The sequence below is a fragment of the Bradyrhizobium sp. YR681 genome, assembly GCF_000282615.1.
In the GTDB taxonomy this organism is placed as follows: Bacteria; Pseudomonadota; Alphaproteobacteria; order Rhizobiales; family Xanthobacteraceae; genus Bradyrhizobium.
In genome coordinates, this window is sequence record NZ_AKIY01000205.1 from 56,716 (window position 1) to 112,470 (window position 55,755).

At 65.2% G+C, this 55,755-nt stretch carries 54 protein-coding genes (1 of these 54 only partly in view); 17 read left to right on the top strand and 37 right to left on the bottom strand.

What is annotated here, in order from left to right; translation table 11 throughout:
- The 3 genes from PMI42_RS19805 to PMI42_RS19815 form a co-directional block, all read right to left on the bottom strand.
- Positions 1-260 carry the beginning of a lytic murein transglycosylase gene (locus PMI42_RS19805; RefSeq protein ID WP_008137330.1) on the bottom strand. It extends 556 nt beyond the left edge of the window, so the window shows 260 of its 816 coding nt (coding positions 1-260); the start codon lies at positions 258-260; its stop codon lies off the left edge, out of view.
- A 118-nt stretch (positions 261-378) separates the two neighbouring features.
- Positions 379-1,185, bottom strand: a complete 807-nt coding sequence (locus PMI42_RS19810) for a shikimate dehydrogenase family protein (RefSeq protein WP_008137332.1) — start codon at positions 1,183-1,185, stop codon at positions 379-381.
- A gap of 5 nt (positions 1,186-1,190) precedes the next feature.
- Positions 1,191-3,032: a flavin-containing monooxygenase gene (locus PMI42_RS19815; protein WP_008137334.1), complete on the bottom strand. Its 1,842-nt coding sequence runs from the start codon at positions 3,030-3,032 to the stop codon at positions 1,191-1,193.
- A gap of 178 nt (positions 3,033-3,210) precedes the next feature.
- Between PMI42_RS19815 and PMI42_RS19820 the strand changes: the two genes are divergently transcribed.
- Together PMI42_RS19820 and PMI42_RS19825 are read left to right on the top strand one after the other, a co-directional pair.
- Positions 3,211-4,836: a long-chain fatty acid--CoA ligase gene (locus PMI42_RS19820; RefSeq protein WP_008137335.1), complete on the top strand. Its 1,626-nt coding sequence runs from the start codon at positions 3,211-3,213 to the stop codon at positions 4,834-4,836.
- 40 nt (positions 4,837-4,876) lie between these two features.
- The gene (locus tag PMI42_RS19825; protein WP_008137336.1) at positions 4,877-6,088 is read left to right on the top strand and encodes an acyl-CoA dehydrogenase family protein; all 1,212 of its coding nucleotides are present in this window, start codon (positions 4,877-4,879) and stop codon (positions 6,086-6,088) included.
- Positions 6,089-6,289: 201 nt separating this feature from the next.
- Here PMI42_RS19825 and PMI42_RS19830 read toward each other — a convergent pair whose 3' ends face one another.
- The 9 genes from PMI42_RS19830 to PMI42_RS19870 all read right to left on the bottom strand — a co-directional run bounded on the left by PMI42_RS19830 (position 6,290) and on the right by PMI42_RS19870 (position 15,263).
- Entirely contained in the window at positions 6,290-7,156 is an 867-nt protein-coding gene (locus PMI42_RS19830) for an efflux RND transporter periplasmic adaptor subunit (RefSeq protein WP_008137338.1), read from the bottom strand.
- Positions 7,153-7,359 carry a DUF1656 domain-containing protein gene (locus tag PMI42_RS19835; protein WP_008137341.1) on the bottom strand — a complete coding sequence of 69 codons (207 nt, stop codon included), beginning with the start codon at positions 7,357-7,359 and terminating at the stop codon, positions 7,153-7,155. The genes PMI42_RS19830 and PMI42_RS19835 overlap by 4 nt, the downstream gene beginning before the upstream one ends.
- On the bottom strand, positions 7,356-9,404 hold the full coding sequence (locus PMI42_RS19840) for an FUSC family protein (RefSeq protein ID WP_008137343.1): 2,049 nt from the start codon (positions 9,402-9,404) through the stop codon (positions 7,356-7,358). Before PMI42_RS19840 ends, PMI42_RS19835 begins: the two co-directional genes overlap by 4 nt.
- A 2-nt stretch (positions 9,405-9,406) precedes the next feature.
- Positions 9,407-9,880, bottom strand: coding sequence for a MarR family winged helix-turn-helix transcriptional regulator (locus PMI42_RS19845; RefSeq protein WP_008137345.1), 474 nt, complete (start codon positions 9,878-9,880; stop codon positions 9,407-9,409).
- Between the two features lie 172 nt (positions 9,881-10,052).
- The gene (locus PMI42_RS19850; RefSeq protein ID WP_008137346.1) at positions 10,053-10,961 is read right to left on the bottom strand and encodes an amino acid ABC transporter substrate-binding protein; all 909 of its coding nucleotides are present in this window, start codon (positions 10,959-10,961) and stop codon (positions 10,053-10,055) included.
- A gap of 144 nt (positions 10,962-11,105) precedes the next feature.
- Positions 11,106-12,545, bottom strand: a complete 1,440-nt coding sequence (locus PMI42_RS19855; protein ID WP_008137347.1) for an amidohydrolase family protein — start codon at positions 12,543-12,545, stop codon at positions 11,106-11,108.
- 15 nt (positions 12,546-12,560) lie between these two features.
- Positions 12,561-13,586, bottom strand: coding sequence for an ABC transporter substrate-binding protein (locus PMI42_RS19860; RefSeq protein ID WP_008137348.1), 1,026 nt, complete (start codon positions 13,584-13,586; stop codon positions 12,561-12,563).
- Between the two features lie 40 nt (positions 13,587-13,626).
- Positions 13,627-14,406: an ABC transporter permease gene (locus PMI42_RS19865; RefSeq protein WP_008137349.1), complete on the bottom strand. Its 780-nt coding sequence runs from the start codon at positions 14,404-14,406 to the stop codon at positions 13,627-13,629.
- Positions 14,403-15,263: an ABC transporter ATP-binding protein gene (locus PMI42_RS19870; protein ID WP_035966166.1), complete on the bottom strand. Its 861-nt coding sequence runs from the start codon at positions 15,261-15,263 to the stop codon at positions 14,403-14,405. The genes PMI42_RS19865 and PMI42_RS19870 overlap by 4 nt, the downstream gene beginning before the upstream one ends.
- A gap of 199 nt (positions 15,264-15,462) precedes the next feature.
- Between PMI42_RS19870 and PMI42_RS19875 the strand changes: the two genes are divergently transcribed.
- Positions 15,463-16,221, top strand: a complete 759-nt coding sequence (locus tag PMI42_RS19875; protein WP_008137353.1) for a GntR family transcriptional regulator — start codon at positions 15,463-15,465, stop codon at positions 16,219-16,221.
- Here PMI42_RS19875 and PMI42_RS19880 read toward each other — a convergent pair.
- Positions 16,218-16,634 (bottom strand): nuclear transport factor 2-like protein, encoded by a 417-nt coding sequence (locus PMI42_RS19880; RefSeq protein ID WP_008137355.1) that lies wholly within the window; start codon positions 16,632-16,634, stop codon positions 16,218-16,220. The genes PMI42_RS19875 and PMI42_RS19880 overlap by 4 nt on opposite strands.
- A 149-nt stretch (positions 16,635-16,783) precedes the next feature.
- On the opposite strand from PMI42_RS19880, the gene PMI42_RS19885 reads away from it, so the two are divergent.
- The 3 genes from PMI42_RS19885 to PMI42_RS19895 all read left to right on the top strand — a co-directional run bounded on the left by PMI42_RS19885 (position 16,784) and on the right by PMI42_RS19895 (position 19,732).
- A complete protein-coding gene (locus tag PMI42_RS19885; RefSeq protein WP_008137357.1) occupies positions 16,784-18,025 on the top strand; it encodes an amidohydrolase family protein in 1,242 nt (413 codons plus the stop codon).
- Positions 18,026-18,055: 30 nt separating this feature from the next.
- The gene (locus tag PMI42_RS19890) at positions 18,056-19,261 is read left to right on the top strand and encodes an amidohydrolase family protein (protein WP_008137358.1); all 1,206 of its coding nucleotides are present in this window, start codon (positions 18,056-18,058) and stop codon (positions 19,259-19,261) included.
- A gap of 153 nt (positions 19,262-19,414) precedes the next feature.
- Positions 19,415-19,732 carry a hypothetical protein gene (locus tag PMI42_RS19895; protein WP_008137360.1) on the top strand — a complete coding sequence of 106 codons (318 nt, stop codon included), beginning with the start codon at positions 19,415-19,417 and terminating at the stop codon, positions 19,730-19,732.
- Between the two features lie 12 nt (positions 19,733-19,744).
- Here PMI42_RS19895 and PMI42_RS19900 read toward each other — a convergent pair whose 3' ends face one another.
- The 8 genes from PMI42_RS19900 to PMI42_RS19935 all read right to left on the bottom strand — a co-directional run bounded on the left by PMI42_RS19900 (position 19,745) and on the right by PMI42_RS19935 (position 26,945).
- Entirely contained in the window at positions 19,745-20,662 is a 918-nt protein-coding gene (locus tag PMI42_RS19900; RefSeq protein WP_008137363.1) for an NAD(P)-dependent oxidoreductase, read from the bottom strand.
- Positions 20,662-21,531 (bottom strand): substrate-binding domain-containing protein, encoded by an 870-nt coding sequence (locus PMI42_RS19905; protein ID WP_008137365.1) that lies wholly within the window; start codon positions 21,529-21,531, stop codon positions 20,662-20,664. The genes PMI42_RS19900 and PMI42_RS19905 overlap by 1 nt, the downstream gene beginning before the upstream one ends.
- 27 nt (positions 21,532-21,558) lie before the next feature.
- Entirely contained in the window at positions 21,559-22,242 is a 684-nt protein-coding gene (locus PMI42_RS19910) for a 4-carboxy-4-hydroxy-2-oxoadipate aldolase/oxaloacetate decarboxylase (protein ID WP_008137367.1), read from the bottom strand.
- The gene (locus PMI42_RS19915) at positions 22,239-22,952 is read right to left on the bottom strand and encodes a PIG-L deacetylase family protein (protein WP_008137369.1); all 714 of its coding nucleotides are present in this window, start codon (positions 22,950-22,952) and stop codon (positions 22,239-22,241) included. Before PMI42_RS19915 ends, PMI42_RS19910 begins: the two co-directional genes overlap by 4 nt.
- A 66-nt stretch (positions 22,953-23,018) precedes the next feature.
- On the bottom strand, positions 23,019-24,320 hold the full coding sequence (gene dctA, locus PMI42_RS19920) for a C4-dicarboxylate transporter DctA (RefSeq protein ID WP_008137370.1): 1,302 nt from the start codon (positions 24,318-24,320) through the stop codon (positions 23,019-23,021).
- On the bottom strand, positions 24,317-25,201 hold the full coding sequence (locus PMI42_RS19925; RefSeq protein ID WP_008137371.1) for an amidohydrolase family protein: 885 nt from the start codon (positions 25,199-25,201) through the stop codon (positions 24,317-24,319). Before PMI42_RS19925 ends, dctA begins: the two co-directional genes overlap by 4 nt.
- Positions 25,201-26,160: an amidohydrolase family protein gene (locus tag PMI42_RS19930; protein ID WP_008137372.1), complete on the bottom strand. Its 960-nt coding sequence runs from the start codon at positions 26,158-26,160 to the stop codon at positions 25,201-25,203. Before PMI42_RS19930 ends, PMI42_RS19925 begins: the two co-directional genes overlap by 1 nt.
- Before the next feature lie 74 nt (positions 26,161-26,234).
- Complete coding sequence (locus tag PMI42_RS19935; RefSeq protein ID WP_008137373.1) at positions 26,235-26,945, bottom strand: TetR/AcrR family transcriptional regulator; 711 nt, start codon at positions 26,943-26,945, stop codon at positions 26,235-26,237.
- Positions 26,946-27,060: 115 nt separating this feature from the next.
- Here PMI42_RS19935 and PMI42_RS19940 point away from each other — a divergent pair, with 115 nt between their 5' ends.
- Together PMI42_RS19940 and PMI42_RS19945 are read left to right on the top strand one after the other, a co-directional pair.
- On the top strand, positions 27,061-28,041 hold the full coding sequence (locus PMI42_RS19940; protein ID WP_008137374.1) for a tripartite tricarboxylate transporter substrate binding protein: 981 nt from the start codon (positions 27,061-27,063) through the stop codon (positions 28,039-28,041).
- Between the two features lie 10 nt (positions 28,042-28,051).
- Positions 28,052-28,852 carry an ABC transporter substrate-binding protein gene (locus tag PMI42_RS19945; RefSeq protein ID WP_008137375.1) on the top strand — a complete coding sequence of 267 codons (801 nt, stop codon included), beginning with the start codon at positions 28,052-28,054 and terminating at the stop codon, positions 28,850-28,852.
- A gap of 3 nt (positions 28,853-28,855) precedes the next feature.
- On the opposite strand, the gene PMI42_RS19950 is transcribed toward PMI42_RS19945, so the two are convergent.
- Positions 28,856-29,155, bottom strand: coding sequence for a DUF2218 domain-containing protein (locus PMI42_RS19950; protein ID WP_008137376.1), 300 nt, complete (start codon positions 29,153-29,155; stop codon positions 28,856-28,858).
- 132 nt (positions 29,156-29,287) lie between these two features.
- On the bottom strand, positions 29,288-29,509 hold the full coding sequence (locus PMI42_RS19955) for a hypothetical protein (RefSeq protein WP_008137377.1): 222 nt from the start codon (positions 29,507-29,509) through the stop codon (positions 29,288-29,290).
- Between the two features lie 181 nt (positions 29,510-29,690).
- Between PMI42_RS19955 and PMI42_RS19960 the strand changes: the two genes are divergently transcribed.
- Together PMI42_RS19960 and PMI42_RS19965 are read left to right on the top strand one after the other, a co-directional pair.
- Positions 29,691-30,200 (top strand): MarR family winged helix-turn-helix transcriptional regulator, encoded by a 510-nt coding sequence (locus tag PMI42_RS19960; RefSeq protein ID WP_008137378.1) that lies wholly within the window; start codon positions 29,691-29,693, stop codon positions 30,198-30,200.
- 130 nt (positions 30,201-30,330) lie between these two features.
- Positions 30,331-31,245 carry a PepSY domain-containing protein gene (locus PMI42_RS19965; RefSeq protein WP_008137379.1) on the top strand — a complete coding sequence of 305 codons (915 nt, stop codon included), beginning with the start codon at positions 30,331-30,333 and terminating at the stop codon, positions 31,243-31,245.
- Between the two features lie 13 nt (positions 31,246-31,258).
- On the opposite strand, the gene PMI42_RS19970 is transcribed toward PMI42_RS19965, so the two are convergent.
- On the bottom strand, positions 31,259-32,401 hold the full coding sequence (locus PMI42_RS19970) for a mechanosensitive ion channel family protein (RefSeq protein ID WP_008137380.1): 1,143 nt from the start codon (positions 32,399-32,401) through the stop codon (positions 31,259-31,261).
- A 121-nt stretch (positions 32,402-32,522) separates the two neighbouring features.
- Here PMI42_RS19970 and PMI42_RS19975 point away from each other — a divergent pair, with 121 nt between their 5' ends.
- Positions 32,523-33,770 (top strand): DUF763 domain-containing protein, encoded by a 1,248-nt coding sequence (locus PMI42_RS19975; RefSeq protein ID WP_008137382.1) that lies wholly within the window; start codon positions 32,523-32,525, stop codon positions 33,768-33,770.
- On the opposite strand, the gene PMI42_RS19980 is transcribed toward PMI42_RS19975, so the two are convergent.
- From PMI42_RS19980 to PMI42_RS19990, 3 genes are all read right to left on the bottom strand, one after another.
- On the bottom strand, positions 33,674-34,978 hold the full coding sequence (locus PMI42_RS19980; protein WP_008137383.1) for a cytochrome P450: 1,305 nt from the start codon (positions 34,976-34,978) through the stop codon (positions 33,674-33,676). The two genes, PMI42_RS19975 and PMI42_RS19980, sit on opposite strands and share 97 nt — an antisense overlap.
- A gap of 95 nt (positions 34,979-35,073) precedes the next feature.
- The gene (locus PMI42_RS19985; RefSeq protein WP_008137384.1) at positions 35,074-35,400 is read right to left on the bottom strand and encodes a hypothetical protein; all 327 of its coding nucleotides are present in this window, start codon (positions 35,398-35,400) and stop codon (positions 35,074-35,076) included.
- 106 nt (positions 35,401-35,506) lie between these two features.
- The gene (locus PMI42_RS19990; RefSeq protein ID WP_008137385.1) at positions 35,507-36,280 is read right to left on the bottom strand and encodes a ferredoxin--NADP reductase; all 774 of its coding nucleotides are present in this window, start codon (positions 36,278-36,280) and stop codon (positions 35,507-35,509) included.
- A 157-nt stretch (positions 36,281-36,437) separates the two neighbouring features.
- Here PMI42_RS19990 and PMI42_RS19995 point away from each other — a divergent pair, with 157 nt between their 5' ends.
- Together PMI42_RS19995 and PMI42_RS20000 are read left to right on the top strand one after the other, a co-directional pair.
- Complete coding sequence (locus tag PMI42_RS19995; RefSeq protein WP_008137386.1) at positions 36,438-37,634, top strand: amidohydrolase family protein; 1,197 nt, start codon at positions 36,438-36,440, stop codon at positions 37,632-37,634.
- Between the two features lie 125 nt (positions 37,635-37,759).
- A complete protein-coding gene (locus tag PMI42_RS20000) occupies positions 37,760-38,461 on the top strand; it encodes a hypothetical protein (RefSeq protein ID WP_008137387.1) in 702 nt (233 codons plus the stop codon).
- Between the two features lie 4 nt (positions 38,462-38,465).
- Here the strand turns inward: PMI42_RS20000 and PMI42_RS20005 are convergent, their stop codons facing one another.
- From PMI42_RS20005 to PMI42_RS20045, 9 genes are all read right to left on the bottom strand, one after another.
- Positions 38,466-38,855, bottom strand: coding sequence for a hypothetical protein (locus tag PMI42_RS20005; RefSeq protein WP_008137388.1), 390 nt, complete (start codon positions 38,853-38,855; stop codon positions 38,466-38,468).
- A gap of 163 nt (positions 38,856-39,018) precedes the next feature.
- Positions 39,019-39,474 (bottom strand): MarR family winged helix-turn-helix transcriptional regulator, encoded by a 456-nt coding sequence (locus PMI42_RS20010; RefSeq protein WP_008137389.1) that lies wholly within the window; start codon positions 39,472-39,474, stop codon positions 39,019-39,021.
- A 13-nt stretch (positions 39,475-39,487) separates the two neighbouring features.
- Positions 39,488-40,192 (bottom strand): ABC transporter ATP-binding protein, encoded by a 705-nt coding sequence (locus PMI42_RS20015; RefSeq protein WP_008137390.1) that lies wholly within the window; start codon positions 40,190-40,192, stop codon positions 39,488-39,490.
- Positions 40,189-40,980 (bottom strand): ABC transporter ATP-binding protein, encoded by a 792-nt coding sequence (locus tag PMI42_RS20020; protein ID WP_008137391.1) that lies wholly within the window; start codon positions 40,978-40,980, stop codon positions 40,189-40,191. The genes PMI42_RS20015 and PMI42_RS20020 overlap by 4 nt, the downstream gene beginning before the upstream one ends.
- On the bottom strand, positions 40,977-42,866 hold the full coding sequence (locus PMI42_RS20025; RefSeq protein WP_008137393.1) for an ABC transporter permease: 1,890 nt from the start codon (positions 42,864-42,866) through the stop codon (positions 40,977-40,979). Before PMI42_RS20025 ends, PMI42_RS20020 begins: the two co-directional genes overlap by 4 nt.
- Before the next feature lie 182 nt (positions 42,867-43,048).
- A complete protein-coding gene (locus PMI42_RS20030; RefSeq protein WP_008137395.1) occupies positions 43,049-44,251 on the bottom strand; it encodes an ABC transporter substrate-binding protein in 1,203 nt (400 codons plus the stop codon).
- A gap of 77 nt (positions 44,252-44,328) precedes the next feature.
- Positions 44,329-44,913 (bottom strand): amino acid synthesis family protein, encoded by a 585-nt coding sequence (locus tag PMI42_RS20035; RefSeq protein WP_008137397.1) that lies wholly within the window; start codon positions 44,911-44,913, stop codon positions 44,329-44,331.
- Between the two features lie 15 nt (positions 44,914-44,928).
- Positions 44,929-45,825 (bottom strand): UPF0280 family protein, encoded by an 897-nt coding sequence (locus PMI42_RS20040; protein WP_008137400.1) that lies wholly within the window; start codon positions 45,823-45,825, stop codon positions 44,929-44,931.
- Positions 45,822-47,279: a hypothetical protein gene (locus PMI42_RS20045; RefSeq protein ID WP_008137401.1), complete on the bottom strand. Its 1,458-nt coding sequence runs from the start codon at positions 47,277-47,279 to the stop codon at positions 45,822-45,824. Before PMI42_RS20045 ends, PMI42_RS20040 begins: the two co-directional genes overlap by 4 nt.
- A gap of 241 nt (positions 47,280-47,520) precedes the next feature.
- On the opposite strand from PMI42_RS20045, the gene PMI42_RS20050 reads away from it, so the two are divergent.
- Positions 47,521-48,003 (top strand): (2Fe-2S)-binding protein, encoded by a 483-nt coding sequence (locus PMI42_RS20050; protein ID WP_008137404.1) that lies wholly within the window; start codon positions 47,521-47,523, stop codon positions 48,001-48,003.
- Positions 48,003-51,524, top strand: a complete 3,522-nt coding sequence (locus PMI42_RS20055; RefSeq protein WP_008137406.1) for a molybdopterin cofactor-binding domain-containing protein — start codon at positions 48,003-48,005, stop codon at positions 51,522-51,524. The genes PMI42_RS20050 and PMI42_RS20055 overlap by 1 nt, the downstream gene beginning before the upstream one ends.
- Positions 51,525-51,712: 188 nt before the next feature.
- On the opposite strand, the gene PMI42_RS20060 is transcribed toward PMI42_RS20055, so the two are convergent.
- Positions 51,713-52,681 carry a catechol 2,3-dioxygenase gene (locus PMI42_RS20060; RefSeq protein WP_008137408.1) on the bottom strand — a complete coding sequence of 323 codons (969 nt, stop codon included), beginning with the start codon at positions 52,679-52,681 and terminating at the stop codon, positions 51,713-51,715.
- Between the two features lie 419 nt (positions 52,682-53,100).
- On the opposite strand from PMI42_RS20060, the gene PMI42_RS20065 reads away from it, so the two are divergent.
- Positions 53,101-54,861, top strand: coding sequence for an ATP-binding protein (locus PMI42_RS20065; RefSeq protein ID WP_085969660.1), 1,761 nt, complete (start codon positions 53,101-53,103; stop codon positions 54,859-54,861).
- 212 nt (positions 54,862-55,073) lie between these two features.
- Complete coding sequence (locus PMI42_RS20070; protein WP_008137412.1) at positions 55,074-55,655, top strand: peroxidase-related enzyme; 582 nt, start codon at positions 55,074-55,076, stop codon at positions 55,653-55,655.
- Positions 55,656-55,755 lie beyond the last annotated feature (100 nt).

Below are 55,755 nucleotides of genomic sequence, written 5' to 3' on the forward strand. Positions count from 1 at the left end.
AACTGGTCGAGCGTCAGCGAGAAGCTGCGCTGGCCGCGATCGGCCGCGATGGTGGCGCTGGCGTAGTTCGTCTGCATCAAGGCCGAGAGCGCGGTCTGGCCGATGCCCTTGCCTTGCGCCTCCGCGCTGAACTCGCGCTTCCAGGCCTCGAAGCCGGCCGGCGAGCTGCCGCATGTGGCGGCGTGGGCGGCGGGCGCAAGCGAAAGAAGCAGCGCAGCAGCGCCAATCATGGCCGTCGCAACGGTCCTGCCCTTGGTCATTCCTCGTTCCTCTCACTTGACGTGCGCGACCGGCTCGCGCGGGCGCATGATCCTACGTCGGCCCTGATGGCTCAAGCCCTACCAGCCGCTTTGGATGGCTTGACACCGGGAAGGTCGCCTACCCTTCGCGGTCCGTTCCGAGCAGGAAATCCACCATGATGCTCTGGTGCTGCTGGTACATGTCCGTGCCGGTCCCGGTGGCGCAGCCGATCTTGCGGGCGGCGGCGATCAAGGGCGAGACTTCGGGCTTGGTGATGACGCAGCCGCAATAGGCCGCTGGGGCGAGCCGCGCGACATCGACCGGCAGCGGATCGCCGTCCTTCATCCCGGCAGGTGTGGCATTGGCGACGAAATCGAAGCCGGCCGGGTCCACGGAGCCGCCCCGCACCGGTGCTTTGCCGAGCCCGTTGAGCCGGCCGACCAGCGCATCGCGGCGCTCAGTCGCGACGTCATGAATCGCGAGCTCGCTGACGCCAGCCTCGACCAAGGCGAGTGCGATTGCCGATCCCGCGCCGCCGGCGCCGACCAGGAGCGCTCGCATGCCGCCCGGATCGATCCCCTTCGCCCGCGCCGCACCCACAAAGCCGAGTCCATCCACCATGTCGCCATGCCACAAGCCGTCGACACGGCGACGCATCAAATTGACCGTGCGCAGGAAATGGGCGCGCTCCGTCGTACTCGTGCAGGCCTCGTAGCAGGCAAATTTGTGCGGGATAGTCACGACGATGCCGTCGAGGTTCTTCAGCCGCGTTGCCACCGAGAGGAAGTCGGGCAAATCCGCCGGTGCCACCTGAACGGGCACGAGAATGCCGTCATGCCCCCGCGCCGCAAAGGCGGCCGACACGCCCGCGGGCGAGCGGACCTGTGCGATGGGATCACCGACGATGACGTAGAGCCGCGTCGCGCCTGAAGGAGCCGGGATCATGCCGCTTACACCGCCTCGGCGGCGACGGCGTAGGTCAATTCGAGTCCGTCCAGATTGCCCTCCTTGCGCCATTTGTCGAGCAACCGCAGGAATGCCATGGGCCCGCGCCAGTACTGGCTGTTCCTTGCCGCAATGGGATCGAACACGCCTTCATTGTTGTAATAGCCCGGTGTGCATTCGGCGAGGTAGGTCTGGCGGCCGATCGCGGCCTTGACGACCTCCTCCACCCAGGCGTTCTCGGCAGCGAGCGTCGGCTCCAGCGTCCTGGCGCCGCGCTTGCGCGCCTGATCGATGACATAGGCGATGTGCTGCGACTGCTCGTCGATGATGTGCGGGAAGTTGGCACTCTGACCGGCCTGCACCGTGACGATCAGGAAGCAGTTCGGGAAGCCGCGGCTGTAGAAGCCGTGCATCGTCTTGACGCCGCCCTGCCAGCGCTCGGACAGGCTCATGCCATCGCGGCCATGGACCTCAAAACCCATGCGGCGGGCATAATCGGTGCCGACCTCGAAGCCGCTGGCATAGATCAGGCAGTCGAGCTCATAGGCCTTGCCGTCGACCACGACGGCGTTCTCGGTGATGCGCTCGACGCCCTGCCCCCTTGTATCGACGAGATGCACGTTGGGGCGATTGAAGGTGTCGAGATATTCGTCGTGGAAGCACGGCCGCTTGCAGAACGCCTTGTACCACGGCTTGAGCGCCGCCGCGGCCGCCTCGTCCTTCACGACCGCATCGACGCGGGCGCGGATCTCCTCCATCTTGCGGTAGTCGGCCTGCTCGATGACCTTCAACGCCTCCTCCATCGAGGTCACAGGCTGAGGCTGCCGGCGCGGCGCCAGCAGGATCTCGCCGAGCAGGCCGGTCCAGCCATCCTGCACCAGATCCTGCTCGAACGGCTCGCCGGAGATGACGGCGGTGAAATTGTCCATGCGCTGGCGCTGCCAGCCGGGCTCGAGGCTCTGCGCCCAATCCTGGTCCGTCGGGCGATCATCGCGCACGCCGATCGCCGAGGGCGTGCGCTGGAAGACGTAGAGCTCCCTCGCGGAGCGGCCGAGATGCGGCACGCATTGCACGGCGGTCGCGCCGGTGCCGATGATGCCGACGCGCTTGCCGGCAAGACCGGTGAGCCCGCCTTCGGCGGTGCCGCCGGTATAGCCATAGTCCCAGCGGCTGGTGTGGAAGCTGTGGCCCTTGAACGTCTCGATGCCGGGAATGCCCGGCAGCTTCGGACGGCTCAGCGGGCCGCCGGCCAGAATGACGAAGCGCGCGCGGATGCGATCACCGCGGTCGGTCTCGACCAGCCAGCGCGCCTCCTGCTCCTGCCATTCCATGCGCGAGATGATCGTCTGAAACAGCGCGCGCTCGTAGAGACCGAAGTGCCGGCCGATGCGGCGGGAGTGTTCGTAGATCTCCGGCGCCCGCGCATATTTGCGCACGGGCATGTAGCCGGTCTCCTCCAGCAGCGGCAGGTAGATGTAGCTCTCGGTATCGCAGGCCGCTCCAGGGTAACGATTCCAGTACCAGGTGCCGCCGAAATCGGCGGCCTTTTCCACGATACGAAAATCCTCGATGCCCGCCGCGCGCAGACGCGCTCCACAGAGCAGGCCGCCGAAGCCGCCGCCGACGATGAGCACCTCGGTCTCTTCGCTGACAGCAGCGCGGGTAAATCCGGGATCGGCCCAGGGATCGTCGAGGTAACGGCCGAAATCGCCTGTCACCTCGACATATTGCGCCTTGCCTTCGCTGCGCAGACGGCGGTCGCGCTCATCGCGATAACGCGCGCGGAGTGCGGAAACATCGACGGTAGATTCGCCGGCTGCGCCGGTCTTGTGTCTTTCCGCTGACATCGATTTCCTCCACGGCGGACGCTGCTTCGCCGGCCGCTCACCATACGTTAGCCCCGAAAAAGTGACGCACGCAATCACACCGCGCGCTTTTTGCGTGAACGCCGCGTGACGTTCCGCTAACCTCGCGCGCAAATCACAAGCATACGCGACGCAACGACGTGGCGATCCGGAGGAAACGATGCAGGGATTGATGATGGACATGCCGCTCCTGATCAGCGGCCTGATCCAGTATGCCGCCGATTATCACGGCGAAGCCGAGATCGTCGCGCGCGAGATCGAGGGCGACATCCATCGCTATACCTATGCGGACGCGCATCCGCGCATCAAGCGCATGGCGCTGGCGCTGAAACGGCTCGGCATGAAGCAGGGCGACCGCGTCGGCACGCTGGCCTGGAATACGCACCGGCATTTCGAAATGTTCTATGCGGCGCCGGGCATGGGCTATGTGCTGCACACCGTCAATCCCAGGCTGTTTCCCGAGCAGCTCGTCTACATCATCAACCATGCCGAAGACCGCCTGCTGTTCATCGACCGCGCCACGCTGCCGATCGTCGAGGCAATCGCGCCGCAACTGAAGACCGTCGAGGCTTACGTCGTGATGTCCTCGCGCGAGCGGATGCCGGAGACCAGGCTCGCCAATGTGCATTGCTACGAGGAGCTTCTCGACAAGGAGAGCGACGCCGGCTTCGCCTGGCCGGAGTTCGACGAAAAGTCCGCCTCCACCATCTGCTACACTTCGGGCACGACGGGCAACCCGAAGGGCGTGATCTACTCGCACCGCGCCGCGATCCTGCAGACCATGACCTGCTGCAATTTCGACTTCCTGCCGGGCCATGTCGAAGGCGTGCGCGAGGTGATGATGCCGATGGCGCCGCTGTTCCACGGCAACGGCTGGAACATGCCGTTCACCGCGCCCTACACCGGTTCGAAGCTGGTGCTGCCCGGCCGCAATTACGAGCCCGACAAGCTCTACGAGCTGCTCGAAGGCGAGAAGGTGACGCTGTCGGCGGGCGTGCCGAGCTTCTGGCTGATCCTGCTCGACTGGCTCGGACGCACCGGCAACAAGTTCACGACGCTGCGCGCGACATTGTCGTCGGGTTCGGCGCCGCCGCGCGCGATGGTCGAGAAGCTCAAGCGCGAATACGACATCGACTACATCCAGGCCTGGGGCATGACGGAGGCGTTGGGCTGCTCGATGCCGGGACTGCGGCCGGGCTCGGAGCACCTTGGCGACAAGGAGAAGTTCGACCGGCGCCAGGTGTCGGGGCGCGCCTGTTTCGGCACCGCCTTGCGCATCGTCGACGACACCGGCGTCGAGCTCCCCCGCGACGGCAAGACCGTCGGCCATCTGCGCGCGCGTGGTCCCTGGGTCGCCTCCGGCTACATGAAGCTGGAGGAAGGCCTCGACCGCGACGGCTGGCTGATCACCGGCGACATGGCCGTGATCGACAGCCAGGGCCACGTCACGCTGACCGACCGTTCCAAGGACGTGATCAAGTCCGGCGGCGAATGGATATCATCGATCCAGCTCGAGGACGTCGCCTTGTCGCATCCGGATGTGCTTCAAGCCGCGGTGGTCGCGATCAACCACGAGAAATGGCAGGAGCGTCCCCTGCTCCTCGTCGTCCGCAAGAAGGGCGCGACCGTCGACGGCAAGACGCTGCTGGACCACATGCGCCCGAAGATCGCCAACTGGTGGATGCCGGACGCCGTCGAATTCCTGGACGAGTTTCCGATGACCGGTACAGGCAAGGTGCTCAAATCGGCATTGCGCGAGAAGTTCAGGGACTATCGCGTCGCATAAGTCACGGCACGATCGCGCGCCGCGCTCAAGGAGACGAAAGATGCTCTACCCGATGTCGCCCAAGGTCGCCGACCTCAAGCGCAAGCTCGAAGGCTTCATGGATCGGCACGTCTATCCGAACGAGGAGCGGTTCTATCGCGAGGCCGAAGAGCTCGGGCCGTGGAAGGTCTTTCCCGTCGTCGAGGAGCTGAAACCGCTGGCGCGCGCGGAAGGTCTCTGGAACCTGTTCCTGCCGGAATCGAGCCATGGCGCCGGCCTGACCAATCTCGAATATGCCCCGCTCTGCGAAGTGATGGGGCGCTCGCATCTGGCGCCCGAAGTGTTCAACTGCTCGGCGCCCGACACCGGCAACATGGAGGTGCTGGAGCGCTACGGCACCAAAGAGGACAAGGAGCGCTGGCTGACGCCGCTGCTCGCGGGCGAAATCCGCTCCTGCTTCGCCATGACCGAGCCGGCGGTGGCCTCGTCCGATGCGACCAACATCGAGAGCTCGATCGTGCGCGACGGCGACCAATACGTCATCAACGGCCGCAAATGGTACACGACCAACGCGACCGATCCGCGCTGCAAGATCTGCATCTTCATGGGCAAGACCGATCCCGACAATCCGGACCGCCACAAGCAGCAATCCATGATCCTGGTGCCGATGGACACGCCGGGCATCGAGGTCAAGCGTCCCCTGCCCGTGTTCGGCTTCTACGGCGTGCCCGACCGCGCCTCCGAAGTCGTCTTCACCAATGTGCGGGTGCCCAAGGAGAACATGCTGCTCGGCGAAGGCCGCGGCTTCGAGATCGCGCAGGGCCGCCTCGGCCCCGGCCGCATTCACCACTGCATGCGGCTGATCGGGCTGTCCGAACGCACGCTGGAAAAGATGTGCCGCCGCGTCCGCAGCCGCGTCGCCTTCGGCAAGCCGGTCTCCGAGCAGACGGTGACACAGGAGCGGATCGCGGAATCCCGCATCATGATCGAGCAGGCGCGGCTGCTGACGCTCAACGTGGCGTATGCGATGGACACGGTCGGCAACAAGGTCGCCAAAGCCGAGATCGCGATGATCAAGGTCGCCGTGCCCAACATGGCCTGCCAGATCATCGACTGGGCGATCCAGGCGCACGGCGGCGGCGGCACCTCGAATGATTTCGGCTTGACCCAGGCCTATGCGACGGCGCGGTTGCTGCGGCTTGCGGACGGACCGGACGAGGTGCACCGGAACCAGATCGCGCGGTTCGAGCTGAAGAAATATTCGAACGCGTAGAAGAGATGCTCGCCGATAGGCAAGGTGCCGTCTTCCTTCTCCCCTTGCGGGAGAAGGTGGCGCGAAGCGCCGGATGAGGGGTATCTATCCGCACTGCAAGCGCGGAGAGATACCCCTCACCCAAGTGAGCCTGTGTCAACCAGCGGAGCTGCCCTCTCCCGCAAGGGGCGAGGGCGCAATCATGCGCGGCATCGTCTCAGCCTAGTTCAAGACCTCGACCGTCGCCGAACGTCCCGCAACCAGCGCCGTGCCGCCGGGCACCGGATCCAGCGCGATCCGCACCGGAACGCGCTGGGCGAGGCGCACCCAGCTGAAGGTCGGGTTGACGTTGGCGAGCATGCTGGCGCCTTCAGCACGGTCGCGGTCCTCGATGCCGGCGGCGATGCTCTCGACGCGGCCTGACAGGGTGACCTTCTCGCCCATCAGGCGGACCTGCACCTTGTCGCCGATGCGGATGCGCGCGAGCTTGGTCTCCTCGAAATATCCTTCGACATGCAGCGTGTCGGTGTCGACCAGGGCCATCACGCCCTTCCCCGCCGTGACATAGGCGCCGGGGCGCAAATCCATGTTGGTGATCACGCCGTTCACGGAGGCGTGGACCTCGCTGCGGTCGAGGTTGAGCTGCGCGACGGCGCGGTCGGCGACGGCCGCATCGAACGACGCCTTGGCCTGGAGCTGGGTCGCCAGCACCTGTTCCTGCTTCTGCTGCGACACCGCATCGGTCGTCAGCGCGCTGTAGCGCTTCAGATCGGCATTGGCCTGGTCGAGGGTGGCCTGATGACCGGCCACCGACGCATCAGCCTGCCGCAGCGCCAGCGCGAAGCGCTCGCGGTCGATCCGGAACAGCACGTCGCCGCGGCGGACCTTCTGGTTGTCCTTGACCAGCACCTGGGTGACGAAGCCGGAGACATCAGGCGCGACCTGCACCACATCGGCGCGGACGCGGCCGTCGCGGGTCCAGGGCGACTCCATGTAATAAACCCAGAGCTCGCGGCCGACGCCGAGCGCGGCGACGACGGCAAGGACGGTCAGCGCGAGGCGGGCGAACCAGGCGAAATTGCCCTTCATGAGAGAACCTCCGAGAGATAGACGACGCCGCCGAGCAGGCAGACAAAAATCGCGAAATCGAACAGCGCGCGGTGCCAGACCAGCCGGTAGAAGTCGAAGCGCTGCATCAGCCGGCGCAACAGCGCGCTGAGGCCATAGGCGACGATGATCCACAGCAGCAGCGCCGGCACGAGCACGCCATAGATGTCGATCACATATCTCATGCCGCAACACTCTCTGTGCGCGGCCGATAGGCCGGCGCGTCCGGAAACAGGCCGCGGCGGATGCCGACGAGACCGATCAGGGCGTCCTCGCGCGCGCTGTCGTTGGGATCTTTCACCGCCTGGGCCAGTGCCCGGTCGACGCTGGTCAGCAGCTCAGCCGGCATGCCGTCGCCCGCATAGCTGCGGCAGGCGATGGCGAGCCGGTCAAGCATGTCGTCGATGACGGCAATGGTGGATGCCGCCAGTCCATAGCGGGCGCGGCGCAGGTCGATGATGTTGATCCCGATACGCAGCTGCACGAGACTGTCCGCGTCGCGGCGGTCGCTCTCGGAGAGAAAGGCGATGCGCTGCACCAGAAGTCCGAGCCGGTGCAGCATGAGGCCCGCGAACTCCGCGCGGTCGCGCTTGCCACGCCGTTCTGCGGCGACCGCGATCGTCTTCCAGCTCGACAGCACAAGGCGATTGGCGATCCACTCCGCCCCTACCCCGCGCGCGATCCGCGTCACGATTTCGGCGATGAGGACGCCGACGAAGAAGGCGACGGCGGAATTGGCGTAGGACGCGAAATCCGCGCTATAGGTGGATTGGATCGCGAGCAGGGTCGCGGTGTTGGCTGCGAGCGCCATGCCGGTGCCCGCCGTGGCGGGACGGCCGATCAGGAAACCGTAGAGCAGGAAGGTCGGCGCCAGCGCGACGATCAGGACCTCGAGATGGGAGATCGCCGGCACCAGCGCAAACAGGTAGATTGCGACGACGACGATGGCGACCAGCGACCACAGGCCAAAGCTGCGGATGAAGCGCGCGGGCTCGTCCTGCGCGGCGAAGAACGAACAGGCGACCGCCGCCATCATCGGCGCCGATGCACCGTCCGGCCAGCCGGTGCCGATCCAGAATGCGCAGCAGATCAGGATGGCCGTGGCGGCACCCGCCGCCGACCACAGCGCAAGGCCGCGATCCCTGTGGCGCACGGGCGCGGCGCCGGCCTCGGAATGGAACGCCAGATCGACGGTGGCAATATTGCGGTTATCGGCAATCGCCTCGGTCAGCTCGCGGCAGTCACGCGAGAGATCGACCATCTCGCGCAGCCGCGACAACAAGCTTGTGGTGATGATCCGTTCCCAGGACGCGCTGTCGTCAAGCACCGCCTGTTGCGCCGCGATCGCAGCGCGGAGCCGCTCGGCCGGCTGGCGTTCACCAACGTCGCTCACGATCCATTGCGCGAGGTCCTCCAGCAATTGCTTCAGCGCGGGCTGCCGCCGCAAGGCGTCCTCGCCGAGCGCCGCTAGCCGGTCCTCGAGCGAGGCAATCACCGGCAGCAGCGTCAGCATGCGCAGCCGGATCTCGCCAAGGCCCGTCACGGCGTTGCGGTCGGTCAAACGGTCATAGGCAAGATGGGTGGAGAGCGTGTCGATCTCGACGATGTCGGTCGCAAGTTTCAGGCGCTTGCCGCGGCGGCTATCGCCGGTGCCCTCGCGCATCAGCACGACCTGGCTGAGGCGGCGCGCATCCGCGAGCCAGCTATCGACGCGATGGGCAACCGCCGGCGCAACGCTGCGTGGAAACACGATGGTCGAGACCAGGCTGGCGCAAATGATACCCAGCGAGATCTCCTCGAGCCTTGCCACCGCGGTGTCGAAGATGGCGCCGGGCTCGGACACCGACGGAAAGCCGATCAGCGCGACCGTATATCCGGCCAGCATGAAGACATAACTTCGCGGTGTGCCATCGAGCAGCGAGAGATAAAGGCACAGCCCGACCCAGAGCGCGATGGCGAGGCACAGCAGCTCCGGCGCGTCGATCAGGTTCGGCACCAGCGCCACCGTCATGGTCGCCCCGACGAGCGTGCCGATGACGCGGAAGAACGCCTTCGAGCTGGTCGCCCCTGCCAATGGCTGCGAGGTGATGTAGACGGTCGCCATCGCCCAATAGGGCCGCGGCAGGTCCATGGCGAGCGCGATGACGAGCGCCAGCATCGACGCGGCAAACGTCTTCAAAGCGAAAATGAGGTCCGCGTGGCGGACCAGGAACGGCTCTTCCGCACGCATGGCTACTTCGCCTCGGAAAGCGTCTTGGCGTCATGCAGGCGAGTGGCCCGCTGCTCGATGCGCTGGAGCGTCTCGAAGGTTATCGCAAGTTCGTCCGCGCCGATATCCTTGAGCAGGCTCGCCCGCACCCGCCGCAGCACGCGGTTGGTTTCCTCGACCTTGGCCTCGCCAGCTTTGGTCAGATGTAGCGTTTTGGCACGCCGGTCGGTCGGGTCTTCCCGACGTTCCACGAGGCCCTCTTCCTGAAGCAGGTCGATCAGCCGCACCAGTGAGGGCCCCTCGATGCCGAGCTCGTCGGCGAGCACGCCCTGGCGCACGTTCTCGCCCTGACGCGACAGCACCAGCAGCGGGATTGCGGTCGCATAGGACAGGCCGTGATCGGACAGCGCCTGGTCCGATTCGCGCCGCCAGATGCGGGCAAGACGCGCGATGAGCCGGCCGATTTCGCCGTGGATGAAGCCTTGCGAGGGTCCCATGCAAATTAGATAGGAGGCGAACTATTAGCCTGCAATCGTCATGGCCGTCACGCGGGATCACGAAAAGGCGAGCGGGATACCCGAGAGGGCAGCCGGTTCCCTGCTTGGTCACCGGCGCCGGCCCGGCCGCTGCCGGGAGGCGCAGGTTCAACCAGGCTCCCGGCGCCTCGTCTCAGTTCACCGCATAGACGTCGGGATCGGCGCTCGAACTCGGCTTCTTGAAGGCATTGCGCAGCGCCGGCGATATCGGGACGTTGTAGTTGATGCCGTTCGGCGGCGTCGGTGATTCCAGCCACTTCCTGTAGAGCACCTCGATCTCCGGACTGGCGTAGAGCTCGGCCGTGGCACGATCGGCCAGCGCCTTGAACGGCGCGTCCTCCCGTCGCAACATGATCCCGAAGGGCTCGGCCTTCGAGAACGTCTCGTCGCTGATCATGAACAGCGCCGGCTCCTTCGAGCGTGCAATCGCAACCGCGAGCTGAACGTCGTCGAGCGCATAGGCCTGGGCGCGATCCGTCTCCAGCAGCAGGAAGGCCTCGGCCTGGTCCTTCGCCGGCATGATGTTGATGCCGAGGTTGCGCTCGGTGTTGACCTTGGCAAGCTGCGTGAGGTTGACCGATCCCGCCACCGCCGTGACCGCCTTGCCCTTGAGATCGTCGATGGTGTTGATCTTCGCCGCCTTCTTGGCCGCAAAGCGCGTGGCGCTGAGGAAGTGCGTGTTGGTGAAGGCGACCTGCTTCTGGCGGTCGGCATTGTTGGTGGTGGCCGAGCAATGCAGATCGAGCGTACCGTTGACCATCAACGGAATGCGGTTCGACGAGGTCACGGCGAGGTAGTCGACGGCGATGTCGGGCATGCCAAGCTGCTTCTTCACGGCATCGACGATCTTGAGGCAGATGTCCATGGCAAAGCCGACCGGCTTCTGGTTGCCGTCGAGATAGCTGAAGGGCACCGAGGCCTCCTGGTAGCCCAGCGTGATCTTCCTGGTCTCCTTGACCTTCTGGAGCGTGCCCGACAGGTCTTCGGCTGAAGCTGCGCCCGCGAGACATGTGACGGCCAGCAGAACGGTGGGAAGACGCATCGGGGACTCCTTGAGGGGATTATGGGCCTGCGCCGGCGCGCGGCCGCGCACGGTGTAGCCCAGTGCAAGGCCAATCGCCAGACAAGGTTCCGCCTACCAGCTATCGCGGTTTTATATCGGCCGGACCAAAGGCGGCCTCTCGCTTTATTCGCAGCTGAATTGCTGCTCGAACCAGCCGGACAGCCGCTCCGACAGCGGCGGCCATATCCGCTGGAAGCCTTCGAGCTTGCCGACATTGGCGCGGTACATCGCCCGCAATTCCTGCTCGATGGCCGGCAGGTCGACGCCGGCGCAAACCCCGTCCCTGACGATCGTCTTGCCAGCCACGACGACCTCCTTCACCAGCGATGCGTTGCCGCGCGCAAACAGCAGCGCCATGGGATCGACGGGCATGATCCGGTCGCGATCGAGCCGGTCGAGGTCGATCGCGACGTAGTCGGCTGGGTTGCCTGCCACGAGCTCGCCGCTCCCGGGCGCGCCGGTGGCGCGGCGCCCGTTGCGGATGGCGAGTGCGAACATCTCGGCCGGCGTCCATGTCTGCTTGAAGCCGAGGCCGCCATGGACCATCTGCACCAGCCGCATCTCGCGCAGGATGTCGTCGTCCTCGTCGAGCGCCAGCCCGTCGACGCCGACCGCGATGGCGCAGCCGCATTGATGCGCGGCGGCGATCGGGGCGAGGCCCGAGCGCAGGTGCATGTTGGAGCTGAAATTGGTGACGATGCGAGCGCCTGACGCTGCAATCATTTCCAGCTCGTCCGGCCGCGCGTGGATGCAGTGCGCCAGCGTCAGCCGCTCCGAGAGGAAGCCGATATCGCGCAGCCACCGCACCATGTCAGGGAAATGCCGGTCAGCCCAGGCGCGCTGATACACGGTCTCCAGCAGGTGCATGTGAATGCGACGGCCGGTTTTCTCCGAGTTCTCGGCGACGGCCTCCAGCAGCGGCTTCGAGCACCATTGCACGCCGGCGGGCCCGAGCTGCACGTCGACCATCGGTCCGGCGATAGCAGAGGCAATCGCGTCGGTCAGCTCGATATACGCCTTCGGCGACATCGGCGCGCGGACGAAGAGGTCTTCGACGGTCTTGCGGTCGTCGCCGGGAAGTCCCGCGAGCATCGGCTCTGCATCGCCATAGACGATCGGATTCTGGTCGCGCACCGCGAGTGCAAAGGCCATGCGGATGCCGACATCGGAGGCGGCCCTCGCAATCGCCTTGGCCTCGTCGAGCAAAGGCATCGTTCCGCTCGGACGGGTGTAATGCACCATCATGGAAGCGCAGCCGGCCTTGGCCGAACGAGCCAACGCTGACGCTGCGGTCAGATAAGGATCGACCGGCGTGCCGAGCGCCGTCCGCAGGATCCAGCTTTCGAGTGGCATACCCATCGCGCCGAAGGAGGACGCGGTGGCGCGGGCGTGGTCATGGGCGTTGACGAAGGCGGGAATGACGAAGGAGCGCGGGCCGCTCGCCGCCCCCGCTCCTTCCAAGACGTCGGTGATGACGCCTTCGTCGTGCCGGAGCATGACGTTGTCGTTGACGCCGCGATCGGGACCACGGAACAGGCTGGTTGCCAAAACCTCCGTGGCCATGACCGTCGCTCCAATTTAGTTGGCAGTATACACCAACTCCCGCTCGGCGCGCGGCGGCAGGAACTCGCGCGAGAACACCTCTGCGGGCGTCGGCGCGCGGGCAAGCTGATAGCCTTCCACGACAATGCCGATCGCACGCGTCATGCGGTCGTCCTTGATGTCGCCGATGCCGATGTCCTTCATCTCGGGCGAGACGATCAGCTTGTCGAAGGAATATTGCAGCCGGCGCTTCTCCACCGCGACGTCGATCAGATTGTCGTAGTTCAGCGCCGCCTTCATGCCGGCGTTCTGGTCCTTGGCCACCGCAATCGCGCCCTTGTTGATGGCGCGGACGAGGCCGGCCACCGCCTTCGGGTTCGACGCGATCAGCTTCTTGGAGACCATCACGCCGTTGGAATAGAGGTCGAGACCGTAATCACCGAACGAGAACCATTTGAAATCCTTGTCCGGATCCTGGCGGTTGAGCACCAGGTTGAAATAGCTGGTGATGTTGAAGACCAGGGCTGCATCGATGTCGCCCTTGATCAGCATCGGCTCCTGCAGATTCGGCGCCATGTTGGAGATCTTGATCTTCTCGCCGTCGAGCCCGTTCTTGCGGGTGAACACCGGCAGCAGGCGCGTGGTCGGCGTGCCCTGCGCGCCGCCGAGCGTGTGGCCTTCAAAGTCCTTGATGGTGTTGATGCCGCTGGTCTTCTTGGCGACGATCGCGAACGGCGGCTGATTCCACATCATGTAGACCATGACGGGCGCCTCCTGCGGCTTGGTCGAGGCGTTCTGGATGATCGCATTGACGTCGCCGAAGCCGGCGTCATAGGCACCCGACATCACACGCGTGACGGTCGCACCGGAGCCCTCGCCCTGGTCGATGACGACGTTGAGGCCTTCTTCCTTGAAGAAGCCGTTGTCCTTGGCATAGAAGAACGCGGCATCGCTGCCTTGCGTCTTCCAGCCCAGCGTGAACTTGATCGTCGTTTCCTCGGCCGTGGCGACGCCCGCAGACAGGGCCAATCCCAGCAGCGCGACAGTTACTTTTCTCAACATCGAGACCTCCTCAAGCTTCGTTGCGTGACGGTTCAAGAATTCAGGTGGCAATGACGTCGTTCTTGCGCGTGGCCCAGCCGGTGACGCGCCCTTCGATCAGCGAGAACACGACGTAGAGCGCGACGCCGAGGGCGGCGAGCACGAACAGGCTGGCGAACACCAGCGGCACGTTGAAATTGGAAGACGCAGTCATCATGACGTTGCCGAGGCCGCGGTTGGAGGCGACCGTCTCGGACAGCACCGCGCCGACGAAAGCGTAGGAGATCGCGACCTTCAGCGAGGCGAAGAAGAACGGCATGGTCCTGGGCAGGCCGACATTCCAGAGAATGTCGAACTTACTGGCGCCGAGCGCCTTCAGCACGTCCTCGAGCTCGGGTTCGGTGGTCGCAAGGCCGGTGGCGATGTTGACGACGATCGGGAAGAAGCAGATCGACAGTGCGGTCAGCACCGCCGGCACCGTGCCGGAGCCGAACCACAGCACGAAGATCGGCACCACCGCGACCTTGGGAATCGAGGAGAAGCCGATCAGCAGCGGGTAGCAGGTGTCATAGGCGGTCCTGGAGACGCCGATGATGGCACCGAGGGCAACGCCAAGCGCGACACCGAGGATGAAGCCGAGCATGGTAGTCGCGAGCGTCTGCACGATATGCGGCCACAGCACCGGAAAGCGCTGGTACAAGGTCACGAACACCTGCGACGGTCGCGGCAGCACGAGATCCGACATGCCCGTCATCAGGCAGAACAGCTCCCAGGCGACGAAGAACAGCACGATCAGTCCAGCGGACCAGGCTTTCTGCCTGACGTTGACCCCGAAGATCATGAGCTTGTCCCCTGTTGGGCCGCGGTGCGCGCGTCCTCGATGAAGGCGCGCAGCTTCTGGTTCAACGCGACGAATTCCGGCTCGAAGGTCATGGCGACCGTACGCGGCCGCGCGAATTCGACGCGGCTGTCGTCGAGGATGCGGCCGGGGCGCGCGCTCATCACGCAGATGCGGCTGGCAAGGAAACCCGCCTCGCGCAAATCGTGCGTCACCAGCAGCACGGTCGGCTTGTGCGTCATCCAGAGGTTCTGCAGGATCGCCCACAGCTCCTCGCGGGTGAACTGGTCGAGCGCGCCGAATGGCTCGTCCAGCAGCAGCATGCGCGGCTCGTGGATCAGCGCGCGGCAGAGATTGGCGCGCTGGAGCATGCCGCCGGAGAGCTGCCAGGGATAGCGGCTGCCAAATCCCTTGAGGCCGACCTGCTCCAGGAGCGCATTGGCCTTGTCGCGATATTCGGTCTTGCGCAGCTTGCGGAAGTTGGAACGGAACGGCTCGACGATCTTGAGCGGCAGCATGATGTTCCGCTCGATCGTCATCCACGGCAGCATGGTCGGATTCTGGAACGCCATGCCGACGCGCAGCGCCCGTGCCGCGACCTCGCGGCCGCCGACGATGACGACGCCGCTGGTCGGCTGCACCAGGCCGGAGACGAGACGCAGAATGGTCGATTTGCCGCATCCGGATGGGCCGACCAATGCGACAAACTCGCCGTCGGCGATCCTGAGCGTGGTCTTGGCCAGAGCCGGCACGGCGCGGTCGCCGCGCCCGAAGGTCACGGAGGCCTCGGACAGCTCGATGGCAACGGGGCCGGAGCCTTCGGGAACGGGCCGGCCGTCAAACTGGGCGTTGGGTTGCATGCGCATCACAGCCAAAGTGCATGCAAGCTGGGTGCCAGTCGGCCAGCACCGAGAAATCAACGATTTGGCTAAACCGAGCGCCGGAGGGCCGGACTCGATTTAGGCAATCGAGGCATCAAACTGCATGCAATTGGAGCGCTGAATTGGAGCGGCGCCGTGCTAAAGAGAGCTTTCGACCCTCCCCCGCAAGGATTCGCCGATGGCGGCGCGCCCCACCAGCAAGACTTCTGAATCATCCGACAAGGTCAGCGTCATCTGCCGCGCGCTGCGGCGCGCGATCATCGAGCAGGCGCTGGAGCCCGGCGCAAAACTGCCCGAGGATTCGCTCGGCGAACGCTTCGGCGTCAGCCGCACCATTGCCCGCCACGCGCTGGGGCAGCTTGCCGCCGAGGGCCTGGTCGAGCTCCGTCGCAACCGGATCGCCGTGGTGGCGACGCCGAGCTGGCAGGAGGCGCGCGACGCCTTCGACATTCGCATCCAGCTCGAAGGACTCGTCGTCCGCCAGCTCGCGGGCAAGCTGACCAAGGCGCAGATCGCCGAACTGAACGCCCACGTCGATGCCGAGGACGGCGCGCGCGGCGGCACGGACGCGGTCTCGATTCGCCTGGCCACCGAATTCCACATCTTGCTCGCGCAGATGACGAACAGCCCGATCCTGGTGCGCTATGTCAGCGAGGTCGCCTATCGCTGCTGCCTGACATTGTCGTTGTACAGCCGGCCGCATTCGACCGAATGCGCCATCAACGAGCACCGCGCGATCATCTCGACACTGGCCAAGGGCGACGAGACCAAGGTGATGGAATTGATGCATCATCACCTCGATTCCGTAGCCAATCGCGCATTGGTGGCCCCCACCCCGCAGCGCGGCCGGGATCTGCTCGATATCCTCGCGCCCTATGCCGACGAGGTGACGGGCGACCGCGTCGTCAAGCTGCCGAAAGTCGCGCGAAGAGGTTAAGCTTCGATCCCGCGCTGGACCAGAATGCGCTCGGCGCTGTCATTCCAGACGTCCATCTTCACGATCTGCCCGCCCCTGACGACGAAGCGATCGACATAGCGGTTGCCCTCGAACGGCGTGCCGTCCATCCACTCGCCATAGAGCGTGCCGACGCTGTAGACGACGGTCTCGTCCGCGCCCGGGCAGACATCGAACCGGTCCATCTTCTTCTTGACCCAGCGATAGCGTTTTGCGTTGAAGCCGGTCGGACCGCGCGGATGATCGAACTCGCGCCCGCCGGTGAACGTAATCACCGTGCCCGGCTTCATATAGGCCGCAGCGGCGTCGGGATCGGGTATCATCGAGGCCGTCAGATAGGCTTCGACGATCTCGGCGTCTGTCATCGGGCGGTCGGCTTTGGCAGGGGCGGACATGGCGAATTCTCCGGGCGTGGCGGCATTCTACAATTCGCACCCCAAACTGCATGCACATTTTTTGAACAATTTGCGAGCAGAAATGCACACAATCTGGAGCTGCCCGTTTCCATTCCTTCCGCTAGGCTATCACAGCTGAATCCGATGCCATGACCACGCAGACCGCCTTCGACCTGATCTTCCGCAACGCGCTGTTGCGCTCATCCGCCGCACCCGTCGACATCGGCGTAAAGGGCGGCCGTATCGCCGCGATCGAGCCAAAGCTCGCCTGCGAGGCCGTCGAAGCCGATCTCGGCGGGCGCCTCGCCCTGCCCGGCTTCGTCGACACCCATATCCATCTGGACAAGGCCTGCCTGCTCGGCCGTTGCGGGCATAATCACGGCAGCGTCTCGGAGGCGATCCGCGCCGTCGCCGGGATGAAGAAGGATTTTACGGTCGAGGACGTCTACGCGCGCGGCGCGAAAGTGCTCGAACGCGCCATCGTGCACGGCACGACGCGGATGCGCACGCATGTCGAGATCGACCCGCGCATCGGCCTGCGCGGCTACGAGGCGGTCAAGTCGCTCAAGCGCGACTATGCCTGGGCGATCGACCTGTCGCTCTGCGTCTTCCCGCAGGAAGGCTTGACCAACGATCCCGGCAGCGACGAGCTGCTGGTCCAGGCGCTGCGCGACGGCGGCGAGGCCATCGGCGGCTGTCCCTACATGGACACCGACCCGAACGCGCATCTCGAACGCATCTTCGACCTCGCCCAGGAATTCGACGTCGACGTCGATCTCCATCTCGATTTCGATCTCGATCCCTCCTGGTGGCATCTCGACGAGGTCTGCCGGCAGACCGAGCGGCGCAACTACGGCGGACGCGTCGCGATCGGCCATGCCACAAAACTCTCGGCCTTGCCGCCGGAGCGGCTGAAAGCCGCCACCGCGCAGCTGGCAAAGGCCGGCGTTGCCGTCACCGTACTGCCCGCGACCGATCTCTATCTGATGGGGCGCGAGGCCACCCACAATGCACCGCGCGGACTGACGCTCGCCCACAAGCTCGCAGGCGACGGCGTGCTGTGCTCGGTCGCCACCAACAACGTGCTCAATCCCTTCACGCCCTTTGGCGATGCCTCGCTGCTGCGGATGGCGAATTTCTATGCCAACGTCGCGCATGCCTCGGTGAGCGATTTCGACACCTGCCTCGATCTCGTCACCGAACTGCCGGCGCGGCTGATGAACCTCGGCGATTACGGCCTCAAGGTCGGCAATCCCGCCGATCTCATCGTGCTCGATACCAAGGACAGCCGTTTTGCCATCGCCGAGTTGCCGGACATCGTGATGGGCTTCAAGGCTGGCCGCCAAACGTTCGAGCGGCCCCGGCCTACGCTGTTCCGTCCCAGGGATTGAACGGCGCCAAACGACCAACGGAGGAATAAGATGGCCTTCGACAAACTCTTCCTCAACGCGCGCTTCGACGGTGGCTCTCGCCATCACATCGCGGTCAAGGACGGCCGTATCGCCGCGATCACCCCCGTTGACGCGCCGCCGACCGGTATCGAGACGATCGACCTCAACAACGCCCTCGTCGTATCAGGCTTCGTCGAAGGCCACATCCATCTCGACACCAGCTTCTACGGCGACGCCTGGCGTCCCCACAAGCCGTGCACCAACGGATTCAACGTTCATGAGCGCGTCGCCTTCCAGGCGCAAAACATGGCCGAAGCCGCGCCGATGGATGTGCGTGCGCGCAACCAGCTCGATCTCTGCATCGCCCACGGCACCACGCAGATGCGCAGTCATGTCATGGTCGACGGCTCGGTCGGCCTGAAATCACTCGAGACGATTCTTCGCGTACGCGAAGAGTACAAGGGCCTGATCGACATCCAGCTCGTCGCCTTCCCCCAGAGCGGAGTTCTGGCGAGCCCGGGCACGCCGCAATTGCTGGACGAAGCGATCAGTCTGGGCGCCGACCTCGTCGGCGGGCTCGATCCCGCAAGCTTCGATCGCGATGTCGAGAAGCATCTCGACGTCGTGTTCGGTGTCGCCAGCAAGCACGGCGTCGATGTCGACATCCACCTGCACGACATGGGCACGCTCGGCGCCTTCGAGATCGAGCAGATCGCGGCGCGCACGCGCGCGCTCGGCATGGAGGGACATGTTGCCGTCAGCCACGCCTATGGGCTCGGCGATATCCCGGCGGATTATCTCAAGACAATCGCCGATGTCCTCGCCCGCTCCGGCGTCGCGATCATGACCAATGCACCCGGCGCGCGGCCGTTTCCACCGATCCTCACGCTGCGCAATGCAGGCGTCACCGTGTTCAGCGGCAACGACAACATCCGCGATTCCTGGTGGCCCTATGGCGACGGCGACATGCTGCGCCGGGCGACCACGCTCGGCTATCGCTCGGGCTTCAACATCGACGCGGAACTGCGCGCCGCATTCGACGTCGTCACCGCATCCGGCGCCAAGGCGCTGCGACTCGAGGGCTATGGTCTGCGGGTCGGCGCCAAGGCCGATTTCGTCACGCTGAACGCGGAACACGTGCCGGAGGCAGTGGTTGCGGTGCCCCAGTCCCGCGCTGTCTACAAGGCAGGTATGCTCGTTGCCGCCAATGGTACGATTGTCGGGAAGGCTAACTGACCGCAGGGCCTTTCAGCCCGATTTGCCGTCGATTCATGCCGAAATCCCGAGTCCGGTAGAATCCCGGACCGTAGCCCCAACGCGTTGCGGTAAGGGTCCGGTAATCTTACTAAGACCGTGCACTGACCATCGGCGTTCACGGGGAGTTTGGTTATGTTCAGCGCATTCAGCAGCATCGATTATCAGTCTATACGGGCCAGCACGCCCGCCGAAACGGCCGTCAAGCGGCTGAGTGGGATCGGTGAAGTCCTGTCGAGCCTCGACATCTCGGCCATCCATACGTCGAGCGATATGGCCCGCGCCCTCTGGACGCTCGACACCGCCGACAAGTGCATTCGCATGATCCTGAGCGAGTTCAGGACCGAGCGCACCAAGGACGTCGTCCGCCAAGCCGAAAGCCTGATCGATCTGATCGAGGCTGCCCGTGACGAAGTCTCCAGCTATCGCGGCGACAGCAGGGTCCTGAGCTGAACGCGTTCAGCGTCAGCGCTTGATCCTCGCCAGGATCCGGTCCGCCTCGGTGCGCCAGTCGGCGCTGCGGGCGAATTCCTTGGTACCCTTCGGTCCGAACAAGCCTTCATCGGCGAGATCAGCCACCCAGGCCTGACGCTCGGCCGTGCCCTGAGCCGACCACGGCGTCAGCCCAGCTTCCCGCACGGTCTCGGCGACCTCTCGCACCTCCTCGGCACGGCGGCGGCCGTGCTTGATCACGCGCTGGAAGAAATAGGCGCCCTGCTTCTCCCAATTGATCGTGGGGAAGGTTTCCGCCAGCGAAGCCAGCACCGCATCCTCGACGCCATAGGCGCGCGCGGTGGTGAAGCTCTCGATGACCATGGCTTCCAGACCCTTGATCATGATGCTGCGGCACATCTTCACCGCCGAGGACACGCCGAGCTTGTCGCTGGCAACCTTCGCAGCAAAGCCGATCGCGTTCAGCAGCGGCTCCAGCTCCTTCGCGCCGGGGCCGCCAAGCAGCAGCGGCACCTTGATGCGATACGGCGGCACCGAGGTCATCACGGCGCCCTCGACATAGCGTCCGGCAGCGCCGTCGATCAGTGCCGCGGCGCGCTGCTTGGCGCCGGGCGAGGCTGAATTGAAATCGAGGAACCAGGTGCCCTGGTTGATCGCGGCGGCGCAGGCCTTTGCGACCGGAACGGCCTGGCTCGCCGTGACGGCTGAGATGACGAAATCGGATTTCGCAGTCAGCTCGGCGTGAGAGGCCGCCAGCGCAACGCCGAATTTCGCCGCGTGCTCTTTCAGGGACGCGCCCTGCTCGGTCCCGAGCTTGATGTCGTAGGCCGAGACCTTGATGTCCTGCTGCCGAAGATCCTCGGCCAGAATCCGGCCGACCTCGCCATAGCCGACCAGACCGATCTGCCAGCGCCTGGGATTGTCAGCCATCAGTTCAATCCTCGTGTCGTCTCGTCGAACAGCTCCTCGACCGCGTAGCGGCGCGGGATCAGCGCCTGCTGGAATGCGTAGTCGACGATCAGTTCCAACGGCTTCCTGTTGGCCTCGATCCCGAACGGCACGAGGTCAGGCGTCGCCGCGGGCCCCACCTGCGTCTTGTTCTGCTTGAGCAGATCATAAACGCCCGCAACCACATCGGGGCGCGATTTTGCCAGTTTCTCGGTCACGACCACGAGATGATTGACCGGCACGACGCCGCGGCGCGCGTACCATCTTGCGGCCTCCGCGGCCGGATCGGGAAACAGCGACTTCAGCTTGGGATTATCCGACGTCTCGCCGAGGACGGCATCAAGCTCGCCGTCGAGCAGCATCTGCAGGACTTTCTTGTCCTTCGGCGCACGCTCTGTGGTGTCGACATATTCGGCGACGTGCGGGTCCTCGAACGTCACCCATTTGATCTTGTCGAGGTTGACGCCGTAGTCGTTGGCGAGGATGCCCCTGATCCAGGCACCGGTCGTGGTCGTAAAGGAGCGGATACCGACGCGCTTGCCTTCGAGATCGGACGGGCCGAGCGTTCCATGCGCGGGGTTGTACAGCGCGTAGGAATGCTGGAAGCGGCCGAGCATGGTCGCCGGCAGCAGAACCAGCGGCTTGCCGTGCGCTTTCGCCATCAGATAGGTGACGATCGCCATCTCGCAGACGTCGAAGGCCTGCTCGCGCACCATTGGCTTGAACGCCGTGTTGGTCGGCGTGTATTCGATGAAGTCGAGGTCGAAAAGGTCGGAGCGAAGCTCGCCGCTCTTCACCGCCAGCACATGGGGATGGCTGCCGAGCACGGCCTTCAGCTTGAGACGATCCATCCGCCCGCTCCGCTTCTCTTGTCCCGCTCAGACGTCCTCGGGATTGTCGACATAGACGAGCCCGGCCTTCGCCAGCGCCTCGCGCATGCTGTACATATCGAGGCCGAGCTCGCCCGAGCCAAGCCGCTTGCGCTTGCCGCCTTCGTCCGCGTTGCGCTTCTTCGCCTTCTCGGCGACCTCGGCCGCATAGCGCTTCGGCACCACCACGACGCCGTCGTCATCGGCGACGACGATGTCGCCGGGATCGACATTGACGCCGGCGCAGACCACGGGGATGTTGACCGAGCCGAGCGTGGCCTTGACCGTGCCCTTGGCCGAGACCGCGCGCGACCACACCGGAAAGTTCATCGCGTGCAGCGCCTTGACGTCGCGGCAGCCGGCATCGATGATCAGCCCCTGCACGCCGCGGGCCTGGAGCGAGGTGGCGAGCAGCTCGCCGAACATGCCGTCGGTGTTGTCGGTGGTGCAGCCGACGACGAGGATGTCCCCTTTCTTGCACTGCTCGACCGCGACGTGGATCATCCAGTTGTCGCCGGGCTGCGCTAGCACGGTCACCGCGGGGCCGGCAATCGACGCGCCCGCCCAGACGGGCCGCAAGTAAGGCTTCATCAGGCCGATACGGCCATAGGCCTCGTGCACGGTCGAGACGCCGTATTCCGCCATACCGGCGGGATCGGCACGCTTGATGTTGCGAACGACGACGGGCTTCATGCCAGCTCCTCCGCAACCGTCGGGAACAGGCGCTGGTACGCTTCGCCATAGGTCATGGGCACGCCGGTGTTGCGGCTGCCCTGGATGCCGCGGTTGAGCGCGACGCGCTCGTAATAGCCCCAAAGGTGCTTTTGCGCGGCGAGGATCTGGAACGCCTCGTACTTCTCCTTCCAGACCTCGTCGATCTTGAGCAGCAGGTCCGGCTTGTAATTGCACTGCTCTGGCTGGTGCGGCTCGAACAGGAACACGGGCGGCGCGGAGTATTTGTACTGCGCGCCGGGCTTGTGGCCCATCGCCTGCGCGACCACGCGGGTCTCCTGCGCGAAATGCGCCGCGTTCGGATGGTCGAAATTATAGGGATCTTCCAGCGCGTGAGTCAGCACGAAGCTCGGATTGAGCTCGCGGTAGATGTCGATCATGCGGTCGAAATGCGCCTCGGTGAGCTTGAGCGGATAATCGCCGCAGTCGAAGAACTCGATCTCGGCACCGAGCAGTTTTGCCGCGCGCTCCGCCTCGTCCTTGCGGCCGGCCTTGACCGATTCCAGCGTCGCGCCCTTCTCCTTCCAGGCGAACTGGCTTTCGCCGCGCTCGCCGAAGGACATGCAGACGATCTTCATGCGATAGCCCTTCTTCGCATGCAGCGCGATGGCACCTCCAGCGCGCCAGACGAAGTCTCCGGGATGTGCGGTGACCACGAGACCTGTTTTCATGGGAGAACTCCCCTCTTTCGTTCGCAAGTATCATAAGCTTCCTGCCTCACGCAGGAAGCCAATTCATCAGGCGGTGATGGCCGCAGGTTCCTCGCCGTCGAGCACGCGCCGCAAGCGCTCGCTGTCGAGCGCGCCTTCCCATTTGGCAATCGCGATGGTCGCAACCGCGTTCCCGATCAGATTGGTCGGCGTCAATCCTTGCGACATCAGGCGGTGGATGCCGAGCACCAGCGCGACGCTGGTCACCGGAATGCTGCCGGTCGCCGACAGCGTCGCCGCCAGCACGACGAAGGCGGCGCCCGCGATGCCCGCGGCGCCCTTGGAGGTCACGAGCAGGATCAACAGCAGCTCGACCTGCTCTGCAAGCCCGAACGGCGTGTTGGTTGCCTGCGCCAGGAAGACCGAGGCCGCAGCGAGATAGAGGCACGTCCCGTCGAGATTGAAGGAATAGCCTGTCGGGATCACCAGCCCGACCACGCTCTTCTCGCAGCCCGCCTTCTCCAGCTTGGTCAGCATCCGCGGCAGCACCGTCTCGGACGACGTCGTGGCGATGCAGATCAGCAGCTCTTCCCAGATGTAGCGGATCAGCTTGAGCAGCGAGAAGCCGCAGAGCCGCGCGACGGGACCGAGCGCGACGATAATGAAGATCACGCAGGTCAGGTAGAAGCCGCCCAAGAGCTTGCCGAGCGAGGCCAGCGAGCCGACGCCGAACTTGCCGACCGTGAACGCGATGGCCCCGAATGCGCCGATCGGCGCCGCCCACATCACGAAGCCGACGACGGCGAACACCATCTTGGCGGCGATGTCGATCAGATGGACCAGCGGCGCGGCGCGCTCGCCGAGCTGCACCAGCGCGAAGCCGCACATCACGGAGATAAAGAGCACCTGGAGGATATTGCCCTCGGCAAAGGCGCCGATGAACGTGGCAGGCACGATGTTGAGGAGAAACGGCACGAAGCCGATGACGCTGGTCTGCTTGACATAGGGCTCGATCGCGCTGGCATTGATGCTGGCGGGATCGATGTTCATGCCGACGCCGGGCTTGAGCAGGTTCACCGCGACCAGACCGATGATCAGCGCGATTGTGGTCATGATCTCGAAATAGACGATCGCCTTCACCGCGACGCGCCCTACCCGCGCCATGTCGGCCATATGCGCGATGCCGTGCACGACGGTGCAGAAGATGATCGGCGCGATCAGCATCCGGATCGCCTTGATGAAGGCGTCCCCGAGCGGCTGCATCTTGGCGCCCGCCTCCGGGTTTACGATCCCAAGCGCGATGCCGGCCGCCATGGCGATGAGCACCTGGATCCAGAGCTCCTTCCACCAGGCACGGCCGCGCGGCTTGTCGATCGCGAGCGCCGTCATTGGTCGAACTCGAACAGACGCGCGGGATTGTCGACGAGAATCTTCTGCTGGAACTCCGGCTCCGGCGCGAACAGCGGGATCAAATCGACGAGGTCGCCGTCATTCGGCATCGCCTTGACATTGGGATGCGGCCAGTCGGTGCCCCAGATGACGCGCTCAGGCGCGGTCTCGACGATCTTACGCGCGAACGGCACGGCATCGGTGAATGGCGGGCCGCTGGAGGACACCCGCTCCGAGCCACAGATCTTGACCCAGCACTTCTCGTCGCGCTGCATCAGCTCGATCAGGATCTTGAACGGCAGCTGGTCGAGCCCTTCGGACGCCTTCACCCGGCCCATATGGTCGATGGTGTAGCTCAGCGGCAGCCTCGTCAGCATGTCCGCATATTCAGGCAGGTCGATCGCGTCGAAATGCAGGTCGATGTGCCAGCCGAGCGGCGCGACCATCGCGATGATGCGGTCGAACACACGCTTGTCGGGAACGCCGCCGAGATGGCGGACGAAGTTGAAGCGGCAGCCGCGGAAGCCGCCCTCGTGCAGCACGCGAAGCTCACGTTCGGTGATGCTGTCGTCGATGTTCGCGACCGCGCGATAGGCCCCATTGCTCTGCGCGATGGCATCCAGCGCGACCGTGTTGTCGGTGCCATGCACGCTGGCATTGACGATGACCGCACGCTCCACGCCGAGCTTGGCGTGCAGGATGCGGAAATCCTCCAGCGGCGCGTCCGGCGGCGTGTAGGAACGGTCAGGCGCGTAAGGGTACTTCGCGCCGGGGCCGAAGATGTGGCAATGCGCATCGCACGACAGCTTCGGCAGCTTGAATTTCGGCGTACGCGTGTTGGGATCCGGGGGCGGGATGGTCGGTGTGTACATCATATTCATCAGCTGAACTTGAACAGGCGCGCCGGATTGTCGACCAGCAGCTTCTGCCGGACCTTTGCGTCGGGCGCATAGAGCGGGATCAAATCGACAAGATCGCCGTCATTCGGCATGACCTTGACGTTGGGGTGCGGCCAGTCGGTGCCCCAGATGACACGATCGGGCGCGTTGTCGATCAGGGCCTTGGCGAACGGCACCGCATCGTGGAAGGGCTTGCCGGCGGCGGAGGCGCGCTCCAGGCCCGTGATCTTGACCCAGCACTTCTCGTCCTTCTTCTGGAGATCAAGCAGCGCGGTGAAGCCGGGATCATCAAGCCCCTTCCCCGCCTGCACCGTGCCCATGTGATCGATCACGTAGGGCGTCGGCAGCGCGGTGAGAACAGGCGCAAATTCAGCGATCGTGCCGGGCTCGAAATAGACGTCGATATGCCAGCCGAGTTCGGCGACGCGATGCACGATGCGCTGGAATTTCGTCATGTCGCCGACGCCGCCGAGGCGCTTGAGGAAGGCGAAACGGCAGCCGCAGATACCGCCCTTGTCGAGCGCCGCAAGCTCCTTCTCGGCCATCTCGTCATTGACGTTGGCAATGCCCTTGTAGGTGCCCTCGCTCTGGGCGATGGCATCGGTAACGACGCGGTTGTCGGTGCCATGCACGGTGGCATTGACGATGACGCAGCGCTCGACGCCGATCTTCTGGTGCACGCTGCGGAACGTCTCCAGCGGCGCATCAGCGGTGTTGTAGGGGCGCTTCTCGGCATAGGGATAACGCGACGCCGGCCCGAAGATGTGGGTATGGCTGTCGCAGGACTTTGGCGGCAGCTTGAACGACGGTGTCTTGGGATTCGGGTCCGGCGGCTCGATCGTCGGGATCGCTTTGGGCTCGGCCGACTGCGCATGCGCTTCGCTAGCGAACGCGGCACCGGCCAATCCGGTCAGGAGATGCAAACACTCACGCCTGTTCATTTCCTAAAGCACCCTGTCACATGGTCCGCTTGCGAGCGAAAGCGCCGTTGCGCGCCTTCTCCCGGGCGGTTTCTTTAAGTCTTGCTGCTGACGACCGGCCGTCGCTTCGCCGGTACGGCCTGGTCGAGCGCCGGCGCCTGGAATGCGGCGACGGTCGCCTGCACCAATTGCTCGATGGCGCTGGCGGCATCGCTGCCATCGGCCTCGCCCCGCGACAGGCGCGAGACGCGGTCCGGCGTCACCAGCGAATAATAGAGTGCGCCGAGCAGGAAATGGCTGCGCCAGACGATGTCGGTGCGAGGGACGTGCGGCAGGCTTTCGTGAACCGCATCGATGAAGGCGTGGCTGGTGTCGTCAAAGGTCTGCGCGATGATTTTTCGCGCGACCTCGTTACCTTCGGCCGACATCACGGCGCGCAGCCGCGTAAAACGCGCCCCGCCTCCGGCAAGATCGCTGCCCGAGGTGAAGGCCGGGACCACGTAGGCCCGCACAACCGCTTCCAACCGGTCCTGGAGATCGCGCACGCGCTTGGCGGCGGCGAGCAGCTCGGAACGGCGCAAATTCATCGGCCCGCAATGCCGCCGGTAGATCTCCAGCAGCAGGCCGTCCTTGGTCTTGAAATGATAGGTCACGCTGCCGGGATTAGCGCCGGCCGCCTGTGCGATGTCGCGCACCGAGACGGCATTGAAGCCGTTGGTGGCAAACAGCTCCTCGGCCGCGGCGAGGATCGCCTCGCGCATGTTCGGCTTGCGGGCCGTTTCCTTGCTGGTGGGCTTGCGTACCATGTGATTTGTACTATCGTACAAAAGATCAGGTCTCGTCAACAAAAACCATGGGCGACGTCCGGGGTGGCCGAGAGACCGCCACAACGACGGAAACGCCCTCAAGGAGTGCTGGGAAATGCTGGGTTTCAACACAATGATCGGCCGCCTCGCGGTCGGTGCAGGCTTGCTGCTGGCGGCGAACGTCGCACAGGCCGCCGATAACTATCCGAGCAAGCCGGTCCACATCCTCGTGCCCTATGCGGCCGGCGGTGCGGTCGACGTGCTCGCGCGCACGCTGGGCCAGGCGCTGGCGAAGACCTGGGGCCAGCAGCCGGTGATCGACAACCGTCCCGGCGCCGGCGGCATCGTCGCCTCGCAGACGCTGGCGCAGGCCGCGCCCGACGGCTACACGCTGATCCTGGTCGCCAGCGGTCATCCGCTCAACCAGTTCATCTATCCGAGCGTGCCCTACGACACGTTCAAGGATTTCACCGCGATCACCGAAGTCGCCTCCTCGCCGCTCGCGATCGTGGTCGCCAAGGACAGTCCCTACAAGACGCTCGGCGACCTGCTGGCCGCCGCGAAGAAGGAGCCGGACAAGCTCTCCTACGGCATGTCCGGCAACGGCACCTCCGCGCATCTTGCCGGCGAGCTGCTCAAATACATGTCGGGCACCAAGATCGTCGCGATCCCCTACAAGGGCGGCGCACCGGCGCTGACCGCGGTGATCGCCGGCGACATTCCGCTCAGCATCAATCCGCTCGCGGAAGCCATCAGCCAGCTCGAAGGCGGTCCGGTGCGCGCGCTCGCGGTGACCTCGGCCGAGCGCTCCAAGGCCCTGCCTGATGTTCCGACCATCGCCGAGGCGGGCGTATCAGGCTACGACGTCTCGGTCTGGTGGGGCGTGCTTGGCCCGGCAAAAATGCCGCCGGAGATCGTGGCCAAGCTCGAGACCGACTTGAAGGCGGCGCTGCAGGACCCGAACGTGCTGTCGACACTCGGCAAGATCGGCGCAGCGCCGGTCGGCTCCTCCGCCAAGGACTTTGACGCCTACATGCGTGCCGAGGCGACCAAATGGGAGCCGGTGCTGAAAGCCGCCAACATCCGAGCACAGTGAGGCTCTTCATATGAGGACCTCGTCCGGGCGCATTGCGCGCGCAGCCCTCCTTGCGGCTGTAGTCATCAGTCTCATCGGCGCGCCCGCGCGCGCCGATGGCGAAGCAAAACTGCTGGCGCCGAGCGGCACCTTGCGCGTCGGCATCTATCCGGGCAGCCCGACCTCGATGGTGACAGATGCCGCCGGCACGCCGCACGGCCTCGCCTACGATCTCGGCGGCGAGCTGGCAAAACGGCTCGGCGTTGGCATCGACTATGTCAGGTTCCAGCGCGTCGCCGACATCGTCACCGCGATCCACGACGGCCAGGTCGATTTCACCGTGACCAACGCGACGCCGGCCCGCGCGGGCGAGGTCACGTTCACCCAGCCTGTGCTCGCGATCGAGCTAGGTTTTCTCGTCGCGGCGAATTCGCCGATCGGCAAGATCGAGGATATCGACAAGCCCGGCGTCAAGATCGGCGTCACCAAGGGCTCGACCTCAGAACGGACGCTGCCCGCAAAATTCAGGAACGCCACCATCGTTCCCGCCGAAAGCGTCAAGGTCGCCATCGCCATGTTCGGTCGTGGCGAGATCGACCTTTACGCGACCAACAAGCCGACGCTGTTCGAAATGTCCGACCAGATGCCGGGGGCAAGAATTCTCGACGGCAATTGGGGCGCCGAGCATATGGCCATCGCGATCCCCAAAGGACGCGAGGACGCCCTTCCCCTGCTCAACCGCTTCGTGGCGGAGGAGCAGTCATCCGGCGCGCTGGACACGATCCAGCAGCAGGCCGGCCTCCGCGGCGCGACCAAGGCGACGCGCGAATAGGTCTCAATTCGCCGCTGGCTCTGCGGTCCGCCAGACGATGTCCGGCGGATCGCGGAAGGCGAAGCGAACGAGATGCCGCTCGACAACGCCTTCGACCTGCACAAGCAGGTCCGCATTCTCGGCCTCCACTTTCAGCGTGAGCCTGTCGCCCGTAGCCTCCAGCCGGCACGTGCCCATCGAAAACGGGATCGTGCCCTGCTCCGGCGTGAAGTCCACCGCCAGCTTGTGCGCAAAATGCTTGCACAGCTGCTGGAGGTAGATGCTGGGCCGCTCGGTGGTGATCTCTGCCACGGAATGATTCATGATGGCCCTTTCAGGCGATTTGGTCCGATCCTCGGCTTGCCGGATCAGCCAGGCGGCTAGTATCTTTCCAGCAAGCTATTCGCAGCTGACGATGCCGTGAGAGACCGATGATGATGCCGCCGCCCGTTGACCCTACCATGCGCCCGGTTGAGCGGGCGGACGGGCAATTGCGGTGCCCTCACCGGAATTCGTCGCCGCACTGGTCGGCACGGCGCCGTAGGCCTGCCGCACGGACGCCTGCTTCGTGGTCTTGGCCGCAACGCCCGCCCTGGTCTGGCCACTCGCGGCGAAAGCCGCGGGCGCTGCGAGGATCGCCGCCGCGGTCAGCGTCAAGGTCAGATATCGCTTCAACATCGATCGTCTCCATTTTAGCAACAACCTTCCCGCTCGCGCGCTGGCCCACAGCGCGCGTCGGGTCGGTTTCACAAACCTGCCGGCCGGCAATCGCCGACCATTTATCTTACTAGAAAGATACATCCCAACTATCTTTCTGGCAAGACATCTGCGCATGAACTCTTCGTAAGGAGGCCCGTCCATGACCGAACCGCGCTATCCCGCGGACAAGCTCCTCGCCATCAAGAAGAAGCATTGGCCGGAATCCGTCACGCCTGTCGGCGAGATGATGGTGCGGGTCTATCGCCTCAACAGCCTGATGCGCGACAGCGTGGCCCAGCAGATCGCCGCGCACGATTTGTCGTTCATGGAGTTCGAGGTCCTGATCACGCTGCGCGGCGTTGCCCCGCCCTATGAGATGATCCCGACGGAGCTCTATCCGGCGATCCTGATTTCATCGGGCGGGCTGACCAAGGTGCTCAATTCCTTGCAGAAGCGCGGACTGATCACGCGAGCGGAGGACAGTGCCGACAAACGCAGCAAGCCGGTGCGGCTGACCGCCAAGGGACGAACCCTCGCCGAACGCGTGATGGCAGAGGTACTGGAGTCGGGCGAGAAAATGATTCTCGGCGGGCTCTCGGAGTCCGAAGTCGAACGCGCCACCCGGCTGCTGCACAAGCTGCTGGTGACACTCGAACCTGCGAATGACTAGCATTCGCCGACATTGCTGCGATGTGCGTCACCTCCGTTTGCTGCAAATCAACGCAACAACATGGACGAAGCGTCATTTGTCTTCGGAGCCGCGCTGGGCGACGAAAGCGTGAGATCGCCGGAGACCGAGAATGAGCAAATCCTTGTTGTTGACACTGCATCGCTGGATCACGCTGGTCTTCGCCCTCCCCCTGCTCGCGATCATCGTCACCGGACTGATCCTGTCCTTCGAGCCGCTGGTGCAGGTCAGTGGCATCGGCGGGCCGGCGCTCGACGCCGGGCGCGTCGTCGAGCTGGTGAAGCGATATGACCCGGATGGCAAGGCGCGCGGGCTTTCGATCAATGCCGGCAGCCAGCGCATGACGCTGCAAGGCGCGGCTGTCCCGGCGATCGACCTTGCAACCGGCGAACCCGCGGCCGCAGGCTCGGGCCTGTCCGATCTCTTTCGGTGGGCCCGTGTCACGCATGAACGGCTGCTCGGCCAGGCATGGCTGGTGACGAGCTCGACCATCGCCATGGTGGTGCTGATGGTGCTCGGCATTCTCATGGGACTGCCACGGCTGCGCAACACGCTCTCCGGGTGGCACAAGGGCACCGCGTGGTTCGCGCTGCCGCTGATCCTGCTGAGCCCGCTGACCGGCCTGTGCATGGCGTTCGGCCTGACCTTTCAGAGCGGCTCCGTTCCAGCCGGCGGCCGTCCCGTCGCCCTGCCCGACGCCGTTCGCATGGTCGCAGCCTCCCATGACCTCTCGCATGCGATCTCGATCGGCGTGCGCGGCGGTCGCGTGATGGCCCGAATCTACGAGGAGGGAGAACTGCGCGCCTACACGGTCAATTCCAGCGGAGTCACACCGCTGCCGCGCAACTGGCCGCGCTTGATCCACGAGGGCAACTGGTCGGCCCTGATCGCTTCGCCCCTCAATGTCGTGACGTCAATTGCACTGCTGACGCTGCTGTCCACCGGCCTGCTGATCTGGGCGCGGCGAAAGCTGCGCAAGCCGCGGCGTCACGCCGGCGGACAGGCCGCGGTGATCGGAGCGGCCTAGCGCCCGGCCGCGTTCAATTGCGTGCGCGCGCCCGCACCTTGTCCGGCGGCGTGACGCCCCGCAGGAAATCCGCGTCATCGTTGCCCGAAAGAATCAGGATCGCGCGCTCGCGCGGCAGCGCTTCGGGCATCTCGTCGCGGATGAAGGCGATGAGCTTCTCTCTCATCTCGCAGCGCAGATCCCAGGATTGCGGTGCGTTTCGCGCGCTGACCAGCGCACGCAGCTCGATCGTGCGCGAATCCGCGTCGATCACCTGGAGATTGACCACCGCGCCGTCCCACAATTGGGACTCCTTCACGGCCCCTTCGAGCCAGCGCCGGATCCGCGGCACGTCGGCGCGGTAATCGACATGGAGCGCGATGACCCCGATCAGCGATGCAGTGTCGCGGGTCCAGTTCTGGAACGGCTGTTCGATGAAGTAGGACAGCGGCACCACCATGCGGCGCCAGTCCCACAGCCGGATCACGACGTAGGTCGCGGCGATGTCCTCGACCCAGCCCCACTCGTTCTCGATGATCACGGCATCCTCGATCCGGATCGGCTGGGTGATCGCGATCTGCAAACCGGCGATCAGATTGCTGAGCAGCGGCCGTGCGGCGAGACCGACGATGATACCGGCGGCACCGGCGGAGGCGAACAGGCTGACGCCATACTGCCTGACCGAGTCGAACGTCATCAGCGCCGTTGAGACCGTGATGATGACGATGATGATGTCGGCGACGCGCTTGAACACACGCACTTGCGTGACGTGCTTGCGCGCGACGAAATTCTCGGTGACGTCGCGAAAATTCTGCAAATAGCGCGCCGCGCTCATGTCGACGACCCGGATCGAGATCCAGCCGATCAGCGCGATGAAGGCGACCACGAACAGGTTCGTCAGCGGCGTGCGGAACGCGTTGTCGAGCGGCGCGAGCGGCAGCACCAGCGCGACGGCGGCAAGACACAGCGCCAGCTGGGCCGGGCCGGACGTGCGCTCTATAAACACGCTCAGCAGCGGAAGCCGGGTTCCGAAGGCGCGGTTGAGCAGCCAGACCGCGAGGCGATAGAACGCCAGCGCAAGCAGAATCGCCCCCGCGACCAGGCTGAGCCCGACGAACCATGACGGTATCCATCCGAACATCTTGTCGATGTCGGCCATGACGGCCTGCCAATTCATTGAAGTCCCCGCATTTCCATTCGCGTCTCAACGCGCTGCGGCGGGCTTCGCTCCCCCGCTCGGTGCAATGCAGCATCCCTCTGGTGCAACCGTCGCCGAACTGCGCTATTCCTAGGCAGTCATGACTCGCCGTACCGGCAGCGCCGATCTTCCACTCCACACCGGCCGGGTTCCGCCCTGGCTCGCCACCCGCATGTCTTCGCTCGGGGCGATCGTCACGCAGGCGATCGTGCATCATTACGGCCGCGATGCGTTCCTCCAGCGCCTGTCGCATCCGTTCTGGTTCCAGTCGTTCGGCGCCGTGATGGGGATGGACTGGCATTCCTCGGGCATCACGACCTCCGTGATCGGCGCGCTCAAGCGCGGACTCGGCCCGCTCCAGGACGAGCTCGGCATCTATGTCTGCGGGGGCCGCGGCCAGCATTCGCGCAAGACGCCGGACGAGCTGTTGCAGCTCGGCGACCGCGTCGGCTTCGACGGCGCACGGCTCACGCGCGCCAGCCGGCTGGTGGCGAAGGTGGACAGCGCAGCCGTGCAGGACGGTTTTGATCTCTATCTCCACGGCTTCTTCGTCGCCGCCGACGCCAAATGGACGGTGGTGCAGCAGGGCATGAACGGCGACAAGCGGCAGGCCCGCCGCTATCACTGGCATTCGGAGTCGCTGACGAGTTTCGTCGATACGCCGCACAGCGCGATCGACGGCCCGCAGCAGGGCGAGATCGTCAATCTCACCGACCACCGCGCCGATGTCTCGCGCACCGCGCAGCTCGAGCTCCTGACCGATCTCGGTCCCGATCGCATTCTCACCGAATTCGAGCGGCTCACGGGGACTGCGCCGGAGCCGGCGCAGGGCATGCTGCCGCACCTCATCATGCCCGCGCATCACGATGTCAGGCCGAAGGACGTGTTCGCACGCCGCCTGCACGGCACGCTCGCGGCCGCCGCCGAGCGCGGCCCGGTCGACTTTCCGGAATTGCTGCTGACATCAGGCGTCGGCGCGCGCACCGTGCGCTCGCTGGCGATGGTCGCGGAGGTGGTGCACGGTGCGCCCTATCGCTTCAACGATCCCGCGCGGTTCTCGCTCGCCCATGGCGGCAAGGACCGGCATCCCTACCCCGTCCCGATCAAGGTCTACGATGAGACCATTCGCGTGCTGAAGGGCGCGATCCAGAGCGCAAAGCTCGGACGCGAGGAAGAGATGCAGGCGATCAGGCGCCTCGACGACCAGGCGCGGCGGCTGGAGCGCACTGCGAGCGGACCGTCTGTCGAGACCTACATCGCGGGAGAACGTGCCGTATCGCCGGAGCTTGATGGCCGCTCCGTCTTCGGCTGGGAGCGCGATCTCGCCTCAGGGAAATTGACGGGCTGACCATCCGAAGCAACGACCGGCAGCTTCGCAATCATGCGAATTCCCGGACGCTTGCGCCAGTGAATCTGCGAGGCATCGACCGCAAGACCAAGCCGCGGCCAGCGCGTGAACAAGGCCTGGAGCGCGCAAGTCGCCTCGATCCGCGCGAGCTGATGCCCGAGGCAGAAATGGATGCCTGTGCCGAAGGACAAATGGCGATTGGGCTTGCGTTCGAGGTCCATCCGCTCCGGCTGGTCATGCACGGCCGGATCCATGTTCGCCGCGGCCAGCATGACCATGACGCGATCGCCCTTCTTCAGCCGCACACCTTCCAGCTCGATGTCCCGCCGCACATGGCGCGGCTTTGAAAACTGCACCGGCGAGACGAAACGCAAGAACTCCTCGACGGCGAGCGAGGCGCGGCTCCAGTCCTGCTCCAGCCAGTCGCGCAAGCCGGGATTCCTGAGCAGCTCGAAGACCGAGCCGCTGATGAGATGCGTGGTGGTTTCGGAGCCCGCCGCGAGCAGCAGGAACACCATCGCCACCATCTCGTCCGGCCTGATCTGACCGCCCTCGCGCTCGACCTGGACCAGCTCCGCGATCAGTCCCTCGCCGCCCTGCTCCCGCGCGAGCTGCAGCTGCTGTTCGAGATAGTCGCGCATCTTGCGGAACGCGAACAGCAGCCGCAGGAAGCTGACCATATTCGTCAGCGACGACATCGCATTGGCCCATGCGATGAATTTCGGGCGGTCAGCCATCGGCAGGCCGAGAAGCTCCGAGATCACCGCCAGCGGCAGGATGCGCGCATAGCGCGCGACGAGATCGGCCGGGCTTCCATTCTCGAACAGTCTTGAGGCAAGGTCATCGGCGATGGCGCGAATGCGCGGCTCCATCGCCACGATCGCGCGGCGGCGAAAGGCCTCGTCCACGATGCTGCGCAGCCGCGTGTGATCAGGCTCGTCCATCGTCAGCATGTTGTTGGCGATGGTCGTGACGAGCTTCGGCATCCACCAGCGCAGGCCGGCGACTCCGCCGCCTTCCTTGCGCAGCGTGAAGGTGGTGCTGTCCTTCAGGACCTGCGCCGTGGCGGCGTGGGTCGTGGTGATCCAGACATCGCCGACCAGAGGAAATCTCGTCGCGACCACGGGGCCGGACGCGCGCAACGCGGCGATGGCCTTGGGCGGATCGCGAAAGAAAGCCTCGCTGGTGAAATCGAGGCGCGGTGTCATGGGATCACCGGAATGGTTGGTGGCGCCTCAACCAGATGGGATGCGGCGGGCGCCCTGCAAGAGCCGGAACTCGCGTTCCGTCTGCCGCCAAAGACCTACCCCCGCCCTGGCGAGCGCGGGCCGGTCTTGCGCTGCTGCTGGCTGGTATAGGCGTCCCAATGGCTCCAGCTGCCGTTGCTGAGGCTCTGCAAATCGGTGCCGAGCGGACGTCGCGTGCGCTTGTCGTGATCGGCGATGGCCCGCTCGGACTGCGCGATCTTGCGCTTGAGGTCCCCGATGGCCTTCTGGGTCTGGCCGGTCCGCTTGGACGAGGCGATTTCGCCCATGGTGAAGCGCGCCGTCTCCAGCGCCTTCAACTCGGCGCGGTTCTTCTTCAACTGGACCCGGTGCCAGGCGATGTTGCTGTCGCTGTCCGCAACCATGTGGGAACTCCGCTGATTCGCACCCACAGTGTATCGCGCGCGGAATCGGCGCCGCAACGCCCGCCAAGCGGCGAAAATACGGTCTTCTTGCGCGAAAACTCCGCGTCTAGCGCTCGGCAAAAGCCTTTTCGACCACGAACTGGGCCGGCTCGCCGTGGTTGCCCTCGACGAAGCCACGCTCGCCCAGGAGCACGCGGGTGTCCGCGACCAGCGCCGGGCTGCCGCAGATCATGACGCGGTCATGGGCGGCTTCCAGCCCCGGCAGGCCGATATCGGCGAACAGCTTGCCCGAAGTGATGAGGTCGGTGATGCGGCCGCGGTTGCGGAAGGGGTCGCGGGTCACCGTCGGATAGTAGATCAGCTGGTTCTGGATGTACTCGCCGAGCATCTCGTCCTTCGGCAGGTGCTCGGTGATCATCTCGCCATAGGCGAGCTCCTTGACGTGGCGACAGCCGTGAAGCAGCACGACCTTCTCGAACCGCTCATAGGTCTCGGGGTCCTTGATCACGCTCAGGAACGGCGCGAGACCCGTGCCGGTGCCGATGAGGTAGAGGTTGCGGCCGTCTTCCAGATTGTCGATCACAAGCGTGCCGGTGGCCTTGCGGCTGACGATGATCTCGTCGCCTTCCTTCAAATGCTGAAGCCGCGAGGTCAGCGGGCCGTCTGGCACCTTGATCGAGAAGAATTCCAGCGTGTCCTCGTAATTGGCGCTGGCGACGCTGTAGGCCCGCAGCAGCGGCTTCTCGCCGACCTTGAGCCCGATCATGGTGAATTCGCCGTTGCGGAAGCGGAAGGTCGGGCTGCGGGTGGTCTTGAAGGAGAACAGCGTGTCGGTCCAGTGGTGGACGCTCAAAACGCTTTCCTGATTGAAATTGCTCATCTCACCTTCCCTGTCGCTTCCAATGCGGTTCCGAGGCGGGCAGCTATGCGTCGTTTGTATACGATCATTCGTATACTAATGAATAATCCGGCTTGATCCCGCGGTCAAGGCTGCCCAAGATCGGAAGCGTTGCAGTTAAGGACAAGGACCCCCCTCCATGGCGCATGACGCACCCCAGGCCACCGGACCCTCGAAGCTCGTGATCCGCAATATCGGCCTGATCCTGTCCGGCGCGCTGGAAAAGCCGATCCTGGACGGCGACACCATCGTCGCCGAGAACGGCAAGATCACCGCGATCGGCCGCTTCAAGGACGTCAACACCGAGGGCGCGACCACCATCGTCGAGGCCAACGGCACCACCGTCGCCCCCGGCCTGATCGACAGCCACGTCCACCCCGTCGCGGGCGACTGGACGCCGCGGCAGAACCAGATCGGCTGGATCGACAGCAATCTGCATGGCGGCGTCACCACCATGATCTCCGCCGGCGAAGTGCACATGCCCGGCCGCCCGCGCGACGTCGTCGGCCTCAAGGCCATGGCGATCTTCGCCCAGCGCGCGTTCTGGAATCTGCGCCCCGGCGGCGTGAAGGTCCATGCTGGCGCGCCCGTGATCGAATGCGAGATGGTCGAGGAGGACTTCAAGGAATTGGCCGCGGCCGGCGTCAAGCTGCTCGGTGAAGTCGGCCTCGGCGGCGTCAAGGACGGCCCCACCGCGCGAAAGATGGTCGGCTGGGCCCGCAAATACGGCATCCAGAGCACCATCCACACCGGCGGTCCCTCGATCCCCGGCTCCGGCCTGATCGACAAGGACGTGGTGCTGGAGGCCGACACCGACGTGGTCGGCCACATCAACGGCGGCCACACCGCGCTCCCCGACGACCAGATCCGCTGTATCTGCGAGGGCTGCAAGCGCGGGCTCGAGATCGTTCACAACGGCAATGAGCGCTCGGCCCTGTTCACGCTGCGCATCGCGCGCGAGATGGGCGATCTGCACCGGGTGATCCTCGGCACCGACGCGCCGGCCGGCTCCGGCGTGCAGCCGCTCGGAATCCTGCGCATGGTCTCGATGCTGTCCTCGCTCGGCGATCTGCCGGCCGAGCTCGCCTTTTGTCTCGCCACCGGCAACACCGCGCGGATGCGGCAGCTCGACTGCGGCCTGATCGAGGTCGGCCGCTCCGCCGATTTCGTCATCATGGACAAGGCGCAGCACTCGCCCGGCAAGACCATTCTGGAGAGCGTCCAGCTCGGCGACCTCCCCGGCATCGGCATGACCATCATCGACGGCATCGTGCGCACCCAGCGCAGCCGCAATACGCCGCCCGCCGGCAAGGTGCCGGAAATCGTGGCGAAGTGACGCAGCCGGAGCGGCGCGCCGCGCCGCGTCGGCTCTCGATGGCATTGAACAAGTCGCCGGCCTGCTGCGTCTAACGCAGGCAGCCCTCGGCGGCGGCAGTTCATTGCTGGACCATCGAGGGAAACATGAAAAACTCATCGCGGGTCGGTGCCGGCGTTGCCGGCGCGGTCGTCGGCTATATCGCGATCTTCGTGCTGTTTTCGGTCTTCGATCTGGGCAACCGGGCAGATCCGATTACATCGGGCCTGGTGGCCCTGTTCGTCTACTCCCCCATGGGCGCGATCGCCGGTGCTGTGCTTGCCAGCTGGCTGGTGACGCGTTCAGGCAACGCGGGCGACAAGGATGCAGACAATGGAGGCGTCGCGCGCAACAGCCTGAAGTCGCTCGGCATCGTCGTCCTGCTCTGCGCCGGCGGTATCGGCATTTACATTGCCTACGCCTATGCGACCGCGACGCCCTGGCTCAACCGGAACGGCGCCACTCCCTTGCTGGTGTTCGAGGTCAGGTTTCCGGCCGGCGTCACGCTACCGACGTCAGCCCAAGGCATCGCCATCGAATTGCAGACCGACCTCAACACCATGCCGGGCGAAGTGACCCCCGCGGCCTTCTACCGCGACGGGGACCAGCCCGTCATCGCAGGCACGGTTGAACTCGCGTTTCGCACCTCGCACCGGCAGCTCGCCGTCACACTCCAGGGCCAGCCGAGCCGGATCTATCCGATCGATCTGACGTCACGGGCGCCGCATACGCCGGAGTTCGGAACGTGGCGGCGGCTCACGGACGGCAGCGAGATTCGTTATCGCGCGAAATGGCCGGGCAAGACGTAAGAGATCAGCGCTTTTTCGCGATCTCACACCGCACATAGGTCTGGCGCTTGCCCTGCCCGACCGGGCTGTTGTCCATCACCAGCCTGCCGTCCGCTGCGATGGACACCCGCGGATTGGAGCGATACTTCTCGCCCTCGCCTTCGCAGGCGAGCTTCATTTTCCAGCCGAGCTTTCCGTCGGCGGTGATCTCGCTGGCGCGGCACCGCGTCTCGTACCAATAGAGGCGATTGCCGCCCTCGATGCTCATGCGGTTGGCGCTGTCCTGATCGCGGCAATCCTTCTTGGTCGAGGCCCAGAAGCCCTCATAGGGCTGCGCCGCCCAAGCGGGAGCGCATTCGCTTGCCAGCGCGGCAGCAAGACTTAAGGCTAATGCAAACCGCGTCGTCGCTCTCATGACGAAAAACCTCGATAAACCCTCATCGAAGTTAGTCGCCAGTCCCCGCAGCTCGTTCAACTGCTGTAGGGTGGGCAAAGGCGCGACGCGCCGTGCCCACGATCTCTTGCTGATCGAGGAAATGGTGGGCACGCTTCGCTTTGCCCACCCTACGGCACCGGCTTCACCGCAGCTTGTTCAACAGCGCCATCAGCATTTCGCGCTCCCTGGCGTCGAGCGGCGCCAGCGTCTCGCGGGTGATGGCGAGCGCGTTCGGTGCGACCTTCTCCGCAAGCTGCTGGCCGGCGCGGGTCAGGCTGACGAGCAGCCGCCGGCCGTCTTCGGGGTCCTGGCTGGTCTCGGTCAGGCCACGCGCCGTCAGGCGGTCGATCACGCCCTTGATGGTCGCGACATCCATTGCCGTAAGACGCCCGAGCTGGTTCTGCGAGCACGGCCCGGTCTCGGCCAGCTTCGACAATGCCGCCCATTGCGTCGGCGTGATGTTGGTGCCGATGTCGCGGGAGAAGATCGAGCTGTGGCGCTGCCAGACCTGGCGCAGGATGAAGCCGACCTGCTCATCGAGCACGTAGGACGATTTGGACGGCTTGACGCTCTTCTTCGCCGCAACGCTTCTCGCCATCAGCCCCCGCCTCTCACAACGACAGATGCGCGTCGCGGATATCCGGACGCGCGTCGAGTTCGGCCATGGTGCCGCCGAAGCAGATGCGGCCGCGCTCGATGATATAGGCGCGATCGGAGATCAGCCGCGCAAAGTGCAGATTCTGTTCGGAGACGACGATGCTGACCCCCTCCTTCTTCATGGTCAGGATGGCATCGACCATCTGCTCCACGATCTTGGGCGACAGGCCCTCCGAGGGCTCGTCGAGCAGCACCAGCGACGGATTGCCCATCAGCGTCCGCGCGATGGTGAGCATCTGCTGCTCGCCGCCGCTCATGCGGCCGCCCGGGCGGTTCTTCATCTCGCCGAGATTTGGAAACAGCGTGAACAGTTTTTCGCGCGTCCAGTATGGCGCATTCGGCCGCTTCGGCTGGCGGCCGACCTCGAGATTCTCCTCCACCGTCAGATCGGTGAAGATACGCCGCTCCTCCGGAACGTAGCCGAGTCCCTCACGCACGATCTCATGGGTCGGCCGAACTGATACGTCCTTGCCCTCGAACATGATGCGGCCCGAGCGCTGCGCCACGAGGCCGACGATCGAACGGAACGTCGTCGACTTGCCGGCGCCGTTGCGGCCCAGCAGCGCCACCACCTCGCCCTCGCCGACCTCGAAGCCGATGTCGAACAGGATGTGGGCCGGGCCGTAATGGCTGTTGAGGTCCTGCACCGTGAGCTTCATGCGGAGGCTCCCTCGCGATGCTCGGCATCGTAGAGCAGGCCCTCGCCGAGATAGACCGCCTGCACCTGCGGATTGCTGCGCACCTCGGCCGGCGAGCCCTCGGCGATCAGCGTGCCGCGGTTGAGCACGATGATGCGGTCGGCATGCTCGAACACCACGTCCATGTCGTGCTCGGTGAAGAGCACGCCGATCGATTTTTCCCGCGCGATCTGCGCGGTCAGCCGCATCAGGTCGACCCGCTCGCGCGGCGCCATGCCGGCGGTCGGCTCGTCCATCAACAACAGTCGCGGCTGGTTGGCGAGCGCCACCGCCAGCTCGAGCCGCTTGAGGTCGCCATAGGCGAGCTCGCCGCAGGGGCGATCCGCATAGCCGCCCATGCCGACGAGTTCGAGCAACCGGCCGGCCTCGCCGCGGTCGAAGTTCGGCGCCGAGCCGAACAGATTGAACAGCTGCTTGCCATGCGAGATCAGCGCGACCTGCACGTTCTCGCGCACCGTCATGGTGGCGAAAGTTGCGGTGATCTGGAAGGTGCGCCCGACGCCCATCCGCCAGACCTCGCGCGGCTTCTTGCCGGTGATCTCCTCGCCGAGCAGGCGAACGTGACCGCTATCAGGCTTGTTCTGGCCGTTGAGCATGTCGAAGCAGGTGCTCTTGCCGGCGCCGTTCGGGCCGATCAGCGCCAAAATCTCGCCTGATCGCAGCGAGAACGAGACACCGCGCACGGCGTGGATGCCGCCGTAGGATTTGGTCAGGCCTTCGACCGCGAGAAGTGGGGGTGCGACGCTCATTCGGCGGACTCGATCGGCTTGGCAATGAGAGGCGATCCGGGCGGCGATGCCTTCCGGCGGCGCTGCGCCAGCATCTCCAGCATGCCGACGATGCCCTTGGGGAAGACCACGACGATCAGCACGATGAAGCCGCCGAGCACGAGCTTTGACAGGTCGGTCTGGCTGACCAGCCAGATGTTGAGCGCCTTGTAGACGATGGCGCCGATCACCGCGCCGGACACCGTCTCGACGCCGCCGAGCAGCACCATGACCAGCGCATCGACCGAGAGCGAGATGCCGAGATTGTCAGGGAAGACGCTGCCCTTCAGGTAGGCGAACAGCGCGCCGCCGATGCCGGCGGTCGTGCCCGCGATCACGAACGCCGTCCACTGGATGCGCTTGGCGTTGATGCCGACCGCCTCGCTGCGCAGCAGCGAATCGCGCGTGGCGCGGAGCGCGTAGCCGAACGGCGAGAACACCATGGCGCGCAGCGCAATGGTGACAAGCGCAGCGACGCCGAGCGCCAACCAATAGAAGTTTGACGGGCTCGCCGCCCATTTTTCCGGCCAGACGCCCAGAATGCCATTGTCGCCGCCGGTGACGCTCACCCACTGGAACGCGATCGACCAGACGATCTGCGCGAAGGCCAGCGTCAGCATCGCGAAATAGACGCCGGAGAGCTGCACCGCGAAGAACCCGAACACGGCCGCGCCCATGCAGCCGAGCAGCGGCCCGAGCAAGAGGCAGACGATCATCGGCAGCCCCGCCATCTTGGCGAGGAAGGCGATGCCGTAGGCGCCGAGGCCAAAATAGGCGGCGTGGCCGAAGGACGCGAGCCCGCCGACCGACATCAGGAAGTGCAGGCTGACCGCGAAGATCACGAAGATCGCGATTTCCGAGCCGACCGTCAGCGCGTAATTGCCGGCGAACAGCGGCAGCGTCGCCGCGACGACCAGCGCCGCCAGCGCGGCGAGCCGTTCGTTCGACGTCAGCGGACGCCAGGGATTGACGGTGAGACCCGGCGTCTTGCGCGCGGCCGCCTCCGGCTTGCCGAACAGGCCCCAGGGCCGCACGATCAGCACCACCGCCATCACCAGGAAAACCAGGATGATGGAGATCTTCGGGAAGATCAGGATGCCGAAGGCGTTGAGCTCGGAGACCAGCACAGCCGCGACGAAGGCGCCGACGATGCTGCCGAGCCCGCCGATCACCACCACGACGAAAACCTCGACGATGATGCGCAGGTCCATCGCGTGATGCACCGCATCGCGCGGGATCTGGAGCGCGCCGCCGAGGGCTGCGAGGAAGACGCCGACCGCGAACACCGACGTGAACAGCCATTTCTGGTTGACGCCGAGGGCTGCGACCATGTCGCGGTCCTGCGTCGCCGCGCGCACCAGCACGCCCCAGCGCGTGCGCTGGAACAGCAGCCAGAGAATGCCGAGCACGACGGGGCTGAGCACGATCAGGAACAGATCGTAGCTCGGGATGTTCTGCCCAAAGAAATCGATCGCGCCCCTGAAGCCCGGGGCGCGGCGGCCGACGAGATCGTCGGGGCCCCAGATCAGCACGACGAGGTCCTCGACCATCAAGGTCAGGCCGAAGGTCGCGAGCAGCTGGAACAGTTCGGGTGCATGATAGATGCGGCGAAGCAGCACCATCTCGACGAGGACACCGATCAGCGCCACCGCCAACGCGGCCAACACGATCGCCCCCCAGAAGCCGACCGCGCCGGAAAGCCGCTCCGTCAGCGTGAAGGCGATATAGGCGCCGATCATGTAGAAGGCGCCATGCGCGAAATTCACGATCCGCGTCACGCCGAAGATGATCGACAGGCCCGAGGCCACCAGGAACAGCGACGCTGCGCTGGCGAGACCGGTCAGAAACTGTACGACATAAAAGGCCATCGGCGGTCCGGGTTGGGTGTTGCGTCTCATCCCTCCCCGTGTGCGGGGAGAGAGAGCTTCGTAGGGTGGGTTAGCGCAGCGTAACCCACCACGTTTCGCGTGCGGCGCCGAAAGTGGTGGGTTACGCCCCGCAGATGCGCTTTGCGCATCCGCAGGGCTAACCCACCCTACGGCAGCGAGGATCAATCCTTCGGACGCAGCTTCTCGACTTCGGCGTCGCTGGGCAGATAGTCCGCGCCCTTCTTGTAGACGGAGTCCACCATCACGCCCTTGCCGTCCTTCAGCGCGGTCTTGCCGACATAGGCGCCGAGCGTCGACTGGTGGTCGATCTTGCGGAAGGTGATCTCGCCGAACGGCGACGGCATCGACAGCCCCTCCGCCGCGGCGATCAGCTTCTCCGGATCGGTCGCGCCGGCCTTCGCCAGGATCGCCGCCGCCGCCTTGATGGTCTGGTAGCCGACGATCGAACCGAGACGCGGATAGTCGCTGTACTTGGCCTGGTAGGCTTTCAGGAACGCGTCATGCTCGGGCGTCTTGATCGAGTACCAGGGATAGCCGGTGACGATCCAGCCCTCCGGCGTCTCCTCCTTGAGCGGATCGAGATATTCCGGCTCGCCGGTCAGGAAGGAGACGACCTCGCGCCCCTTGAACAGGCCACGGGTATTGCCCTCGCGCACGAGCTTGACGAGATCGGCACCGAAGGTGACGTTGAGGATCGCTTCGGGGTTGGCGGCGGCAACCGCCTGCACCACCGGACCTGCGTCGATCTTGCCCTGCGGCGGCCACTGCTCGTCGACCCACTGGATGTCAGGGCGCTTCTCCGACATCAGCTTCTTGAACACGGCAACCGCCGACTGGCCGTATTCATAGTTCGGCGCGATCGTCGCCCAGCGCTTGGCCGGCAGTTTTGCGGCCGCTTCCACCAGCATCGCGGCCTGCATGTAGTTCGAGGGCCGCAGGCGGAAGGTGTACTTGTTGCCCTTTGACCAGGTCACGGCGTCCGTCAGCGGCTCGGCCGCGAGGAAGAACACCTTCTTCTGGTTGGCGAAGTCGCTGACCGCAAGACCGATGTTGGACAGGAACGTGCCCGTCAGCATCGCGACGCCTTCGCTGGAGACAAGTTCGTTGGCCGCGGTCTGGGCATCCGCCGGCTTGCCGCCGTCGTCCTTGGAGACGACGACGAGCTTCTTGCCGTTGATGCCGCCGGCTGCGTTGATCTCCTCGACCGCGAGCTGCCAGCCCTTGCGATAGGGCTCGGTGAACGCCGGCAGCAGCGAATAGCTGTTGATCTCGCCGATCTTGATGTCCTGCGCCATGGCCGAATGAGCCATGCCGCCCGCCAGAAGCGCGAAGGCCGCGCCGACGAAGTAATTTCTTGCTCGCATCCCAACCTCCAGTTTTGAACTCTATCTCTTCAGCATGATCTTATCGGAAACCGGTTCCCACTTTTCCGGATCATGCTCTATTTCAGGCCGTCTTCGCCCTTGATCTCCGCAACCGTCAGCCCGCCGACGCGCGGCAGCGGACGGCCGCTGTCGGTGACGGCGACCGCGACCATGATCTCGTTGGCGCGCGGCGCGTCGTTGATCTGCACTTCCATGCCGTCGAAATGGCTGCGCACGAAAGCCGCGTCCTTGTGGCCGAGCGGAATATCGAGCGTCGTGCCGGGCCCGCTGCGCTTCTTCGACGACGGGATCAGCGCCGCCCCCTTGGTCAGCACCTTGCGCACCGGCGCGCCCATCTTCGGGTGAAGGATGGCGGCTGCATGTTCCAGCTCGCCGTTCTCGCCGACGGCCGCAGCCTTGCCGTAGCTCTGTGCCTTGGCGCCGTCGATGCCGAGCGCCGCCACCGCGCGCTTCGACAAGAGCTCACCGAGCTCCTCGCCGATCGCGATCAGCGGCGAGAGATCCTCGACATATTTTCCGGCAAAGGGATTTTCGATCACCGCGATCGCGGCCGCACGCCGGGTCGGCGGCGAGACCTGGCGGCCCATCTCCATCTGCGTTTCTTCGACGACGGTGACGATCTTGCGGATGATCGCGCTCATGTTTCGCTTCCCTTTTCAAGCATGGACCGCGTTCTCCAGCACGAGCGGGCGCGTCCGTTGCTCTTCTATATCCTTCGGTCCGATGACAAGCATATCACCACAAAGCTGCAACACGGCACCTTCGATCAATCCGCGATCGAATAATTGCCGTGCACATTCCGCGCCAGATTCCAGCGCGGTGGCGACCTCTTTCCGCGACAATTCACCGACGTCGCGGGTGACGAGGCGCGCGCCGAGATCGCTGTCGCTCTGAAGCTCGTTCGCAGGCTTCCGGATGATGGCGGAATGCCCGGGCAGATCGACGGCGTTGGCGATAACAGTCGCCGCCGCATCGGCCTGCGACGCCGTTGCTGCGAGCACCGTCACGGCGTCGGCGATGCCGAGGGAAAAGCTGCGGCCGTGGCGCCCGCTGGTCGCGACGCCGCGTACGGGATCGTCCGAGTAGACCCGCATCGTTCGCATCACGCCGTCACGATCCGGCCGGTCCATCAGGCCGACCGAGAAATGCTCTGCCCGGCCGAGATGGAGCGCGATGTCGCCGCCATTGTTGACATAGGCACGATCGAGCGTCGCGGCCCTCAGCATCGCGCCAAGAATTTCCTCCGCCACGCTTCCTGCCACGGCAGCCATCGGCGTGATGAAGCCATCGGCGGCATAGGGCGAGACAGCGGCGTGCATTCGGCGCGCCACCACGCCTTGCAGCGAAGTTGCCTTCCCGGCGGCGCTCCGCAGCACCGGCAGTTCCGCACAGAGTTCATCGAGCAGCCCGGTGAAGCGCCCCGCCGCAGCCTCATAGGCCGAGCGAACCTCATCCACACGGCCCCTCGCCTCGACGATCAGATCAATCGGTCCATCCTGCAAATGCAGCCGCCGGCCATCAGACAGCAATGCGATTTGCGGGAGCCTGGTCATGCCCGGGGCCCCGGAATCGGGTTCTGCCAGGGCAGCTGACGGACATCCTCGCCGTTCTGCACTTCGGACAGCGGCTTGACGTAATCCATGTGTCCGCCGAGCGCGGCGTAGTCGGTCAGCTTCATCGTGAACTCGATCGGCGCGACCAGCGCCGGTGTCGGAACATAGCCGAACGCACCCGCCGGCATCTGCGTCACATCGACCATGTAGGTGATGCCGCCGCCCGGCCAGACATAGACCGGCGCGCCGCCGCTGGTGACGCGCGTCAGCGCGTCCTTGACCGAACGCGTCAGCCGCACCGGATTGTCGGTGACACCGGCGCGCAAGGAGCCGCCGGCACCGGCCATGAACAGCACCGTGCACAGCGCCGGCTCGCAATTCTCCTGGATACGCTCGACCGAGAACTTCAGATCGGCGGGCATCTCGGTCTCGACCGGCTTCAGCGCCTCATCGAGCACGTAATAGGACGAGTGCTCGCCGGTGGTGGACACCATCAGCATCGAGAGGCCGGGCTTGGCCTCCTTGGCATCGAACGGGCCGAGGATCGCGAGCGGATCGGAGATATTGGTGCCGCCCCACCCCGTGCCGGGATCGGCGACCTGGAAGTAGCGGCCGGGCGTCGAGCGGCGCCCCTTCATCTTGATGCCGGTGTCGGCGATGTCGAGCAGCTTGCCGGCCTGGTGCTCGCTGAGCACGCCGGTGATGTGGTCGTCGACGACAACGACCTCGTCGACCTTGCCGTGCCATTGCTTGGCGAACATGCCGATCGTCGCCGAGCCGCAGCCGACGCGCATGCGCTCTTCCTTCATGCCGTTGACGATCGGCGGCTGGCCGGCCTGCACCACCACGCTCGCGCCGCCGTCGATGGTGAGCTCGACCGCCTTGCAATTGGCGAGGTCCATCAGCGTGTCGCAGGTGATGCGGCCCTCCTTCTTGGAGCCGCCGGTCAGATGATGCACGCCGCCGAGCGACAGCATCTGCGAGCCGTATTCGCTGGTCGTGACGTGGCCGACCGCCTCGCCCTGCGCGCGGACGGTCGCGGTTTCCGGGCCGAGATAGCGATCGGTGTCGATCTTCACCTTGATGCCGCAATAGGAGAAGATGCCCTCGGTGACCACAGTCACCATGTCGACGCCATCGACCTCCGCGGAGACGATGAACGGCGCCGGCTTGTAGTCGGGATAGGTCGTGCCCGCGCCGATCGCGGTGACGAAGGTCGAGGGTTCATGGACGATCTTGCCGTCCCAGTCCTCGGTGCGGCTGAACGGCACCAGCTTGCCGCCATGCGAGACCGTGCGCTCCAGGATCACATGCGGATCGACACGGACCAGCTTGCCGTCGTGGTTGGCATAGCGGTCGCAGGCGCCCGCCGCGCCCGGCTTGATGTAGCACATCACCGGACAGGCATCGCAGCGGATCTTGTCGGCAACAACGCTCGTCGTTTCAGTCAGCATGTGCGAGCCAGCGGATCGAGACGGTTATCATTCGTATACGAACGATGTTGCGCGCGCTCCCCCGGACCTGTCAAGCGGCGGTGCAGCGCAAAAGATGCTGCTGCCGCATAAAACCTCATTTGCCTATCCGCTTTGTCCACAAAGCAGGCAGCCGCGCTGCAGTGCGGGATGCGCGGCTTGCACGTTTGTGTACAAACGGTATCGTCACGACGTCAAATTTTAAGCGGGCTTGGGAACGAGGATGATTCAGACACCGATCCGCCTCACCGTGAACGGCAGGATCCACGAGATCAGCGCGACGCGAGATACGCCGCTGCTCTACGTGCTGCGCAACGACCTCGCACTCAACGGTCCGAAATACGGCTGCGGTCTCGGCGAATGCGGCACCTGTACTGTCCTGATCGACGGCGCGGCAGCCCGCTCCTGCGTGATTCCGGTCGGCGGCTGCGCCGGACGCGACATCGTGACGCTCGAAGGGCTCGGCACGCGCGACAAGCCTGATGTGGTGCAGCAGGCCTTCATCGACGAGCAGGCCGCGCAATGCGGCTATTGCCTCAACGGCATGATCATGACCACCAAGGCACTGCTCGCGCTCAACCCGCAGCCGACCGAGCAGGAGGCGCTGGCGGCGCTGCGCTACAATCTCTGCCGCTGCGGCACGCATGTCGAAATCCTGCGCGCCGTGATGCGCGCATCGGGCCAACTCGCCGGGGCCGCGGATTGATGGCCTCCCCTGTTTCGAACGGAGCCGAACGCGGCTCGCTCGTCGTCGTCCACACCGTGGACGAGGTCACATCCGAAACCTTCGTCCGCATCACCGCGGACGGCTCGGTCTCCGCCTATAACGGCCATGTCGATCTCGGCACCGGCATCCGCACCGCACTCGGCCAGATCGTCGCCGAAGAGCTGGATGTCTCCTTTGCGCGCGTCGTCGTGGTGCTCGGCGATACCGCATTGGTACCGAACCAAGGCGCGACGATCGCGAGCGAAACGATCCAGATCACCGCGGTTCCCCTGCGCAAGGCCGCAGCCCAGGCGCGGCACTTCCTGATCGCGCGGGCGGCGGAGCGGCTGGAGCTACCGGCCACCGATCTCACCATCGAAGACGGCCTCGTCCGCGGCCACGACAATCGCAGCGTCAGCTATGGCGAGCTGATCGGCGGCGAGACGATCCGCCTCGAGCTTGCCGACAACGTCGCGGTCAAGGCGGTCGGCGATTACGCCATCGTCGGCCAGTCGATGCCGCGCGTCGACCTGCCGGCCAAGGCCACGGGCGAGCTGACCTTCGTGCACGACATCCGCCTGCCCGGAATGTTGCACGGCCGCGTGGTGCGGCCGCCCTATGCCGGCGTCGATGCCGGTCCATTCGTCGGGACAAGCTTGCTCGCGGTCGACGAAGCTTCGGTGCGCGACATTCCCGGTCTCGTCGCCGTGGTTCGCATCGGCGATTTCGTCGGCGTCGTCGCCGAGCGCGAGGAGAATGCGATCCGCGCGGCCGAGCAGCTCGCGGTGAGCTGGCGGCCGACACCGGCGCTGCCCGATCTCTCCGACGTCGAGGCCGCGCTGCGCGCCAGTCCCTCGACGCCGCGCAAGCTGATCGACAAGGGCGACGTCGATGCGGCGATCGCTGGCGCGGCCAAGCCGATGCAGCGCACTTACGTCTGGCCGTACCAGATGCACGCCTCGATCGGCCCATCCTGCGCGGTCGCCGATGTCCAGGACGGCAACATCCGCGTCTGGTCCGGCACGCAGAATCCGCACGTCCTGCGTGCCGACCTCGCACTGCTGGTCGAACGTCCCGAGAGCGAGATCGAGGTCATCAGGCTGGAGGCGGCCGGCTGTTACGGCCGCAACTGCGCCGATGACGTCACGGCGGATGCGTTGCTGCTCTCGCGCGCGGTCAGCCGGCCCGTCCGCGTACAGCTGACGCGCGAGCAGGAGCATATCTGGGAGCCCAAGGGCACCGCGCAGCTCATCGACGTCAAGGGCGGTCTCAACGCCGACGGCGGCATCGCCGGATACGACCTCGCCACGCGCTATCCGTCCAACTCCGCCCCGACGCTCGCCCTTCTGCTGACGGGGCGGATCTCGCCCGATCCGGCTGTGCTCCAGATGGGCGACCGCACCGCGATCCCGCCCTACGATTACGACCACATGCGCGTCGTCGCGCACGACATGGCGCCGATCGTGCGCGCCTCCTGGTTTCGCGGCGTCTCGGCGCTGCCGAACACGTTTGCGCATGAATCCTATATCGACGAAGCCGCGACCGAGGCCGGTGTCGATCCCATCGCATACCGCCTGCGCTATCTCAGGGATCAGCGCGCCGTCGATCTCGTCAATGCGGTCGCCGAACGCGCGGGCTGGACGCCGCGGCCGGTCCGCGAGGAAAAAGACGGCGAGATCGTGCACGGGCGCGGCTTTGCCTATGCGCTCTACGTCCACAGCAAATTTCCGGGCTATGGCGCGGCGTGGTCGGCCTGGGTCGCCGACGTCGCGGTGAACAAGACCACCGGCGACGTCAGCGTGACGCGCGTCGTCGCCGGGCAGGATTCCGGGTTGATGATCAACCCGGACGGCGTGCGCCACCAGATCCACGGCAATGTCATCCAGTCCACCAGCCGGGCGCTGATGGAGAAGGTCTCGTTCGAGCGCGGCGCGGTGGCGGCGCGCGAATGGGGCGCCTATCCGATCATTCCCTTCCCCGACGTGCCCAAGATCGACGTGCTGATGCTGCCGCGTCAGGACCAGCCGCCGCTGGGCGTCGGCGAGTCCGCCTCCGTGCCGAGCGCCGCCGCAATCGCGAATGCGATCTTCGATGCCACCGGCGTACGCTTTCGCGAGCCGCCGTTTACGCCCGAGCGGATCCTGAAGGGCCTGTACGGTGAAGCATCGCCGGTGCCGGAGGCCCTGCCCGCGCCCGCCGGGCCGCGACCGTCCCGCATCTGGCAAAATCCCTTCGCCAAACGCGCCGGCCTCGCGGCGACGATCGCGGCGGTCTGCACCGCCGCAATCGGCATCGGCGCGGCTCTCCTGCCCGGACGTGCCATCGCCCCGATCGCGCGCCCCGATGCGTCGGTCTATTCCGCCGCGACCATCGCACGCGGCGAGCAGCTTGCCGCGCTCGGCAATTGCGCGGAGTGCCACACTGGCCTCACGGGCGGGCTCAATGCCGGCGGCCGCGCGCTGGAGACGCCGTTCGGCACGATCTACTCCACCAACATCACGCCCGACGTCGAGACCGGCATCGGCGCCTGGTCCTACCCCGCCTTCGAGCGCGCGATGCGCGAGGGGCTGCATCGCGACGGACGGCAGCTCTATCCCGCCTTCCCCTACACGCATTTTGCCAAGACCGGCGATGCCGACATGCAGGCGCTCTACGCCTATCTGATGGCGCAGCCCGCGGTGCGCGCGACGGCCCCGGAAAACACGCTCGCCTTCCCGTTCAATCTCCGCCCCCTGCTCGCGGGCTGGAACGCGCTGTTTCACCAGACGAAGGAATTCAGGCCCGATCCTGCCAAATCCGAGGCCTGGAATCGCGGCGCCTATCTGGTCGAGAGCCTCGGCCATTGCAGCGCCTGCCATTCACCGCGCAACGCGCTCGGCGCCGAGCAGCGCAATGCCTATCTCGCCGGCGGCTTTGCGGAAGGCTGGGAGGCCCCGCCGCTGACCTCGCTCTCGCACGCGCCGATCCCGTGGAACGAGGACGAGCTGTTCACCTATTTGCGCACCGGACATTCGCGCTATCACGGCGTCGCCGCCGGCCCGATGGCGCCGATCGTGAGGGACCTCAAAGCACTGCCCGACCAGGACATCCGCGCGATGGCGGTCTATCTGAATTCATTCAACGAGGCGGCGGCCGGCCAGACGCAAGACGCGCTTGCCGCCAGGCTCGAAAGCGCAACGCAAGTCACCATCGCCTCTTCCGCCGGCGCGCGGCTCTATCAGGGTGCCTGCGCCGTCTGCCACGAGGTCGGCGGCCTGCCGCTGTTCGGCAGCCGGCCCTCGCTCGCGCTCAACAGCAACATTCACAGCGCGACATCGGACAATCTCGTCCAGGTCATCCTGCACGGCATTGCCGAGCCCGTGTCGAGCGATCTCGGGTACATGCCCGCGTTCAGGAACAGCATGAGCGACGCGCAGGTCGAGGAGCTCGTCAGCTTCCTGCGCCAGCAGTTCGCGCCGGACAAGCCGGCGTGGAGCGGTATCCGCGAGACGATCGCACGGGTGCGCGCCGCAGCGCACTAGGCAATACGAAGGAAGGCGTGGCTTGAAGTCCGCCTGCGGCCATCCTTCGAGACGCCCGCCTGCGGCGGGCCCTCAGGATGAGGGCAGAGTGCGTGGCAGCATTTTGAGCTGCCGCTTAGCCTCATCCTGAGGAGACCGCGGAACGCGGTCGTCTCGAAGGACGAGGCGCTTGCTCAAACCCCGCCGAGCTACGCGTGCTTCTTCGCCTCCACCGGCGGCGTGCCGTGGGTGTGGAAGGATTCGATCGTCTTCAGGCCCCAGGCCTGGCCCTTTTTGCGCTCTTCCTCGGTCCACACGATCGGCTTCCAGTCGGGCGCGAGGATGAGGCGGGCGCCGGCGTTGGCGACCTCGACGCGGTTGCCGCCGGGCTCGTAGACATAGAGGAAGAAGGTCTGCTGGATCGCATGCTTGTGCGGGCCGGTCTCGATGTGGATTCCGTTCTCCAGGAAAATATCTGCAGCGCGAAGAATCTCCTCGCGGCTGTCGAGCGCGTAGGTGACGTGGTGGAAGCGGCCGGGCGTGCCTGAGTGGTCGAGCGAATAGGCAAAATCGTAGCTCTTGTTCGACATCGTCAGCCACATCGCGGCTTCACGGCCATCGTTGAGCACGATCTGCTCGGTCAACCGGCAGCCGAGATAATTCTCGAAGAACTCGCGGTTGGCCTTGATGTCGACGGCGAGGCAGTTGAGGTGGTCGAGCCTGCGGACATTGACGCCGCGCGCGGGAAAACGCTGCGCCTGGTTCTTCAGCGCCGGCTTCAGTTCCGGCGGCGCCTGATACCATTCGGTCTCGTAATAGAGCTCGACGATGTGGCCATCGGGATCGCGGCAGCGGAAGGTCGGCCCCTGCCCCATGTCGCCGTCGATCCAGCCGATGTCGAAGCCGGAGCCTTTCAGCGCGGCAACGCGGCGCTCCAGCGCCTGCTGGCTGCGCGCGCGCAGCGCCATGTGCTCCATGCCCGAGGTCTTCGAGGCCGTGAGCTTGAGCGAATACCGCTCGTAATCGTCCCAGCCGCGCAGATAGACCGACTCGCCCTTCTGACCGCTGACGGTCATGCCCATCACGTCGACGAAGAATTTCAGGCTCTCGTCGGGTTTTGGCGTCAGCAGCTCCATGTGGCCGAGATGGGCAAGATCGAGGATCGGTTCGGGCTGCATGGGTTCCTCCTGGCACAGCAAGCGATCCGCTGGACCGGATCGCGCGATCGGGTGCAAGCCGCAATTGGCTGATGCGCCCGGGGCGGCAGCGAGGCCGCAGGTTCATTTGTACTAATGTACAAATGATTAGGTCCCGTCAACAAATCAAACCCTGCATCCCCGCTCGAACGGCGCCCGCCCGGCGAGGTCACACATCCTCCGAACGGCGGGCAGACTGCCCGGATGGTAAAATCTTCCTTAATCGCCTGCAGGCCCGCCGGCCTAGAAAAGCGGCATTCCATGGTCGTTTCCGCGCATAAGTATGCATCAGGAACAAATCTGTCAGCGGAATTGTCGCGGATTTAACGAAGCGGGCGCGCCTGCCGCTTAACCGTTTGTCCAGCGGCGACCGGGCATAGTGGAGTGTAAACTCCTCGCTCATGCCAGGTTCATTCATCGTGACATCCTTTGGACGCGTGATTTCGGTTCGCGGATCGCTCGCCCGGGTCGGGCTTCTGGCGGCCAGCCAGATGCCGATCTCGGAGGTTCGGGCGACCGTCGGCCGCTTCGTCAGCATTCGCTGCGCCAGTTCGGTCATCGTCGCCATGATCACCGAAGTCTCCTGCGAGAACCTGTCGAGCGCCGACAATTACATCGCCATCGCCTCGGTCGACCTGCTCGGCGAGATCCTCAACGCCGCCGACAAGGCCAAATTCCAGCGCGGCGTCACCAATTATCCGACCATCGGCGATTCCGTCGACCTGATCACCAGCCAGGAGCTGCGCACGATCTACGCACCGACCGGGTCGGACCAGATCAATGTCGGCTTCCTCCAGCAGGACCGCTCCGTCATCGCCTATGTCGATATCGAGGAAATGCTGTCCAAGCATTTTGCCGTGCTCGGATCGACCGGCGTCGGCAAATCCACCGGCGTATCGCTGCTGCTCAACGAGATCCTGAAGGCGCGCCCGAACCTGCGCATCTTCCTGCTCGACGTCCACAACGAATATGGCCGCTGCTTCGGCGACCGCGCGCTGGTGCTCAACCCGCGAAACCTGAAGCTGCCGTTCTGGCTGTTCAATTTCGAGGAAATCGTCGACGTGCTGTTCGGCGGCCGCGCCGGCGTGCCCGAGGAGCTCGACGTCCTCGCCGAGGTGATCCCGATCGCCAAGGGCATCTACACCCAGTACCAGAACACCGATCGCGTCGGCCTCAAGCGCATCGATCCCAAGCAGATCGGCTTCACCGTCGACACGCCGGTGCCCTATCGCCTGGTCGATCTGATGTCGCTGATCGACGAGCGCATGGGCAAGCTGGAAAACCGCTCTTCGCGCATCATCTATCACAAGCTGATCTCGCGCATCGAGGCGGTCCGCAACGACCCGCGCTACGCCTTCATGTTCGACAACGCCAATGTCGGCGGCGACACCATGGCCGAAGTGATCAGCCATCTGTTCCGCCTGCCCGCCAACGGCAAGCCGATGACGGTGATGCAGCTCGCCGGCTTCCCGGCCGAAGTGATCGATTCCGTCGTCTCGGTGCTGTGCCGCATGGCGTTCGACTTCGGCCTGTGGAGCGACGGCGTCTCGCCGATGCTGTTCGTCTGCGAGGAGGCGCATCGCTATGCTTCCGCCGACCGCAATGTCGGCTTTGGTCCCACCCGCAAGGCGGTGTCGCGCATCGCCAAGGAAGGCCGCAAATACGGCGTCTATCTCGGCCTCATCACCCAGCGTCCGGCCGAGCTCGACGCCACCATCATCTCCCAGTGCAACACGCTGTTCACGATGCGTCTTGCCAACGACCGCGACCAGGCGCTGCTGCGCGCCGCGGTGTCGGATGCGGCCGCGAACCTGCTCTCCTTCGTGCCCTCGCTCGGCACCCGCGAGGTGCTGGCGTTCGGCGAAGGCGTCGCATTGCCGACCCGCCTGCGCTTCAAGGAGGTGCCGCCGCACCAATTGCCGCGCGGCGAGGCCACCATCTCGAGCGTGCCGTCGGTGACATCGGGTCACGATATGCATTTCGTCGGCGCGGTGCTCGAACGCTGGCGCGGCGCGACCTCGAATCGCGACGCTGCACCGAACGATCCGATATTCCCGACGCCCCCCGCAAAGACGCTCAGCACCGCCGAAGCCCCGATGCTGCAGCCCTCGATGGGCCTGGACCCGGACCGCTTCTCGCTCTTGAAGAAGCCGCTGCGGTAAGGCCGCTCCAACCACGTCGTCATTGCGAGCGCAGCGAAGCAATCCAGAATCCCTCCGCGGAAAGACTCTGGATTGCTTCGCTGCGCTCGCAATGACGGAGGATGGAGCGTCGTTCATAGTTTACACTTTCGTCGCGGCCCGTTCGGCCCGCAGATTGAGCCTGTCGCCCGCATCGACTATGGTTGCCCGCCCCAAGCCGGAATCCAAAGCCCATGACAAAAACCGCCGCGCAACGCTTCCCCGCTCCCGCCCTCGACACGCTTCCCGACGACATCCGCACCCGACTTCTCGCCGTCCAGGAAAAAAGCGGCTTCGTGCCGAACGTGTTCCTCACGCTGGCCTACCGCCCCGACGAGTTCCGTGCCTTCTTCGCCTATCACGACGCGCTGATGGAGAAGGACGGCGGCCTCACCAAGGCCGAGCGCGAGATGATCGTGGTGGCGACCTCGGCGGCCAACCAGTGCCAGTATTGCGTGATCGCGCACGGCGCGATCCTGCGCATCCGCGCCAAGAACCCGCTGATTGCCGACCAGATTGCGGTGAACTACCGCAAGGCCGACATCACGCCGCGGCAGAAAGCCATGCTCGATTTCGCGATGAAGGTCTCAGCGGATGCGCAGCGCGTTTCGAATGAGGATTTCACAGCGCTTGCCCCCCACGGTTTCAGCGACGACGACATCTGGGACATCGCCGCGATCTCGGCCTTCTTCGCGCTGTCGAACCGGCTGGCCAATTTTACGGGCATGCGGCCGAACGAGGAGTTCTATCTGATGGGACGGCTGCCGAAGAAGTGACGCAGCCGACGGCACGACCGTCAGCGCCGGCGACCAGCGCGTCGCCAATAGAAGACCGCAAGCGCGACCGGCAACGACAGCGCCAGCCACGAAAGGCCAT

Bases quoted from the DNA above. Each gene is read 5' to 3' on its own strand.
- PMI42_RS19810 (WP_008137332.1), bottom strand. From the start codon at position 1,185: ATGATCCCGGCTCCTTCAGGCGCGACGCGGCTCTACGTCATCGTCGGT.
- PMI42_RS19815 (WP_008137334.1), bottom strand. From the start codon at position 3,032: ATGTCAGCGGAAAGACACAAGACCGGCGCAGCCGGCGAATCTACCGTC.
- PMI42_RS19820 (WP_008137335.1), top strand. From the start codon at position 3,211: ATGCAGGGATTGATGATGGACATGCCGCTCCTGATCAGCGGCCTGATC.
- PMI42_RS19825 (WP_008137336.1), top strand. From the start codon at position 4,877: ATGCTCTACCCGATGTCGCCCAAGGTCGCCGACCTCAAGCGCAAGCTC.
- PMI42_RS19830 (WP_008137338.1), bottom strand. From the start codon at position 7,156: ATGAAGGGCAATTTCGCCTGGTTCGCCCGCCTCGCGCTGACCGTCCTT.
- PMI42_RS19835 (WP_008137341.1), bottom strand. From the start codon at position 7,359: ATGAGATATGTGATCGACATCTATGGCGTGCTCGTGCCGGCGCTGCTG.
- PMI42_RS19840 (WP_008137343.1), bottom strand. From the start codon at position 9,404: ATGCGTGCGGAAGAGCCGTTCCTGGTCCGCCACGCGGACCTCATTTTC.
- PMI42_RS19845 (WP_008137345.1), bottom strand. From the start codon at position 9,880: ATGGGACCCTCGCAAGGCTTCATCCACGGCGAAATCGGCCGGCTCATC.
- PMI42_RS19850 (WP_008137346.1), bottom strand. From the start codon at position 10,961: ATGCGTCTTCCCACCGTTCTGCTGGCCGTCACATGTCTCGCGGGCGCA.
- PMI42_RS19855 (WP_008137347.1), bottom strand. From the start codon at position 12,545: ATGGCCACGGAGGTTTTGGCAACCAGCCTGTTCCGTGGTCCCGATCGC.
- PMI42_RS19860 (WP_008137348.1), bottom strand. From the start codon at position 13,586: ATGTTGAGAAAAGTAACTGTCGCGCTGCTGGGATTGGCCCTGTCTGCG.
- PMI42_RS19865 (WP_008137349.1), bottom strand. From the start codon at position 14,406: ATGATCTTCGGGGTCAACGTCAGGCAGAAAGCCTGGTCCGCTGGACTG.
- PMI42_RS19870 (WP_035966166.1), bottom strand. From the start codon at position 15,263: ATGCAACCCAACGCCCAGTTTGACGGCCGGCCCGTTCCCGAAGGCTCC.
- PMI42_RS19875 (WP_008137353.1), top strand. From the start codon at position 15,463: ATGGCGGCGCGCCCCACCAGCAAGACTTCTGAATCATCCGACAAGGTC.
- PMI42_RS19880 (WP_008137355.1), bottom strand. From the start codon at position 16,634: ATGTCCGCCCCTGCCAAAGCCGACCGCCCGATGACAGACGCCGAGATC.
- PMI42_RS19885 (WP_008137357.1), top strand. From the start codon at position 16,784: ATGACCACGCAGACCGCCTTCGACCTGATCTTCCGCAACGCGCTGTTG.
- PMI42_RS19890 (WP_008137358.1), top strand. From the start codon at position 18,056: ATGGCCTTCGACAAACTCTTCCTCAACGCGCGCTTCGACGGTGGCTCT.
- PMI42_RS19895 (WP_008137360.1), top strand. From the start codon at position 19,415: ATGTTCAGCGCATTCAGCAGCATCGATTATCAGTCTATACGGGCCAGC.
- PMI42_RS19900 (WP_008137363.1), bottom strand. From the start codon at position 20,662: ATGGCTGACAATCCCAGGCGCTGGCAGATCGGTCTGGTCGGCTATGGC.
- PMI42_RS19905 (WP_008137365.1), bottom strand. From the start codon at position 21,531: ATGGATCGTCTCAAGCTGAAGGCCGTGCTCGGCAGCCATCCCCATGTG.
- PMI42_RS19910 (WP_008137367.1), bottom strand. From the start codon at position 22,242: ATGAAGCCCGTCGTCGTTCGCAACATCAAGCGTGCCGATCCCGCCGGT.
- PMI42_RS19915 (WP_008137369.1), bottom strand. From the start codon at position 22,952: ATGAAAACAGGTCTCGTGGTCACCGCACATCCCGGAGACTTCGTCTGG.
- dctA (WP_008137370.1), bottom strand. From the start codon at position 24,320: ATGACGGCGCTCGCGATCGACAAGCCGCGCGGCCGTGCCTGGTGGAAG.
- PMI42_RS19925 (WP_008137371.1), bottom strand. From the start codon at position 25,201: ATGAATATGATGTACACACCGACCATCCCGCCCCCGGATCCCAACACG.
- PMI42_RS19930 (WP_008137372.1), bottom strand. From the start codon at position 26,160: ATGAACAGGCGTGAGTGTTTGCATCTCCTGACCGGATTGGCCGGTGCC.
- PMI42_RS19935 (WP_008137373.1), bottom strand. From the start codon at position 26,945: ATGGTACGCAAGCCCACCAGCAAGGAAACGGCCCGCAAGCCGAACATG.
- PMI42_RS19940 (WP_008137374.1), top strand. From the start codon at position 27,061: ATGCTGGGTTTCAACACAATGATCGGCCGCCTCGCGGTCGGTGCAGGC.
- PMI42_RS19945 (WP_008137375.1), top strand. From the start codon at position 28,052: ATGAGGACCTCGTCCGGGCGCATTGCGCGCGCAGCCCTCCTTGCGGCT.
- PMI42_RS19950 (WP_008137376.1), bottom strand. From the start codon at position 29,155: ATGAATCATTCCGTGGCAGAGATCACCACCGAGCGGCCCAGCATCTAC.
- PMI42_RS19955 (WP_008137377.1), bottom strand. From the start codon at position 29,509: ATGTTGAAGCGATATCTGACCTTGACGCTGACCGCGGCGGCGATCCTC.
- PMI42_RS19960 (WP_008137378.1), top strand. From the start codon at position 29,691: ATGACCGAACCGCGCTATCCCGCGGACAAGCTCCTCGCCATCAAGAAG.
- PMI42_RS19965 (WP_008137379.1), top strand. From the start codon at position 30,331: ATGAGCAAATCCTTGTTGTTGACACTGCATCGCTGGATCACGCTGGTC.
- PMI42_RS19970 (WP_008137380.1), bottom strand. From the start codon at position 32,401: ATGAATTGGCAGGCCGTCATGGCCGACATCGACAAGATGTTCGGATGG.
- PMI42_RS19975 (WP_008137382.1), top strand. From the start codon at position 32,523: ATGACTCGCCGTACCGGCAGCGCCGATCTTCCACTCCACACCGGCCGG.
- PMI42_RS19980 (WP_008137383.1), bottom strand. From the start codon at position 34,978: ATGACACCGCGCCTCGATTTCACCAGCGAGGCTTTCTTTCGCGATCCG.
- PMI42_RS19985 (WP_008137384.1), bottom strand. From the start codon at position 35,400: ATGGTTGCGGACAGCGACAGCAACATCGCCTGGCACCGGGTCCAGTTG.
- PMI42_RS19990 (WP_008137385.1), bottom strand. From the start codon at position 36,280: ATGAGCAATTTCAATCAGGAAAGCGTTTTGAGCGTCCACCACTGGACC.
- PMI42_RS19995 (WP_008137386.1), top strand. From the start codon at position 36,438: ATGGCGCATGACGCACCCCAGGCCACCGGACCCTCGAAGCTCGTGATC.
- PMI42_RS20000 (WP_008137387.1), top strand. From the start codon at position 37,760: ATGAAAAACTCATCGCGGGTCGGTGCCGGCGTTGCCGGCGCGGTCGTC.
- PMI42_RS20005 (WP_008137388.1), bottom strand. From the start codon at position 38,855: ATGAGAGCGACGACGCGGTTTGCATTAGCCTTAAGTCTTGCTGCCGCG.
- PMI42_RS20010 (WP_008137389.1), bottom strand. From the start codon at position 39,474: ATGGCGAGAAGCGTTGCGGCGAAGAAGAGCGTCAAGCCGTCCAAATCG.
- PMI42_RS20015 (WP_008137390.1), bottom strand. From the start codon at position 40,192: ATGAAGCTCACGGTGCAGGACCTCAACAGCCATTACGGCCCGGCCCAC.
- PMI42_RS20020 (WP_008137391.1), bottom strand. From the start codon at position 40,980: ATGAGCGTCGCACCCCCACTTCTCGCGGTCGAAGGCCTGACCAAATCC.
- PMI42_RS20025 (WP_008137393.1), bottom strand. From the start codon at position 42,866: ATGGCCTTTTATGTCGTACAGTTTCTGACCGGTCTCGCCAGCGCAGCG.
- PMI42_RS20030 (WP_008137395.1), bottom strand. From the start codon at position 44,251: ATGCGAGCAAGAAATTACTTCGTCGGCGCGGCCTTCGCGCTTCTGGCG.
- PMI42_RS20035 (WP_008137397.1), bottom strand. From the start codon at position 44,913: ATGAGCGCGATCATCCGCAAGATCGTCACCGTCGTCGAAGAAACGCAG.
- PMI42_RS20040 (WP_008137400.1), bottom strand. From the start codon at position 45,825: ATGACCAGGCTCCCGCAAATCGCATTGCTGTCTGATGGCCGGCGGCTG.
- PMI42_RS20045 (WP_008137401.1), bottom strand. From the start codon at position 47,279: ATGCTGACTGAAACGACGAGCGTTGTTGCCGACAAGATCCGCTGCGAT.
- PMI42_RS20050 (WP_008137404.1), top strand. From the start codon at position 47,521: ATGATTCAGACACCGATCCGCCTCACCGTGAACGGCAGGATCCACGAG.
- PMI42_RS20055 (WP_008137406.1), top strand. From the start codon at position 48,003: ATGGCCTCCCCTGTTTCGAACGGAGCCGAACGCGGCTCGCTCGTCGTC.
- PMI42_RS20060 (WP_008137408.1), bottom strand. From the start codon at position 52,681: ATGCAGCCCGAACCGATCCTCGATCTTGCCCATCTCGGCCACATGGAG.
- PMI42_RS20065 (WP_085969660.1), top strand. From the start codon at position 53,101: ATGCCAGGTTCATTCATCGTGACATCCTTTGGACGCGTGATTTCGGTT.
- PMI42_RS20070 (WP_008137412.1), top strand. From the start codon at position 55,074: ATGACAAAAACCGCCGCGCAACGCTTCCCCGCTCCCGCCCTCGACACG.